The organism is Streptomyces sp. NPDC033136 (assembly GCF_055578235.1).
Genome location: NZ_JBVIPD010000037.1, coordinates 1 through 53,420, shown reverse-complemented (window position 1 = coordinate 53,420; position 53,420 = coordinate 1). Strand labels below are relative to the sequence as shown.

Here is a 53,420-nt window from a genome sequence, read left to right as displayed (position 1 = left end):
AGTGGAGCGGATCATGCGTGAGCGCGACATCACCGGGGTCACCCGGCGCAAGCGCCGGTCGCTGACCCGTCCGGCGAAGAAGGCGGTGCCCGCTCACGACCTGATCGGCCGCGACTTCACGGCCTCCGCCCCGGGGCGGAAACTGGTCGGTGACATCACCTACCTCCCCACCGACGAGGGCTGGCTGTATCTGGCGACCTGGCTGGACCTGGCCACCCGCGAGATCGTCGGCTACTCGATGGCCGACCACCACCGCGCATCCCTGGTGGTCGACACACTGACGATGGCCGCCGGCCGCAGCGACCTCCAGCCCGGCTGCGTCGTGCACTCGGACCGCGCAGCGGAGTACACCTCTGACGAACTCCGCCGGGAAGTACACCGGTTGGGCCTGCGGCAGAGCATGGGACGAACCGGCTCGTGCTACGACAATGCCGCCGCCGAGAGCTTCTTCGCGCTACTGAAAGCGACCCGCATGGACCGCGAGGTCGCCGGCGTGGATGGTCTCTACTCGCACGTTGCCCTGGCCATGGAGCAGGAGATTGCCGATTCGCTGCAAAGCAGGTGGCTGCGCCGTTCGTGGTCGGCGAGGGAGGGCACCGGAAAGGCGCCATCTCCCACTGCTCTACCATTCGATCTTGAAAAGTGGTGGAAACCAGCAGGTCAAGGCCGCTCAGGACACGTCGACATAGTTTCGTTCATGAAGTTCATCTCGACCAGGAGCTTCATGCCGTTCGTCTACTACCGCATCGTCCTCGGCATCGTCATCATCGCCCTGGTCGGCATGGGTGCGCTGAGTCCGCACGCGGCCGAGTCGGCGGGCTGAACCGGCCTGTGTGACCCGCGTCTCGTGACCAACCGCATAGCGATCGGGTAGCCGTCCGGTAGCGGCCTGTCAGTGGCTGCCCCTAGGCTTGTCCGCATGTCCCCCGATTTCGTGACCCCTGGTTCCGCGCGGTCCGCCGCCGAGGTCAACGAGGAGATCCGCGCGCTGTGGCGCCGCACGGGCGGCACCCTGTCGTCCGAGGAGCGCGCGGAGTACGAGCTGCTGGTCGTCGAATGGGCCGCCGCGATCCGCAGCGGCGTCGTCAAGGCAGCCTGACCCGGTGGCGCTGACGCGCCGGCACCTCGTCGCCCACCGGGGACGGCCGCTCCTCGGGCAGCAGCCCGGCGACTGACTCCCCTTCCCCGCCACCAGCCGGTGGATCTCCGCGGCGAGCGGCGTGACGTCCTCGATCCCCACGATCCACTCATCCGCGGACCGGAGGACAGGATCGGTCCGGAAGCCCCTGGTGGCCACCGAGTATCACGCACGGCTCTTGGCCCGGCCCCTCCCCTGCCCAGCACTGAGCCGATGACGCAGCGCGTGGAGCTCGCCATCGTGAGGGACCGGCTGGCCGTCGACGAGGTGGTCACCGACTACGCGGTGGCGGTCGACGACGGTGAGTGGCGGCGCCTTCCCGGGCGCCGGACGGCATCTGTGGTCAACTGACCCGGCGTCCTCTGTCCTGGTGCCGCGGCAGGCGACGTTCGCCCCGTCGCGGCGCCCGGCACGCTCCCCCACTGCCCGAAAGGCGTGGGAGGTGCCCCAACCTCGACGCACCGGACGCCGCTCCTTGACGGGCAACGTTGCCTGCCGCGGCACTAGATCGTCCGCGGGACGCACACTGGAGGCACCCGCGGGGTAGGAGGCGCGTATGAAGACGCTCGGCCACTGGCTCGCCTCCCCTTGGCGGCGCTCGGCCGTCGCCGCGGTCGCGGGCGCGCTCCCCGTCCTGGCCTTCCCCGCCCCGTCCCTGTGGTGGTGCGCCTACGTCGCCCTGGTTCCGTGGCTCCTGCTGCTGCGCACCGCGCCCACCGGGAAACGGGCGATGTACGACGGCTGGTGCGGCGGCTTCGGCTTCATGCTGGCCATGCACCACTGGCTGCTGCCGAGCCTGCACGTGTTCACGTTCGTCCTCGCCGCCCTCCTGGGCGCCCTGTGGGCCCCGTGGGGCTGGGCTGTGCGCCGTCTCCTGGGCGGGATCCCCTCGCGGGGTCAGGTCGCGGTGGCGCTCCTGGTGCTGCCCTCGGGCTGGCTGGCCGTCGAACTGGTCCGCTCCTGGCAGGGCCTCGGCGGCCCCTGGGGCATGCTCGGCAGCAGTCAGTGGCAGGCCGAACCCGCGCTGCGGCTCGCCTCCGTCGGCGGCGTGTGGCTGCTCAGCTTCCTGGTCGTGACCCTCAACGTCGTGGTCGCCGTCCTCGTGGCCGTCCGCCGGGCCCGCGTGCCCGCCGTGGCCGGACTCGCCGCCACGGCCGTCGCCACCACCGCCGCCTGGACCCTCGCGCCCCGCCCTCCCGTCGACGGCCAGGTCAGGATCGCCGTCGTCCAGCCCGGAGTCATCGGCGGCCCGGACAGCGGCGACCGCCGCTTCGACCGCGAGGAGCAGCTCACCCGCCGGCTCGCCGGACAGAACGTCGACCTCGTCGTCTGGGGCGAGAGCAGCGTCGGTTTCGACCTCGGGGACCGGCCCGACCTCGCCCGGCGGCTCGCGGACCTGTCCCGCGCGACGGGCGCGGACATCCTGGTCAACGTCGACGCCCGGCGTTCCGACAAGCCCGGCATCTACAAGAGCTCGGTTTTGGTCGGCCCCGGTGGTCTCACCGGCCAGCGTTACGACAAGATGCGGCTGGTCCCCTTCGGCGAGTACGTCCCGGCCCGTTCCCTGCTCGGCTGGGCCACCTCCGTGGGCAAGGCGGCGGGCGAGGACCGCAGGCGCGGCTCTCAGCCGGTCGTGATGAACGTGGGGGACGAGCTGCGCCTCGGCCCGATGGTGTGCTTCGAGACCGCCTTCCCCGACATGACCCGCCACCTCACCCGGGAGGGCGTCGACGTGCTGGTCGGCCAGTCGTCGACCTCCACGTTCCAGCACAGCTGGGCCCCCGGGCAGCACGCGTCACTCGCCGCGCTGCGCGCCGCCGAGACCGGCCGCCCGATGGTCCACGCGACCCTCACGGGCGTCTCGGCCGTCTACGGCCCGAGCGGGCAGCGCGTCGGCTCATGGCTCGGGACGGACGCGTCCGCCACACAGGTCTACGAGATCCCGCTCGCCCACGGCACCACCCCCTACGTGCGCCTGGGCGACTGGACCGTGCACGCGGCCATGCTGATCCTCGCCGCGTGGGCCGTCGGCGAGGGCGTACGGCTCCTGCGGGTCAGGCGGTCCGGTCCTGAACCGCGCGTACCACCCGTTCGCACAGCTCATGGGTCTCCAGCGCGTCCCGGGCGCTGAGCACCTTGCCGGCCCGGACCGCGTCCAGGAACGTCAGGACCGCCTGCTCGATCCCGCGCTGCCGGGCCACCGGCACCCAGTCCCCGCGCCGCCGCACGGTCGGCTGGCCCTTGTGGTCGACCACCTCGGCGAGGTTGACGACCTGCCGCTTGGTGTCCTGCCCGGACACCTCCAGGATCTCCTCGGCGGAACCGCTGAGCCGGTTCATCACGCCGAGCGCGGTGAAGCCGTCCCCGGCGAGCTGGAGCACCAGGTGGTGCAGCAGCCCGTCCTGGACCCGGGCGCGCACGGTCACGTCGTCGATCGCGCCGGGCACCAGGAACCGCAGGGTGTCGACGACGTGGATGAAGTCGTCGAGGATCATCGTGCGCGGTTCCTCCGGCAGCCCGAGGCGGTTCTTCTGCATCAGGATCAGCTCGCGAGGATGGTCCGCGCACTGGGTGTAGCCGGGGGCGTGGCGCCGGTTGAAGCCGACGGCGAGGCTCACGCCGCGCTCCTCGGCGAGCGCCACCAGCCGCGCGGAGTCGTCGAGTTCGTAGGCGAGCGGCTTGTCGACGTAGGCCGGTACGCCTGCCTCCAGCAGCCGCGTCACGATCTCCGGGTGCGCCGGCGTGGGCGCGTGCACGAAAGCGGCGTCGAGGCCCGCCGCGAGCAGGGAGTCGAGGGTGGTGTGCCGCCGCTCCCGCGGGACGTGGAGGCCGCCGGCGACCCGGTCGAGCGTGGCGGGCGTACGGGTCTGCAGGTGAAGTTCCACCCCGGGCTGGAAGGCGAGGACCGGAAGGTAGGCCTTCTGCGCGATGTCACCGAGTCCGATACAGCCGACCTTCACGGGGTGCTCTCCTCTGGACGGTTGCCTGCCGGGGTCTGCCCGGAAGCATACGGCTGCCGCGGGGGCCGCCAGTCGGCGATGCCGTCGAAGCTCCGCAGGAACAGGGCGGGCCCGGCCTTGGACAGCGCCGCCATGACGGCGTCGCGTACGGCGATCCCCGGGCGGCTGGTCATGAGGTTGAGGCGGGCCACCCGCACCGCCTGGCGCGCGATGGCGGTCGTGCGGGGCTGCCGGGCGGCGGTGTAGGCGGCGAGGTCCTCGCAGACGCAGGTCCTCCCTGCTCGAGCGAGGCCGGAGGCTTGGAGATGGGCGAGCACGATGGCGTCCTCGATGGCCTGGTTGCCGCCCTGTCCGAGCATCGGGGGCATGGCGTGCGCGGCGTCGCCGAGCAGGGCGACCCGGCCCTGGTGGTAGGCGGGCAGGGGTTCGCTGATGTGGTGGACGTCGTGGCGCAGGACGTCCCCGGGGCGGGCGGCAGCGAGCACGGCGGGGATCGGGTCGTGCCAGTCGCCGAAGCGGCGCAGCAGCTCGGCCTTCTCGTCGTCGGGCGCGCGTCCGCCCGCGGGCGTCACCGCGGCGGCATAGGCGTAGACGCGGCCGTCCTTGAGCGGGTGGGTGCCCCAGATGCGGCCCCGGCCCCAGGTCTCGTGCGGGGCGAACTCCGCGCCGGGCACGGGGATCACGATCCGCCAGGTGGTGAAGCCGGAGTAGACGGCCCCCGGGTGTCCGGGGAAGAGCGCCCGGCGTACGGCGGACCGGACGCCGTCCGCGCCCACCACCAGGTCGGCCTCCAGCTCGCCGTCCGCGGTGGTGACGCGGGCCGGCCGGTCGGTGCCGCCGCTGTCGGCGAGGGCCGCGGCGGTGTCCGTGCGGATGGTGTCCGGCGGGAGCCGCTCGGCCAGGCGCTCGATCAGGGTGGCGCGGTGCAGCAGCACGAGAGGGCCGCCGAAGCGCTCGGCGGCGGCGTCGGCGGAGGAGCGCGAGAGCCACCGTCCGCTCGGGGTGCGCAACCCGCCGTCCCCCGACCAGGCGGCGAGGGCGCGGATCTCGTCGCCCAGGCCGATGACGTCGAGGGCGCGCAGGGAGTTGGGAGCGAGGGAGATCGCCGCGCCGACCGGCTCCAGCGAGCGGGCGCGCTCCAGCACGGTGACCTGCCAGTCGCGCTGGTGCAGGGCGACCGCCGCGGTCAGACCTCCGATGCCGCCGCCGATCACGACGGCCCGCTTCGACCGAGCCATGGCTCCTCCTCCAACCGGACACCTGACTACATCTGTAGTGACAGGTTCGAGGCTACTACAGCTGTAGTCACACGGGTAGCGTGAGCGCCATGCCCGCACACGCCACCCGCTCCTCCCGCTCCGACCTCGTCGCCGACACCGCCCTCGCCCTGCTCGCCGAACGCGGGATGCGGGGACTCACCCACCGGGCGGTCGACGAGGCGGCGGGACTCCCCCAGGGTTCCGCCTCGAACCTCGCGCGCACCCGGCAGGCCCTGCTGGAACTGGCGGTGCGGCGCCTGGCCGACCGCGAGGCGCGGGTGCTCGCCCTGCACGAGATGCCGGACCCCGGGAACGGGGCCGGTGCCGTGGCGGACGCGCTGGCCCTGGCGGCCCACCGGGCTCTGACGCACCACCGCGCCCTCACGCTCGCCCGCTACGAACTGGCCCTGGAAGCCACGCGCCGCCCCGAACTGCGGGCCTACTTCGACGCCGCGGGCGCCCGCTTCCGGGACCAGCTCACCGCCCTGATCGCCGGGATGGGCTCGACGGACCCGGCCCGCCACACCCTGTCGCTGATCGCGTGGGCGGACGGGCTGATGTTCAGTTGCGTGGCCGGATCGTTCGGAGGCGAGGTGCCGAGTCTGGAGGAGGTGCGGGCCGGGCTGCGGGAACTGCTGTACGGGATGCTCGGGGACGCGAAAACGCGTGGTGGGATCAAGGCTGCTGGGAAATGATGCGGTCATGACGACCGAACGACGCATGCCCGGCACGACCGCCGACGAACGCACCATGCTGGAGGGCTGGCTGGACTTCCACCGGCAGACCCTGGCGTGGAAATGCGAGGGACTGAGCGACGAGCAGCTCAGGTCCGCCCCCGTCGAGCCGTCCGACCTGTCCCTCATGGGACTGGTCCGGCACATGGCCGACGTGGAGCGGAGCTGGTTCCGCCGGGTGCTGACGAACGAGGACGCGCCGCCCCTCCACTGGAGCGACGAGGACCCGGACGGCGACTTCCGTCTCACCGAGGCGGACACCTGGCGGGACACCCACGCCGTCTGGCAGGCCGAGATCGAGACCGCCCGGCGCAACGCGGCCCGCTTCGGCCTGGACGACATCTCCGAGGGCAAGCACCGGCGCACCGGCGAGCGGTTCAACCTGCGGTGGCTCTACACCCACATGATCGAGGAGTACGCGCGGCACAACGGCCACGCCGATCTGATCCGCGAGCGCATCGACGGCGCGACCGGCGACTGACGTCACCCGCGTCACGCCTGCGCCCTCCGTACGGGGCGCGAGATCACCCGTGCGGGGCATCCTCCGCCCGTCCCCCGCCCCATCACCGGCCGTACACAGCAGAGTTGCGCGGGTGCATCGAACGACGACCACAGCGACGCTTCTGGTGACCGTGGCTGTCTCGGCCCTCTCCGGCTGTACGACGGTCCAGCATCCGCCCCTGCCGGGGCCCTCGGCGGCACCGTCCCGGCCGTCGGCGCCGGAGCCGGAGGGGCGGGCGGAGACACAGATCGTGCAGGCACCGGCCCGCGAGGCCCTGCAATTCATCGAGACGTCACGCCGCCCGGAGCCGGCCACGTCGGCCTCCCGCCCGGCCACGCCCCCGGCGGCCTCGCCGGAGCGGACGCGACCGCCGTCCGGCACGCGTGACGTCCGCCCGCGCCCCGCCCGGCCGGAACACCCCGAGCCGGCCCCGCGCAGCCCGCGGCGCCCCCACACCGATGTCTCCGACGTCCCGGAGTCGGTGCGCCGGGACGTCCACCGGCAGGTCCCGGACAGTGCGGACGTGTGCGCGCTGGGCAGGCGTTACGGGGGATGGCGGGCGGACAGCCCGGAGGCGACGATCTGCCGCGACACCTACCGGCGTTGACCCGCCGTTTCAAGGCCGCTGCCGCGGCGGCGTCCACGTTCCTCCGCCGCCTTCTCCCAGCCGGGACTCCAGCCGTCCGATGGCCGCCCGCACGCCCTCGCCGTAGCTGTCGTCGGTCAGGGCGGTGGCGGCTTGCCGGGCCCACCGCAGGTGCGTGCGGGCGGCATCGCGCCGGCCGAGTCTGACGTAGTCGTCCGCCAGGTTCAGGTGCAGGGAGGGGTAGAAGGCGATCACCGCGAGCGCTTCCTCCTCGGCCTCGGCCTCCGCCGCCGCTGCCAGCGCCCGCAGGTCCCAGGCCAGCTCGTCCGCCGGGTCGTCCTGTGTGTCGGCCAGGTAGTGGGCGAGGGTGCAGCGGTGCAGCGGGTCGCCGTGCTCGCCGATCTCCGCCCACAGGTCCAGGAGACGGTGCCGGGCCTCCTCCCGGTCCCCCGCGTGGTGCAGCATGACGACCTGCCCGATCCGCGTCAGCACGGCATCCGGCGCCGCCTGTCCCTGTCGCTCCGCCACCACGCCCTCCGCGCACTCCGCCGGCTGTTCCCGCCGACGCTAGCCGCAGGCGGGGGCGATCCGGCTCAGGCGGCTCCGTACATCACCGGGCCCGTCACGACCGCGGGGCCGGCGCCCCTCAGCCCAGGTTCGGAATCGTCCAGTCGACCGGCCGGTGCCCCTGGGCCTCGACCGCCGCGTTGATCTGCGTGAACGGACGCGAGCCGAAGAACTTCTTCGCCGACAGGGGTGAGGGGTGCGCGCCTTTGACCACCACGTGCCGCGACTCGTCGATCAGGGGAAGCTTCTTCTGCGCGTAGTTGCCCCAGAGCACGAACACCGCCGGGTCGGGCCGCTCGGCCACGGCCCTGATCACGGCGTCGGTGAACTTCTCCCAGCCCCGGCCCTTGTGCGAGTTGGCCTGGCCGCCGCGCACCGTGAGCACCGCGTTGAGCAGCAGCACGCCCTGCCGGGCCCAGGGCATCAGATAGCCGTTGTCCGGGATCGGCGTGCCCAGCTCCTCGTGCATCTCCTTGTAGATGTTCCGCAGGGACGGCGGGATCCGCACCCCGGGCCGGACCGAGAAGCACAGGCCGTGGCCCTGGCCCTCGCCGTGGTACGGGTCCTGGCCGAGGATCAGGACCTTGACCTCCTCGTAGGGCGTGGCGTCCAGCGCGGCGAAGACCTCCTCGCGCGGCGGGTGGACGGGGCCCTTCGCCCGCTCCTCCTCGACGAACTCCGTCAGCTCCTTGAACCAGGGCTGCTGCAGCTCGTCACCCAGAACCCCGCGCCAGGACTCGGGCAGCATGGCGATGTCGGTCACGTCAACGTCCTCACGATGTGCGGTCACTTGCAGGCCTCAGAACCTACAGGCGGCCACTGACAACGCGCCCGGGACCGGAAACGCTCCCCCCGCCTACCAGGCGGTCTTGCGGTGCAGCTCCCACAGCCTCATGATCGTCGACGGGTCCAGGGCACGCTCCGCGCCCGAGATGTCCCGGCTCGCCGCCACGTACTGCCGGCCCTGCCACAGCGGCAGCAGACGCGCGTCGTCCACGAGGATCCGCTGGGCCTCCTCGAACTCCTTCTCCACACTCGCGCGGTCGCTCTCCCGGCGCGAGCGGGGCAGCAGGTCATCGGTGATCTCGGGCGCCGGGTAGGGCGTACCGAGGGCGTTCTGCTCGCCGACGAACGGCGCGATGAAGTTCTCCGCATCCGGGAAATCGGGGAACCAGCCACGCCCGAACACCGGGTACTCGCCCTTCTGGTAACCCTCGACGTACGTCTTCCAGGGGCGGCTCTTGAGGGTGATCGAGAACAGGTCGGAGGCCTCGAGCTGGCGCTCCAGCTCCTTGAACTCGCCGGCGGTCTCGGAGCCGTAGCGGTCGCTCGTGTACCAGAAGGTGAGCGGGACGCGCTGGTTGATGCCGGCCTTGGTGAGGATCTTGCGGGCCTTGCCGACGTCGGGGTCGCCGTAGTCGTCGAAGAAGCCCGTGGTGTGGCCCGTGAGGCCCTTGGGGACCATGGAGTACAGCGGGTCGACGGTGTCCTTGTAGACCTTGTGGGCGATCGCCGCCCGGTCGACGACCTGCGCGATGGCCTGGCGCACGGCCTTCTTGTTCGCCCAGGAGTCCTTCGGGTTGAACACCAGGTAGCTGATGTCGGTGCCGGTGCCCTCGACGAGCTGGATCTCCTTGTCCTTGGAACTCTTGCTCTGCAGTTCGACGACGTCACCGGCGGCCAGGCCGCGGTAGGTGACGTCGATCCGCTTGTCCCGCAGGGCCTTGACCATGGCGTCGGAGTCCTGGAAGTAGCGGATGATCACCGCGTCGTTCCGGCGCTCCGCGTAGCCCTTGTAGCCGTCGTTGCGGACGAGGACGGCTTCCTTGCCGTCCTCGTACGAGTCGAGGTTGTACGGCCCGGACCCGACGATGTCGTTACTCTCGCGCAGGCTGTCCGCCGGGTAGGCGTCCGGGGAGACGATCGACATGGCGGGCGTGGCGAGCACGAACGGGAAGGTCGCGTCCGGTTTGTTGAGGTGGAAGACCACCTCGCGGTCGTTCGACGCCTGGACCCGCTCCAGGCTGCCCAGCAGACCGGCGGGGCCGCCGTTGACGTTGATCTTGCGGATCCGGTCGAACGAGTGCTTGACCGCCTGGGCGTCGAGCGTGTCGCCGTTGGAGAACTTCAGGCCCTCGCGCAGCTCACAGCGGTACACCTGGTTCGACGAGTCGCTGAAGCCGCACTCCTCGGCGGCGTCCGGCTCGGGCTTGCTCGCACCGGTCGGGTAGCTCAGGAGCGTCTGGTAGATGTTCCGGAACAGCTCCCACGAGCTGTCCCACGAGGCGGCAGGGTCCAGCGTGCTGGGAGCACTGGTGGTGCCCAGGACGATCGGCCCTTCGTCCTCCGGGGTGTCGGACGACAACACGCCACACCCGGCGACCAGGGACGATATGGACGCGATGGCCGCCACCCGCCGCAGGCATCGGTTCCGGTTGAACACGCGCACGCTCCTCGATCTGCCCTACCAAGGGTCGGCAGACCATACCGCAGTGCCACGCCCTCTGACTCTCCCCGGGGTAGGACTTCTTGATCGATAAACCCTTGACGACGTTGTCATCACCCTTTGTGGCATTTTCACCCCGGCACGGGCGCCGCTTTCGTCAAAGGGTGCCCGTGCCAGGCCGCACGCGCCGGTGTCAGCCCGTGCCGGCGTTGAGGAAGATGCCGCCGTCCACGACGAGCGTCTGACCGGTGACCCAGTCGGACTGCTCGGAGGTGAGGAACGCGGCCGCGCCGCCGATGTCGGACGGCACGCCGAGCCGGCCGAGCGGGTAGGCGGCCGCGGCCTCCTCCTCCCGGCCCTCGTACAGGGCCTGGGCGAACTTGGTCTTCACGACGGCCGGGGCGATCGCGTTGACCCGCACCTTGGGCGCGAACTCGTGCGCGAGCTGCACGGTCAGGTTGATCATCGCCGCCTTGCTGACGCCGTAGGCGCCGATGAACGGCGAGGGCGAGAGGCCCGCGACGGAGGCGATGTTGACGATCGCGCCGCCGTTGTCCTTCTGCCAGGCGTGCCAGGTCCGCTGGGCGAAGCCCAGCGCCGAGACGACGTTGGTCTCGAAGACCTTGCGGGCGACGTTCAGGTCGAGGTCGGCGATCGGGCCGAACACCGGGTTCGTGCCGGCGTTGTTGACCAGGAAGTCGACCCGGCCGAAGGCCTCCATCGTGCGCTCGACGGCGATGGCCTGGTGCGCCTCGTCGTGGGCCTTGCCGGCCACGTAGACCGCGCGGTCGGCGCCGAGCCGCTCGACGGCCTCCTTGAGGGCGTCCTCGTTGCGGCCGGTGATGCACACGCGGTCGCCGCGCTCGACGAGCGCCTCGGCGACGCCGTAGCCGATGCCACGGCTGGCGCCTGTGACGAGGGCGACCTTGCCGGAGAGTTCCACGGAAGTCATATGTCTTCGTCCCTTAGTCGAGGGGTCCGCCGGCCACGTACAGCACCTGGCCGGAGACGAACCCGGCCGCCTCGCCGGTGAAGAAGGCGATGGCGTTGGCGATGTCCTCCGGCTCCCCGACGCGCGCCACGGGGATCTGGGTCGCGGCGGCGGCCTTGAAGTCCTCGAAGCCCATGCCGACGCGGTCGGCGGTGGCCTTGGTCATCTCGGTGGCGATGAAGCCGGGGGCGACGGCGTTGGCGGTGACACCGAACTTGCCGAGTTCCTTGGCGAGGGTCTTGGTGAAGCCCTGGAGCCCGGCCTTGGCGGCCGAGTAGTTGACCTGCCCGCGGTTGCCCAGCGCCGAGGACGACGAGAGATTCACGATCCGGCCGAATCCCGCGTCCACCATGTGCTTCTGGCAGGCCTTGGACATCAGGAAGGCGCCGCGCAGGTGCACGTTCATGACGGTGTCCCAGTCGGAGACGCTCATCTTGAACAGCAGGTTGTCGCGCAGCACGCCGGCGTTGTTGACCAGGATCGTCGGCGCGCCGAGTTCCTCGACGATCCGTGTGACGGCTGCCTCGACCTGCGCCTCGTCCGAGACGTCACACCCGACCGCGACGGCCTTGCCCCCCGCGGCGGTGATCTTCTCGACGGTGTCCTTGCAGGCGGCCTCGTCAAGGTCGAGCACGGCGACCGCGTGCCCCTCGGCGGCCAGTCGTACGGCGGTGGCGGCACCGATCCCGCGCGCGGCACCGGTGACGACGGCAACCCGCTGCTCAGTGGTGGACATGCTGGTTCTCCTCAGGTGAGCGACCGCTTAGTACCTTCAGTGGAGGTGACGCTAGAAGCCCTGGCACTCGGTGTCAACGGCCAGGCGGGGCATGTGATCCATCACCCGGACCCACCATGCCCCGCGCGAGCGGCGCGGACACCCGATCGGCCTACGGCCTCGCGCCGCTGACACCCGCCGGCCCTAGCGTCGAAGGGCGAGCCACGCGTCGCCGGAAAGGAGGCGCCCATGCGCCGGCACACCGGTGTCATAGGCACACTGTTCGCGGTCACCGCGATCGTGCCGCTGGCCGACCCCGCTCACGCCCAGCCCGACCGCGACTGCCGCGACTTCGCTTTCCAGGAGGACGCGCAGGCCGTGTTCGACGCGGATCCGAGTGACCCCAACCGGCTCGACGAGGATCAGGGCCCGGACGACGGCATCGCGTGCGAGGCACTGCCCCGCCTCGGCACCGGTGTCATCTCCCCCGTGGTTCCGTCGGGCACACCTGCCCCGGTCACCCTCACGCCCACCACCGCTCCGTCCCGGGGCGCGCGGGGCGGACTCGGGGGTGCGGCCGCCTCAGGACCGAGCGCCTGGGATGTCGGTGTCGGTCTGGCCTTCGCCGGCGGCGCCACGCTCGCCGCCGGCTACGCGGTGAAACGCCGCCGGAGCTGAGACCCGGGCGCGGCCGGTGAGCCGTCACCTCACCAGCAGGTCCAGCAACCGTTCCGTCTCCGCCGCCGGATCCCTGGTCAGCCCCGTGTGAACGGGGCCGGGCTGGACGATCGTCGAGCGGGGGGCGACCAGCCAGCGGAAGCGGCGGCCCGGGTCGTCGGCCGCGGCCTGGCCGGCTGTGGAGCCGCCCGCGCAGACCGCCTCCACGGCTCGCAGGGCGGCGCGGATGCCGGGCACGTCCGCCCGGGGGTCGAGGGCCAGCAGACGCGCCTCGTCGAGGTGGGTCCGGGCACCGACGTAGGCCTCGGCGCGGCAGTAGACGAGGACCCCGGCGTTGACGCACTCGCCGCGTTCGACGCGGGGGACGACGCGCAGGAGGGCGTACTCGTAGACCTGGCGGTCCCGGGGGCCGCCCTTGATGATGTGCCGGTCGTTCACTTGATCCCCTGGATCCGGTCGTGGATGACGGCGGCCCGGTCGAGCAGCGGGCGCGCGTAGGCCTGTCTGAGGTCGTCCGGCGTGCCGAAGCCGGGCTCGTCCGTCAGCCAGGCGTCTGGGATCTGCGCGGTGACGTCGGCGAGGAGCTCCGGAGTGACCTGGTGGGCCAACTCGGCTGCGGCGGTGGCGACATCGGGCGCGAACGGCGCCAGCGCGTGGTCGGAGGCGTCGTACGGGCGGGCCGCGGAGGCCTCCACGCCCGGCCAGTTGTGGTGCCAGATCATGGTCGCCCCGTGGTCGACGAGCCACAGCTCGCCCCGCCACATCAGCAGGTTCGGGTTGCGCCACGACCGGTCGACGTTGTTGACCAGCGCGTCGAACCAGACGACCCGCCCCGCCTCCTCGGGGCTCACCGGGAACGCGAGCGGGTCGAAACCGAGCGCGCCGGAGAGGAAGTCCATGCCCAGGTTGGTGCCACCGCTGGACCGCAGCAGGCTCTGCACCTGCTCCTCGGGCTCACCGAGACCGAGCTCCGCGTCGAGGCGGACGGTGACCAGCCGCGGCACGCGCAACCCCAGCCGGCGGGCGAGCTCCCCGCAGACCACCTCGGCGACGAGTGTCTTGCGGCCCTGCCCCGCACCGGTGAACTTCAGGACGTAGGTCCCGAGGTCATCAGCCTCGACGAGTCCCGGCAGCGACCCGCCCTCGCGCAGGGGCGTGATGAACCGGGTCGCGATCACTTCCTTGAGCATCGCCCCAGGTTACTGACGCCGGCAGGGGCACCGGCGACGGCCTCGCGGGCGCCGGTGCGGAACCCGACAGCGAACCGACAGCTCCGCTTTACCCACGTCGTTCCGCGAACGGGTCAGGATTTCGACGTTGTCTGAACAGCCGGTCCCCAAGGGCCGTACCTCTCGGCAGATCACGAACCCCCGGAAGGAACGTCAGCATGACCAGCGAATCAGTTCAGCCGGTGTCGGGGCCGAACCGCCGTGCCGTCGTGGCGGCGGTCGGCGCGGCGGGGCTCACCGTGGCACTGACGGCGTGCGGGTCGGACGACAAGGCGTCCGACCCGTCCACCGGACAGGACGCCGGGGGCGGCGGCGCGACGAACGAGGGAGCCGGTGGTGCGGCGCTTGCCAAGACCTCCGACATCCCCGAGGGCAGCGGCAAGATCTTCAAGGACGAGAAGGTCGTGGTCTCCCAGCCGGCGGCGGGCGACTACAAGGCCTTCTCGACGATCTGCACCCACCGCGACTGTCCGATGGTGGACCTCAAGGACGACATCATCTCCTGCACCTGCCACGGCAGTCAGTTCTCGGTCCTCGACGGCAGCGTGAAGAAGGGCCCCGCCCTCAAGCCTCTGGAGGCGAAACAGGTCACCGTGAACGGCGACTCCATCACGCTCGCCTGATCCCGGAAGGGCGCTCCAGACACGCCAGCACCTCGTCCGTGGTCGCGACCGTGGCGACCCAAGCGAGGGTGTGGCGGAGCATCGCGGGGGTGTAGTCGGAGGGCACCCCCGCGACGGCGTCCGCCGGGACGACCGTGGTGTAGCCGCGGTTCACGGCGTCGAACACGGCGTTGGGCACGGCCACGTTGGCCGAGACCCCGGTGACGATCAGCGTGCGGCAGCCGAGGTTGCGCAGCAGCGGATCGACGTCGGTGCCCTGCAGGGGCGACAGTCCGTGCAACCGCCGTACGACGAGGTCCTGCTCGGCGACCTCGATCGGGGCGGCCACCCGCACCGCCGGCGTGCCGGACAGCTGCTGGACGGGCAGTCGCTCGGCGGCGCGGAAGAGGCGGGCGTTGCGGCTCGCGCCGCGGCCGTCGGGACGGCGCTCGGCGACGGCGTGGACGACCTGGACACCACCCGCGTGGGCGGCGGCCACCAGGCGGGCGACGTTGGCGAGCATCCCGCCGGCGCGTGCCTCCTCGGCCAGTTCGGGCAGAGCGCTCTCCTGGCCGACGACGCCCTCCTGGCACTCGACGGTGAGCAGCACGGTGGTCGGCGGATCGAGGAGTTGGCTGAGCGCTTCGCATGAGGGCACGGTTCCCCCTGTCGCCGGCGGCTGGGCGGGCGAGCGTAGCCACCGTTGCGCACGGACGGAAGAGCACTCATCCTTTTTCTGACGTGATGTCAGAGGATCTCCTCTGGCACGACGTGAGAGAAAGAGGGGGCCATGACCGCCACGCAGCAGCGCCGGGGCCGGAAGATCATGATGACGCCGGGCGAGCTGGACGACTTCCTGACCACGCAGCGCACCTGCCGGGTCGCCACGGTGTCGGCGGACGGCGCTCCGCACGTGAGCACGCTGTGGTTCGCCTGGGACGGCACCTCGATGTGGCTGTACTCGGTCGTCCGCAGCAAGCGGTGGACCGACCTGCGGCGCGACCCGCGCGTGGCGATCGTGGTCGACACCGGTGAGGAGTACGACGAGTTGCGCGGCGCCGAACTGTCGGGCGCGGTCGAGTTCGTGGGCGAGATCCCGCGCACCGGCGAGCTGCGCGCCGAACTCGACGTCCCGGAGACGCTGTTCGCGCGGAAGAACTTCGGCCTGGAGGAGATGCCCCACGACGGCCGGCACGCCTGGCTGCGGCTGACGCCGCAGAAGATCGTCTCCTGGGACTTCCGCAAGCTGGGCGCGCGGTAGGCCCGCGGGGCTCAGCCGACGTTCTCCCCCGCCGCCCGAAGGGCCTTCACCGCCGCCCGGATCGACGGGCGGCGGTCGGCGTCCGCGCGCCAGACGACGTAGACATGCCGCCGGACCCGCTGCTTGAGGGGGACGGTCACGACCCCGGCGGGCACGGGGTGGCGGCCGAGCAGCGGGGCGACGCACACACCGAGGCCAGCGGCGACCAGCGCGAGCTGCGTGTGGTTCTCGGCGGCGCGGTGGCCGACGATCGGCTCGACCCCCTTGGAGCGGAGCGTGAACATCAGCCACTCATGGCAGAACTCACCCTCGCCCCAGGTGATCCACTCGTCCTCGGCGAACTCGGTGAGGTCCACTTCGTCTCGTCCGGCGAGCCGGTGGCCCACCGGCATGGCGACCTCGGCCAGGTCGTCCAGGATCGACGCCTTGACCAGGCCGTCGGGCAGCGCCATCGGCTTGTTGTACCAGTCGAGCACCACGGCGAGGTCGAGGTCGCCGCGCACCACTGAGGCGATGCCGTGCTCCGGTTCGAGCTCGCAGGAGCGCAGCCGGAGTGCGGGGTGTTCCTCCCGCAGCGCGGACAGCGCCTGCGGGAACAGGCCGCGCGCGGCCGTAGGGAACGCCGACAGCCTGAGCTCGCCGACGACCCTCCCGCGCTGCGCCTCCAGGTCCGACTGGGCCAGTTCGACCTGGGACAGGATGCGCGCGGCATGCTCGGCGAGCAGCCGGCCCGCGTCGGTGAGCCGCACGCCCCGGCCGTTCTTGGCGAGGAGCTGCTGCCCGACCTCCCGCTCCAGCTTGGACATCTGCTGCGACACGGCGGATGTCGTGATGTGCAGCCCCTCGGCCGCGCCGCTGACCGAGCCGTGCCGGGCGAGGGCGTCGAGGGTGCGCAGGCGCTCCAGGTTCAACATGTAAGCGATGCTACGCGGTATCGCGTGCGAAATCTCGCTTGTGCTACGAGATCATGGGGCCGCATCGTGGCTTTCATGAGCACCGTCACCGCCTCGGGCCGGGTCACCACGGCCCCGCCCGAACGCCCCCGGCCCCGCTTCGACTGGCGTCTCCGCTTCGCGGCCCTGTCCCTGATCTGGGGCTTCAGCTTCCTGCTCATCAAGGTGGGCACCGCGGGGTACGCTCCGCTCCAGGTGACGCTCGGCCGGCTGGTGTTCGGTACGGCGGTGCTGGCCGCCGCGATGGCGGTGCGGCGCGAGCGGCTGCCGCGCGGGGCGCGCACCTGGGGGCACCTGGCGGTCGCCGCGTTCCTGCTCAACGCCCTGCCGTTCTCGCTGTTCGCCTACGCCGAGCTGACCATCCCGTCCACGCTGGCCGGCATCTGCAACGCGACCTCGCCGCTGTGGGGTATGGCGCTGTCCCTGGTCGCCCTGTCGGAGGACCGCCCGACCCGGGTACGGGTGGCGGGGCTCGGACTCGGCTTCCTCGGCGTGCTCACGGTGCTGGGCGCCTGGCAGGGCTTCCACGGCCTGGACGCCACGGGCACGGCCCTGGCCCTGCTCGCCTCCCTGAGCTACCCCGTCGGATGGATCTACGTCCGCCGCACCTTGGCCGGCACCGGCCACTCCCACTTGTCCATGACCGGCGCGCAGTTGCTGCTCGCGACGGTCCAACTGGCCGTGGTTACCCCGCTGTTCACGACTGCGCCCACCCGCGTGTCCGTCGTGCCGCTGCTGGCGATCGCCGCCCTGGGCGCCCTGGGCACGGGCCTCGCCGTGCTCTTGCAGTACGGCCTGGTGGCCGAGGTCGGGCCGACGACCGCGCAGATGGTCACGTACTTCATCCCGGTCATCGCCACCGCCGCGGGCGTCGCCCTCCTCGGCGAGTCACTCGCCTGGTCGACACCGGTCGGGGCGGTGATCGTGCTGACGGGAGCGGCACTCACGCAGGTCCGGCCGAAGCCCCGGTCGCCGTCTCAGACGTAACCGCGCGCCGGAGCCGGGCCGAGGGCCGAGGCGATCGCGTCGGCCAGTGCCTCCGTCTCGCCCTCGGCGAGTGTCGAGACGGTGACCCGGATGCCGGGCGGCGCGTTCAGCCGGAAGCGGGCGCCGGGGGCGACGGCCCAGCCGGCGTGCAGCAGCCGGGCGACGGCACCGGTCTCGTCCGGCACCGGCACCCACACGTTCATGCCGGTCCGGCCGTACGCCGTCACACCGCGCCGCCCGAGCGCGCCGATCAGCGCGTCCCGGCGCCGCCCGTACGCCGCCGCCACCCCGGCCGGGTCCACCGCGCCACCGGCCCACAGCCGCACCAGAGCCCGCTGCGTCAGCAGGCTCACCCAGCCGGGCCCGAGCCGCTGCCGCCCGCGGACCCGGTCGACGGTGACGGCGTCGCCGGTGAGCAGGGCGAGGCGCAGATCGGGGCCGTAGGCCTTGGCGGCCGAGCGCACGAACGCCCAGTGCCGGGTGGCGCCGGCCAGGGGATGCAGGGGCACGTCGACGATGCCGTGGCCGTGGTCGTCCTCGATCAGCAGGACCTCCGGGTACTCCCGGAGCACGGACCGCAGGGCACGCGCGCGTGCGGCGCTCACCGCGGCACCGGTCGGGTTCTGCGCCCGGTCCGTGACGATCAGGGCACGCGCCCCGGCCTCCAGTGCCCGGCGTACGTCCTCGGCGTACGGGCCCTCGTCGTCGACGCCGACGGGCACGGTGCGCAGCCCGAGCGCCGGCACGAGGTCGAGGGTGCGGCCCCAGCCGGGGTCCTCGACGGCGACGGTGTCACCGGGCTTGAGATGGGCCGCCAGCACGCGCTCGGCACCGTCGAGTGCCCCGGAGACCACGGCGAGCGGCCCGTCCGGCACCCCGTCGGCGTCGAGACCGGCGCGGGCGATCCGGGCCAGCTCCGGCTCCACGGGGGCGTCCGCGTACATCACGGGCGCCCGGTCGTTCTCGGCGGCCGCCGCCGCGAACGCGCCCGCGAGCGGCGGCAGCAGCGCCGGGTCCGGATTGCCGTTCGCGACGTCCCGCACTCCTTCCGGGACGTCCACCCTGATGTGGTCCCGCCCGGTCGTGGCCGGCGCGGGCCGTACCCGGCTGCCGCGCCGGCCCGCGGTCTCGATGACCCCGCGCTCGCGCAGGGTCCGGTACGCGGCCGCGACCGTGTTGGGATTCACGCCCAGCCGCTCCGCCAACTCCCGCATAGGAGGCAGCAGTTGCCCCGGACGCAGTGCGCCTTCTCCCACCGCTCGCTCGATGCTCGCGGAGATGTCCGCCGCGCGACGCCCACTGATCCGATACTCTCCTAGCACAAAGCCAAGTATGCACTAGTGCAATGGAGAGCGCCATGCAGGGGACCGCGCCGACGCCGTCACAGCCGGACGGCACCTACACCCCGACCGACCGCACCGTCCCCACCCGCTCCCCGGACCGGGCTTCGTACGACAGGGACCTGGTGCACGCGATACTCGACGAGGGCTACGTCTGCCACCTGGGCTTCGTCCGCGACGGCGCGCCGGTCGTGCTGCCCACGCTGTACGCCCGGGCCGGCGAGCGGCTCTATGTGCACGGCTCGACGGGTTCGCGCCCGCTGCGGGCGGCCGGCCAGGCCGGCTCTGGCCTCCCGGTCTGCCTGACGGTCACCCATGTCGACGGGCTGGTCCTGGCCCGCTCGGCCTTCCACCACTCGATCAACTACCGCTCCGTGGTGGTGCACGGCATCGCCCACGACGTGACGGACCCCGAGGAGAAGCGACAGGCCCTGGACGCGCTGGTCGACCACGTCGTACCGGGCCGCTCGGCCGACTCCCGGCCCGCCGACAAGAAGGAGCTGGCCGCGACCGCCGTGATCCGCCTGGACCTGGACGAGGTCTCCGCCAAGCTCCGCACGGGCGGCGTGAACGACGAACCCGAGGACCTGGCCCTCCCCCACTGGGCGGGCGTCGTCCCGGTGCGGCGCGCCCACGGCACGCCGGTCCCCGACCCCGGCCTGGCCCCCGGCACCGAACTGCCCGGCTACCTCGGCGCCCTGTGATGCTGATCCACCCCTGGGACGCGCCCCAGGACGACACCGAGTGGCAACGGTGGCTGGACGGCCACGACTTCGGGCCACTCGCCGTCAACGGCCTGGAGGGCGAGCCGCCCCACGTCCAGCCCCTGCACTTCGCGTACGACCCCGAGGGCGGTGAGATCGTCACCCATCTCGCCCGGCCGAACCCGCTCTGGCGCGCGCTGGAGGCCGACCCGGACGTCCTGCTGAGCGTGGTCGACGACTACGTGTACATCCCCGGCCCCTGGCAGGCCGCCCCGCACGTCCCGCCCGAACACGGCACGCCGACGAGCCTCTACACGGCCGTACAGCTCCGCTGCCGCGCCCATGTCGTGGACGGCCCCGGCGGAGAAGGCCGCACTCCTCAACCGCCAGGTCGACCACTTCCAGCCCCGGGGCGTCTCGGCCCGGGCCGCGGCCGGCGAGGCCCCGTACGGCCGGATGCTCGCCGGCATCCGCGTCCTGCTCCTCGAAGTGACGGACGTCGGGGCGAAGTTCAAGTACGCGAACCACAAACCGGCCGAGGTCCGGGACCGGATCGCCGCCGGCCTCGCGGCCCGCGGTGGTCCGGGCGACGCGGGGGCGCGGGATCACGTGCTGCGCCGGCGGGGGGCCTGAGCGCGAGGGCGGGCGGCTGCCACCCACCCGGCAGGCCCCCGGCCAATCCTCACACGGGCGTCACGGGCTCCTTCCCCGCCCGCGCGTCCCGCGCCTCCCCCACGGCCAGCCCCGCGACGGAGCCCAGCATCAGCACCGTGCCGGCCAGGGTCGACGCCGTGAGGTGCTCGCTGAGGAGGACGACCGCGAGGAACGCCGCGCTCACCGGCTCCAGCAGCATGATCACCGAGACGGTGGCGGAGCGTACGACGGCCGCGCCCGCGAAGTAGAGGCCGTACGCCAGGGCGGTCGGGACGGCGGCGACGTACGCCAGCAGGAGCATGAGCCGGCCGGGCTCCTCGGTGTGCGGCAGGAGCCCCTCGGCCAGGGCGAACGGCAGCAGGCACAGGCTCGTGACGGCGAAGGCGCCGACGGTCGCGCGGGAGGCGTCGGTGTCGCCGTCGCGGCCCCAGCGCCGGGTGAGCAGCGTCATCGCGCTGTATCCGACCGCGGACAGCAGCGCCAGCAGTACGCCCCAGGGCCGTACGGCCGTGCCCCCGCCGCCGAGGACGAGGACCGCGAGCCCGGCGAGAGCGCCCACCACGGCCGCGGTTCCGCCCCGGCCCAGTCGCTCGGCCAGGGTCAGCCGCGCGCCGAGGGCGATGAGCACGGGCCCCGCGCCCAGCGTGACGACGGTGGCCACGGCCAGGCCGGTGGCGGAGACGGCGGCGAAGTAGGCCGTCTGGAACACCGCGAGCCCGAGCCCGGTGATCCCGGCCCGCAGCGCCCTGCGGCCGAGCGGCTCGCGAGAAGGCCTACCGGCGCGGGGCCGCAGCGGGCGCACGGCGAGCAGCAGGGCCAGACCGGCGGCGCAGCGCCAGAAGGAAAGGGCGACGGGCCCCAGGTCACTGGCCCGGTAGACCAGGGAGGCTGCCGCGCCCGCGGTGCCCCACGCGGCACCGGCGATGATCAGATAGAGGAGGCCTCGCCCCACGGGCAGGCCGGAGGAAGTGTTCGACACGTGTTCTCTCCGCAGACGCGCACGGCGCGCCGTACCCGTCCCGCGGGGCGGCTGGTGCGCGGAAGTTCGGGAAGAACCCCGGATCGGTCGGGATCAGCGGGGTCCACGGACTTCGTCTGCGGGCAGCACCGTTCGGCCGTGCGGCGAAAGCGCCGGCACGGTTTCCTGGGGCCCGCCTCAGGCGGCCGGAGGCGGGAGAACGAGTGCGTTCGAAGGCATGATCGACACCCTATGCGGTTGTCCCGGGCTCGGACCATTCCCTTTCCGGGCCGCCGCTCGCGACCGGTCGGCCGGACCCCCTGGCGGGTGTCGAGGACTGCGCGATGAACGCGCCCACCAGCACGATCACACCACCGGCGATCTGCGGTGCCGACAGGCGCTCGCCGAGCAGGACCCAGGCCAGGACGGTGGCGACGACCGCTTCGAGACAGGCCACGACCCCGGCGACCTGCGGGGAAAGCCGGCGCACGGCGACCACACCGGTGACGTAGGCGACGACCGTGGCGACGAGGACGATCCACCCCAGCAGGACGACGGCGGCGACGGGCGTGCCGTCCATGCGCGCGGTGCCCGTGAGCACCGGCCAGTCCATGGTCCAGGGCCGGGCGACGGCGGTCAGCACCGCCGCGCCGACGAGCAGCCCGTAGGCGATGACGCCGAGCGGGTCGGGCGCCTCGTCCCCGGCGTCGCTGCCCTGGTCGGACAGGACGAAGTAGCCGACCTGGCAGCAGGCCGCACCGAGCGCGAACAGCAGCCCCAGGGCGTCGAAGCCGAGGCCGGACCACACCTCGACGACACAGGCGAGACCGCCGACCGCGAGGACGACACCGGCGGCCGCGGCACGCGTCACGGGCCGCCGCTGCACGAACCGCACCCAGCCCAGGACGAGGGCCGGCGCCAGGTACTCGATGAGCAGCGCCACCCCGACGGGGATCCGGGACAGCGCGGCGAAGTAGCAGGCCTGGACACCGGCGACGGCCAGCAGCCCGAACCCGGCGAGCAGCCCTGGGCGCCGGTGCAGCAGCGCGCGGTGCCGCACGGCGAGCGGCAGCATCACCAGGGCCGCCCCGGCCACCCGCAGCCACACCACGTGCAGCGGTTCGAGTCCCGCCTCGATCAGCGGCTTGGCCGCGACACCGGATCCGCCGAAGGCCACCGCGGACAGGAGCGCGAGGCCGAGCCCCACCCCCCTGCCGCGCCCGCTCGCGCTGCTGTCAGACGTACGCACCGGCACATGATGACAGGCCACGACAGGAGCGTCATCCCCTATGACACCTGTCTCACGGCCTGGACGAGACGCCCGTCCCCACCACGGCTATCAGTGAGTGGTCTCGCCGCACTCCGGGGAGATGCCCGGCCGGTCCTCGATCCGGGACAGCACCTCGCGCGGGTCGATGCCGGCCCGTTCGAGTACCTCGACGGCGCGCGCCTGCGGGTCGACGACGATCGCGGCGAGCAGGTCGGTGCCGCGGGCCGGTTCACCGCGCCCGGCGGCGCGTGCGCAGGCGTACTCCATCGACGCGCCGGCCAGCGGCGAGAAGCCCGCGCTCTCCGTCACCACGGGAACCGCGCTGGAGTCCTCGACGCCGCTCTGCCAGCGCAGGCCGTAGCCGATGCTGCGCTGGACGAGATATCCGAGCAGCCGCGCGATCTGCGGTCCGTCACCGAAGACGACCCGCGCATCGGGGTCGGTTTCCAGCAGCGAGTGGAGCAGATGGGCCGTGTCGATCTGCCGGTCCCCGTCCCGGACCGCCCTGCGGCGGGCACCACCGAACACCGATGCCAGCTCGTCGGTGAGCCCGGCATCGTCGTCCACGCTCCGAATGCCGTGCTCATGGGCCGACTGCCTGGGGATACGGGGGCGCACATCCCCATCCCATCAGTACCGCGAGCCCGGGACATCCCCGGAGGGAAGCATTTTCGCGTCCCACGGGAAGTGGACTTCACCGACCGGGATCTCCTCCTCGCGGAGGAGATCAGGTCGTTTCCTCGGGACGCCCAGCCAGGCCTGCCGGTTCGTCAGTGGCCCGGGTGCTCGCCCTCCGGGGCAAGGGTCCGATGGCCGTGACCGTCGCGACGCGTTACACCCTCACGCCCGACGGCGACGCGACGACAGTCCCGCATCGACGGCGCGTTCACGGGCGCGACGGTGTCCCTGATGGCCGGCAAGCTCAAGGACTCGGCCACGGCCGCGCTGAAGGAGTCGCTGCGCAGGCTGGACGGCCTGGTGAGCTGACCCGGGGCACACCGAGGCGCCCCCGGAACACTCCCGGCACACCGAGGCGCCCCCGGAACACTCCGGAGGCGCCTCGCCCGGGGGCGACCCTCAATCCTCGTCGGCGAGGATCAGGTACAGCTTCTTGCGGGCTTCGTTGATGACGCCGAGCGCCTTCTCCCGCTGCTCCTTGCTGCCGGTCTTCCAGACCTGGCCGAAGGCCTCCATCAGACCGAAGCCGGCCTGGCGGATCTCGCCGAGGGCCTCCCAGTCGACCCCGCGGGAGGCCTCCTCCCAGGGCGCTTCGGGCCCCTCCTCGGCGGCGGTGCGGCCCGCCTCGGTGAGCGAGAACAGCTTCTTGCCGCCCTCGGACTCACTGATGATCAGGCCCTCGTCCTCCAGCAGCTGGAGGGTGGGGTAGACCGAGCCGGGGCTGGGCTTCCACGCCCCGCCGCTGCGCTCGGCGATCTCCTGGATCATCTCGTAGCCGTGCATCGGCCGGTCCTTCAGCAGGGCCAGGATCGAGGCCCGTACGTCTCCGCGCCGCGCCCTTCCCCGCGGCCCGCCGCGCCCTCGACCGCCCCAGGGGCCGGGGCCGAAGCCAGGTCCGCCGGGGCCGCCCGGCCCGAAGGGCCCGAAGGCCGCGCGCAGCCCCTCGAAGCCTCCCCGGCCGTGACCGGGGCCGCCGTGTCCATGTCCACGCTCGTATCCGTGGGTACGCATCGCAACCACTCTCCATTCCATCGTTGATCTGTCGCGATGCCTCAACGATATATCGGAATCCTTTGGCCGACAAGACCCGGATCGCCGAGGCGTGCCGGCGCAGCGCTGGGCGAAATCGGGGGCCGCCAGTCCCGGATTGGCCTTGGCCGGCGGCTTCACGGAGCCCCTAGCGTCGTGGAATGCGGATCCGAATCGTCGACGCCTTCACCGATCGCCCCTTCTCCGGCAACCCGGCCGGAGTCCTGCTCCTGAACGACGCGGACACCTTCCCGGACGACACGTGGCTGCAGAACGTCGCGCTGGAGGTCAACCACGCCGAAACGGCCTTCGCCCATCCCCTCCCGCCGGGCGGCGGGGCCGACTGGGCGCTGCGCTGGTTCACTCCGGCCACCGAGGTCGCGATGTGCGGCCACGCGACCCTGGCCACGGCCCACGTCCTGCACACCACCGGCGCCCACACGGGCCCGGTGCGCTTCGCCACCTGCAGCGGCGTCCTCGTCGCCGCACCCGCCGGGGACGGCTCCGTCACGCTGGACTTCCCGACGGCCCCGCTCACCCGGGCCGACCCGCCCGCCGGCCTCACCGAGGCCCTGGGCACCGAGCCGCTCACGGTCCTCGACACCGGCCCGAACATCGGCGACCTGCTGGTCGAGGTCGCCGACGAGAAGACGGTGCGCGCCCTCTGCCCCGATCTGAAGGCCCTCGCCGCCCACTGCGAGCGCGGCGTCATCGCCACCGCCGCCGCGCAGGACCCGGCCGGGAGCTACGACTTCGTCTCGCGCTGCTTCTTCCCGAACGTCGGCATCGACGAGGACCCGGTGACCGGCAGCGCCCACACCGCGCTGGCCCCGTTCTGGTCCGAGCGCCTGGGCCGCCCCGCCCTCACCGGCCTCCAGGCCTCACCCCGCTCCGGCCGCGTCCGCACGGAGTCGCGCGGCGAGCGCACCCTGCTGACCGGCAGGGCCATCACCGTCATCGAGGGCGAGCTGCTCGCCTGAGACGGCCGAAGGGGCTTACGACGGTGCCGTACGACCCTTCCCCCGGCCCGTCACGCCGTCGGCAGCCACCCCACCTTGCCCGCCAGCAGCGCGTAGCCCACGAACGCCCCGATGTCGAGCAGCGAGTGGGCCACCACCAGGGGACCGACGCGACCCCAGCGGCGATAGAGATAGACGAAGACGACACCCATGACCATGTTCCCGATGAAGCCGCCGATGCCCTGGTAGAGGTGGTACGAGCCGCGCAGGACCGAACTGCCCACCAGGGCGGCCGTCGGCGTCCAGCCCAGTTGGCTCATGCGGCGCAGCAGGTAGCCGACGACGATTACTTCCTCCAGTACCGCGTTCTGGATCGCCGAGAGGATCAGAACGGGGTACTTCCACCACACCTCGGGCAGTGCCTCGGGCACCACGGTGAGGTTGAAGCCGAGTCCGCGGGCCGCCAGGTAGAAGGCGATGCCGGTGCTGCCGATGACCGCCGCGATCGCCGCGCCGCGGCCGAGGTCCGGCCAGGGGCGGGTGCGGTCGAAGCCGAGGGTGCGCAGGCTCGCGCCCTCGCGCAGCAGGAAGTGCGCGACGAGGGCGACGGGCACGAGCGCCGTGGTGATCCCGAAGAGCTGCCAGGCCAGGTCGAGCCAGGGGCGGCCGGGCGCGGCCGAGGCGTTCATCGTGGCCGCCTGGTCCTTGAGCCCGCCCGGCTTGGTGACCGACCCGATGAAGCTGATCAGCGCGGACACTCCGCTGGCCCCCAGCGACAGCGCGAGGACGAGCAACGTCTCGTTGCGCAACATCCGCCGCGAGAGCCCCCGCTGGGGAAAGGAATCGCCCACCGGGCCCGCCTCCGCCTGCACACCTGCCTCCACTTCACCGACCTGTCGGGTCAGTATGGCGGCAGCGGGATGCGGACCCGCGGGCGCGTCAGGCCAGCGACACCGGCTCCGGCAGTCCCACCGGCCAGCTGTGCACCGGGTCCCCCTTGTGCATCAGTTCGCGGTAGCGCCGGGTGGTGGCGGCGAGCGCGTCCTCCCGGCCGAGGCCCGCGTCGAGGGCCTCGTGGAAGGTCGCGGCCTGCCAGCTCGCCCCGTTCACCCTGCGCCGGCAGCGTTCCTCGATCACGCCCAGGTACAGATCGCGGTCGGCCGGTTCGACGCCCCAGGCGTCCAGCCCGGCCTCGGCGAGCGGCAGCAGTTCGTCACGGATCAGGCTCACCGCGTCGACCTCGGCGGTGCCGCCGTACCGGCCGCGCCGTGGCCAGGTGAAGCGGGCCTCGATGCCGTCCTTGCACGCGGCGTCGAAGTTGGCGGCGGCCGCCTCGAACGGCAGCCGGGTCCACACCGGCCGGGTCTCCTCGGCGAGGGCGCGGACGACGCCGTAGTAGAAGGCGGCGTTGGCCACGACGTCGATGACGGTGGGCCCGGCGGGCAGGACGCGGTTCTCCACCCGCAGGTGGGGGACGCCGTCGGCGACGCCGTAGACCGGGCGGTTCCAGCGGTAGATCGTGCCGTTGTGCAGGACGAGCTCGGCGAGCGACGGGGTGCCGCCCTGGTCGAGCACCTCCAGCGGGTCCTCGTCGTCGCAGATAGGCAGCAGCGCCGGGTAGTAGCGCAGGTTCTCCTCGAAGAGATCGCGGGCCGAGTCGATCCAGCGCTCCCCGAACCAGGTGCGGGGGCGGACACCCTGGGCCTGGAGCTCGGGCGGGCGGGTGTCGGTGGACTGCTGGAACAACGGGGGCCGCGACTCGCGCCACAGCTCGCGGCCGAACAGGAAGGGCGAGTTGGCGCCGACGGCGATCTGCGCGGCGGCGACCGCCTGGGCCGCGTTCCACGCGTCGGCGAACCGGGCCGGGGTGACCTGCAGGTGCAGCTGCACGGAGGTGCAGGCGGCCTCCGGCGCGATGGACTTCGAGGTGCAGCTCAGATGCTCCACGCCCGCGATGTCGAGGGTGAACTCCTCGCCGCGGGCGGCGACGATCTGGTCGTTGAGGAGGGTGTAGCGGTCGACGGCGGAGAGGTTCGACGACACCAGGTCGTCACGGTCGAGGGTCGGCAGGATACCGATCATCACAATGCCGGCGTCGACCTCGCCCGCTTTTCGGTCGGCATATGCCAGCGACGTGCGGAGTTCCTCCGCGAGCCGGTCGAATACGCGGCCGCCCAGGCGGTGTGGAGGGATGTTGACTTCCAGGTTGAACATGGCGAGTTCTGTTTGGAAGTCGCGGCTCGCGATGCGTTCCAGGACTTGCGCGTTCAACATTTTGGGCATGCCGTCGGAGCCCGCGAGATTCAATTCGATCTCCAGCCCCATGAAGTTCTTCGGGCGATCGAACCGCTTCTCCGCCAGGAGTCGCTCCAAGCCCGTCAGACACTGACGCAGCTTGTCGCGGTAGCGCTGGCGATCGGACAGGTCGAACCGGCCTGCCACGACCTTCTCCCCCATCGAAGCGTCCCTCCTCAGGTGATGCGGGCCGAAGATCCGGCCGCCGGGGTCCCGGTCAGGTGGAGGATGCCCAGCGAAAGCGATCGATAACGTCCCGGACGGACGCGCGGACCGCTACGCTGGTCAACTGTGACCGGTGGCACATTCACCCGGCATGACACTCAGGCCGGGTTTCGGGTACCGCGAACTCGTGAAAAACGCCGATGAGAATGGGCCGACCGGTTCGCGGACATTCGCCGAGGTCACCGCCGCATACCCCCACTGGGAATCGGGATAATTCTCGCGTATCGCCGACCGAATGTACCCTTGTTCTACTCACCGGAAACGGCTAGCCGAAACACAGTCCGAACCCGTGTCGTATAAACTCCGCGAAGGCAGAAGGTTGGCGCCCACGGTCGCCGGGTCCCGCCGCCGAGGCGACGTTCGATGGACCCCATCCTCCTCTCGTTCTCCAGACCTGGCCCCCGCCTCTCTGACCTCCGTGAGCTGACAGCGCCGTCCGCCCCCGCCCTCGCGCCACCGTGCCTTTGAATGAGAGGCGACCCACCATGCCGCTGCATGTCCCGCCGGCTCCCGCGCCCGCACTCCGTTCCGTCCTGACCGCGCTCTCCTCGCGCACCGCGGTCCGCGAAGCGCGAACCCCCGCCCTGCTCCGCAGCCAGGGGCCCGCCACTCCCGAGCTCCCCCTGCCCGTCCACGTCCTCGACCGGGTCACGGCCGAGGGCGTGTCCGCGACCCGGCTGGCAGGGTGGCGGTTCCTGGTCCGCTGCGACGACGGCGCCGTGGCCGCGGCGGAGACCATGCTGACTCCCGACGGCTGGACCTTCTCCCACTTCTTCGAGGGGCCGTACATCACCTCCACCGAGCGCGCCCTGCGCCAGGCCGAGGTGATGCCGCAGTCGTACCAGCCCCGCCTGCTGTCGGTGCCCAGCCTTTACATGCTGACGCTCTGGCTGCACGAGGACTGCGCCGCGGACGGGGCCACCGGCCACCCCGCCGCCACCGATCTGCTCGTCCCGCTGGCGCCCGCTCCTCCAGGTATCGCGGCACACCGCCCGCATCGCGTCGCCGAACTCCTCCCGGTGCTGACCCACCGGGCGACTCCCACCAGACTGCTCGGCTCACCCGCCTGAAGCGTCGCACCGCGAAGTGCCCTCAGCCCCGTCGCCGAATTCCCGGCGACGGGGCCAGTCCTTTACCGCCTGTCCGCTCGCACGTACCGCCCGGCGCTCGCACGATCGCTTTGCCGCTCACACGATCGCTCTAAAGAGCGCCGAATGGCTCGTACGAGCCGAAAAGGTCGGGAGTCCGACCGGACTAGCCCTATCCGGCCACTGCGAACCACCCGAAGGGACAGTCCAGTTGGGATGAACCGTCCGCACGGGTGATGCGTCCTGAACCTGTGAGAAGCGGTGCTGCGAAATCCCTGCGGAACGACGCCCGTAGGGCAACACTGGGTTCCGACGACTTAAACAACGGGGGGCGGCCATGAACGACACTTCTAGCCGCGGAACAGACACGACAACCGACTCGGTCAACTCGGTCACCACGTCCATCTCGACAGAGCGAAAGATCTCACCCATGTGCCAGCACCAGACACCGTGCCCGTCAGCCGACTCCGCCGGCCGGGATTCCGCCCGCCTCGTGGCGCACCACCCGGAGCAGGGATGGAGCCTGCTGTGCAACGGCGTGGTGCTCTTCGAGGACACCGGTGAGCTGCTGCCGGACGGCCGGGTCATCGCCCCGCACCGTCCGCTGGCCGGGAGCCAGGTGATGACGGCGGCCTGAGCGTCGCCGGGCAGGGTCACGCTCCGCCCACAGACATGAGGGGCCGGCCGCAGGACACCCCGCGCACCGGCCCCGACGTGTGTCCGGGTGCCGTCACTCCGTGTCACCTCCCGCGACGCGTTGTCGCTGACTCGTACGCCTTCCCACGGCTGCCCGTCTTCCGGAAGGCTTCCGGAAGCCTGCACCGCCCTGCTCGACCTGCCCCGACCGCCGACCGCTCTCTTCGCCGCCAGCGACCAGATGGCCCTCGGCGCGATCGAGGCCCTGCGCCGGCGCGGCTCCGGGTGCCGCAGGACATGAGCGTGGTGGGTTTCGACGACCTTCCGGAAGTCCGCTGGTCGGATCCGCCACTGACCACGGTCCGGCAGCCCCTCGCCGACATGGGCAAGCTGGCCGTCCGCACGGTCCTCCGCCTCACCCACGACTAGCAGCCGGACGCACCGCGGGTGGAGCTGGGGACCGAGCTGGTGGTGCGAGCGAGTACGGCACCTCCGGCGACGCGGGCCTGAGGGGCCGGGCCCGCATCGCCGAGGTCGACGGGAGCCCGCCCCAGCCGCATCACCGCACAGGCATGCCCACGCCCACCGGCGTGGCGCCCGACCGGCACACACCCGCCCGCATTCCACGACATCGCAGGAGACCGGCCACGGCCCGCCGGGGCAGCGCTGCCGCAAAGGCCGAGCGACCGCCAAGGCCGAACAGCCACCAGCGCCGGACAGTCACCAACCGACCAGCCGCCAGGGCCAAACGGCCGTCAGCGCAGCACCGGCGGCCCCGAGCCCAGCGGGGGCGCCCCACCTCCCCTCAACGGCAGGACGCCCCCACCCCCTACCTCCCCCCGAGCGCCTCACGGATCGCGAAGTACGCCGGCTTCCGCCGCAGTTCCTCGTCCCACGGCAGGGCCGCGCCCTCCCCCGGGAAGAACGCCGGGATCCAGGAGTACTTGTCCGTGTAGTCCCAGAGAGTGATGCCGACGCACCGGCGCACCACCAGGCAGGCCTTGGTCAGGTCGCCGTACCACTCGGCCTGCTGGGCCAGCTTCTCCTCGGTCGCGGGCAGCTGCATCCGGATGTCGACCTCGGTGAGAGACGTGTCGAGGCCGAGCCGGGAGAAGCGGCGGAGGTTGTCCTCCAGTGTCGTGGGATAGCCGTACTGGAGAGCCAGATGGGCCTGGAGACCGATGCCGTGCAGCGGGACGCCCTCGGCCTTCAGCTCCTTGGCCAGCTCGTAGTACGCGTCGCTCTTCGGGCCGATCCCCTCGATGTTGTAGTCGTTGAGGTACAGCTTGACGCGCGGATCAGCCTGGTGCGCCCAGCGCAGCGCGTCGGCGATGTACCCGGGCCCGAGCGTCTTGTAGAAGACCGACTCGCGGTACGTACCGTCCTCGTTGAACGCCTCGTTGACGACGTCCCAGGCGAACACCTTGCCCCGGTAGTGCCGTACCTCCGCCTGGATGTGCTTCTTCAGCACGGCCCGCAGCTCCGGGGCCGTCCACTCCCGTTCCGTGAGCCAGCCGGGCAGCTGGCTGTGCCAGACCAGGGTGTGGCCGCGCACCTTCTGCCGGTTGGCGCGGGCGAGGTTCACGATCTCGTCGCCCTTGGAGAAGTCGAACACGCCCTGCTGTGGCTCGGTCGCGTACCACTTCATGCCGTTGCCGGGGGTGATCTGGTCGAACTCGCTGCCGAGCAGGGCCGTGTAGGGCGCGTCGACGAGTTCGGGATTGTCCGTCGCACTGCCGAAGTAGCGGCCGTGCCGCTGGGCGAGGTCGGCGAGCGTCCGTTCCTTGCCGTGCCGCCCGTCCGCCTGTGCCGTCGGCCCGGTGGCGATGCCTCCGAGCGTCAGCGCGGCGGCGAGCGCCCCGGCGAGCCTGAGCCGTGGAGCGGTCCTGCGCATGGTGCGACTCCTCACGGTGGACGGGTAGGTGAGCCGTACGTCCGCGGCGCGCGTCAGCCCTTCGTGGCGCCGGCGGTGAGGCCGCCGACGAGCTGCCGCTCGGCGACGGAGTAGAAGGCGAGGGCGGGGACCATGGCCAGCACCAGATAGGCGAAGACCTTGGCGTACTCCGCGGAGTACTGCCCCTGGAACTGCTGGACACCGATCGGCAGCGTCCACCACTGCGCGTCGGTGAACACCAGCAGTGGCAGGAAGAAGTTGTTCCAGCTGGTGACGACGGCCAGCACCGAGACGGTGCCGAGCGCGGGCCGCGCCATGGGCAGCAGCACCCGCCAGAAGAAGCCGAACGAACTGCACCCGTCGAGCGTGGCCGCCTCCTCCAGTTCCCCCGGGATCTGCCGGAAGAAGCCCCGCAGGATGATGATGGTCATCGGCAGCCCGAAGGCCGCCTGCGGGAGGATCACGCCGAGCGGGTTGTCCAGCAGGTCCAGGGACCGCAGCAGCAGGAAGAGTGGCAGGGCCGCCACCGCGAACGGGAACATCAGCCCCATCGTGAACAGCGTGAACAGCGCCTCCCGGCCCCGGAAGGCGAAGCGCGCGAAGGAGAAGGCCGACAGCGCGGACACCGCGACGACCAGGACGGTCGTGCCCACCGCGATCAGCGTGCTGTTGCCGATCAGCCGCCAGAAGTCCCCCGAGCCGAGGATCCGGGTGTAGTTCGAGGTCACCCACGACTCGGGCAGCCCGACCGGGTTGCGCGAGAGTTCGTCGGTGGACTTGAAGCCGGACAGCGCGGCGTAGAGCAGGGGGACGGCCATGACCGCACCGACGACGAGCAGGACGAGGTGCAGCGGGAGGTCCTTGCCCCTGCGACCCTTCTGACTAGCCGTCACTTTCCGTCACCCCGCATAGTCGTGGTGGCCCCTTCCAGGTCGCGCCGGAGCACAAACCGCTGGTAGGCGAGGGCGAAGACGAGGCTGATGCCGAACATGACCACGCTGATCGCGCTGGCGTAGCCCACCTGATAGCGCTTGAAGCCGTACTGGAACATGGTCACGGCCATGGTCTCGGAGTGGTGGTCGGGGCCGCCGGCGGTGGTCACCCACACCAGGTCGAAGAGCTGGATCGCCCCGATGACCGCCAGGAACACGCTGATGCGCAGGGTGGGCGCCAGCAGCGGCAGCGTCACGTTGCGGAAGCGCTGCCAGGGCCCGGCCCCGTCGATGAGCGCCGCCTCGGTCAGCTCCCTGGGGACGGCCTGGAGCCCGGCCAGGTACAGCATCATGTGGAAGCCGAAGTACTTCCAGGTCATGACGAGGAACAGCGTCGCCATGACGGTGGACGGATCGGCGAACCACTCCCCGCCCAGCCCGTCCAGTCCGATCCTGCCGAGGACCTGGTCGGCGAAGCCGTCGTCCGGGGCGAAGATCATGCCGAACAGGATTCCGGTGATCGCCTCGGACAGCACATACGGGGCGAAGAACAGCATCCGGTACACCGCCCGGCCGCGCATCCGCTGGTTGAGCAGGACGGCCATGGCAAGTGCGAACGGCAGCTGGATGACGAGCGACAGCACCACCAGGACCAGACAGCGCCACAGGTCACCCAGGAAGACGTCGTCCTGGAGGAGGCGGGTGAAGTTCTCGCCGCCGACGTAGTCGGAGGGCATACCGAAGCCGCCCCAGCGGAAGAAGGCCGCGTACAGGGCGAACAGCATCGGCAGCAGTACGAGCCCCATGAACAGCACCAGGGCGGGCAGTTGGAAGCCGGCCGCGGTGAGCCAGTGCAGCGCGCGACGCCGGGCCCGGCTCCGGGCCCGGTCCGTAGCCGGGGGTGGTGGGCCGACGTCGCGGCCTGTCCGTCTGTCCGGCAGGAACGTGGAGGTCATCGCCGGTTACTGCTCTTCCTTCGCGGTCTTCGTGATCGACTGGACGACCTGCCCGGGCGACTTGGACCCGGCGATCAGCGCGGCGACGCTGTCGTTGACCTCCTGGCCGACGGCGGGCGCGTAGGCCTGGTCGAGATAGAGCTGGAAGCCGGTGGCTCCCTTCAACTGCGCCTGTACGGCCTTGATGTTGGGGTCGCTGATGGCGCTCTCGGCCGCCGGGACGACGGGCAGGACGCTGGTCTTCTTGACCAGCTCCAGGTCCGTGGCCTCGGACGCGAAGAACTCGAGGAAGTCGACGGCCGCCTGCGGGGCGCCCCGGCGCAGCGCGTGCCCGCCGCCTCCGCCGAACACCTCGGTGATGGCGCCCTTGCCGCCCTCGACCGCGGGGAAGGGGAAGAAGCCGAGGTCCTTGCCGAGTCCCCTGCCCGCGTCGGCCTGGACCGTGGGCGCCCACTGGCCCATGAGCTCCATGGCCGCCTTGCCGTTGCCGACCGTGGCGGCCTGCCCGGTGGGCGTGGAGTAGGCGGCGCCCAGGAAGCCCTTCTGGAACGGCTGGAGAGCGACGAGTTCGTCCAGGTGCTCGCCCGCCTCGACGAAGGGGGCGCCGGCGAAGTCCTTGTCCTCGTAGGCCTTCTGCAGCGCTTCGGCGCCGGCGGTACGCATCGCCAGGTAGGCCCAGTAGTACATGCCGGGCCACTTCTCCTTGCCGGCCAGGGCGAGGGGGGTGATGGTCTCGGCCTTCAGCTTGCGCACGGCGTCGAGGAAGCCGCTCCAGGTGGCCGGGGGCTCGGAGATGCCGGCCTGGTCGAAGAGCGCCTTGTTGTACCAGAAGCCGATCATGCCGATGTCGAACGGGACGCCGTAGACCCTGTCGTCGAGCAGGTAGGGCTCCTTGGCGACCGGGAGCAGGGCGTCGCCCCACGGCTTGGTGCTGTCCGTGAGGTCCTCGACGAGTCCGGCGTCGACCTGCTGCTTCAGCACGCCGCCGCCCCAGGTGTGGAAGATGTCGGGCAGCTTCCCGGAGGCCGTCAGGGCCGTCATCTTCGACTTGTAGGCGTCGTTCTCCAACTGGACGATCTTCACCTTGGCCTTGGGGTTCTGCGCCTCGAACTTCCGGGCGAGACCGGCCCAGACGCCCTTGGCCGGCTCGGTGGTGGAGATGTTCCACCACTCGATCGTGGTCGTCCCGGACGACCCTCCGTCCGAGTCTCCGCCGCATGCGGTCAGTGCCGTCATCCCCAGACCGGCCGCGGCGGAGGCCGCCAGGAAGCCGCGGCGGGACAGTGCCGGGTCGCCCATCATGCGCTCCTTGAGTACGGGACGGCCCGCTTCTCACGTCCGTCCGCTGAGTCGAAAGTTTCGAATCAGATCCGGAAAGCTGCGTTGATGCCGCACCCTAGAGACAGCCGCCAAACGGTGGCAACCCCTTGTACGTGGTGAATCTGCCGCCCCTGCAAGAGCTGTGAGCGACGGGCGAAACATTCGATTAAGTAAACGAACGTTACGAAGCCGGCCCGCAGGCGTGGGCAACAGCGGGCCGGCGCCCGCCGCGGCCACACCGTGATCACACAGGGTGGCCGACCGGACGGACACCACCGCCCCTCGCGGATCCGAGGCTTCCCGGGATCCCAGCAGTCCTTCAGCTCGCGATTCCCACCCTGCCGAGGCTCCCGGGCGCAGCCCTGACAAAAGCTTGTGCGCCCATCCCGCTCATCCACGGGCGGGCCACGGCATCACGCTCCGCATACGGCAACCGGGCCCGTCCCGTGCCGACCGGAACCACCCCGCGCACATCGGGAGCACGTCGACGGCCACACGCGCTGCCGACCGCCGGTCTCCGCCTGACTGTCGACACACGTGGGCCGAGTCAGGCCGCCCGGTCACCCCTGCCCGGCGACCCACGGTGGCCGAGTCGGGCCGGCGACGCAGGGCGGCCGGGTCAAACCGTCGGCCTCCGCCGCCCCGAGCGTGATCCCATACTGTGCGAGAGCTCCCCCGCCATCACGCCACCCCGATCTCCCCGGCCCGCCGGGCCACCATGCGACGACTAACGCCATATCGCGTCATACCCAACGGCCAACCCCCGCACCCCCGGTTCCCCTCCCCCGCGCCTAAGGTGACCGGCATGCAGTCGTACACGATCGGCCAGGCAGCACGGCTGCTCGGCGTGAGCCCGGACACCGCCCGGCGCTGGGCGGACGCCGGCCGCATCACCACCCACCGCGACGAGGCCGGGCGGCGGCTCGTCGACGGACGGGACCTGGCCGCCTTCTCGGTCGAACTCGCCAGGTCCGGCGCCGCCGAGGACGACACCCCGTACACCTCGGCACGCAACGCCTTCCCCGGCATCGTCACCGCGATCAAGCTCGGCGACGTCGCCGCCCAGGTGGAGATCCAGGCCGGTCCGCACCGGCTCGTCTCCCTGCTCACCCGCGAGGCCGTGGAGGAACTGGGCCTGGAGGTCGGCATGGAGGCGACGGCCCGCGTGAAGTCGACGAACGTCCACATCGACCGGGTCTGAGTTCCACACGAACGCACATACACACCCTGCGCCGCCATTGGCATCGCTCATGCGATGCGGCAGGAGGCTTCTGGCTGGCAGATGCGCCGGTATGATCGACGTAGCGGAAGGGTCCGGAGGGCTCTTCCCCCTGGCCGACGGAGGGAGTGGCTCCGAGATGACCCGTTCCGCGCACCGGACCCGCCGGATACCGCAGGTCGCTGGTGTGTCCGCCGCCGCGCTGCTGACGCTGAGCGCCTGCTCCTCCGCCGGTTCGGGTTCGAGTTCGGACACGGGCTCGTCCTCGTCGAAGCCCTCCGGCACGGTCACGGTCTTCGCCGCCGCCTCCCTCGAAGAGAGCTTCAAGGCCCTGGGCAAGACGTTCGAGCAGCAGCATCCGGGCACCGACGTCGTCTTCAACTTCGGCGGCAGCGACACCCTCGCGGCCAGCATCACCAGCGGCGCCCCGGCCGATGTCTTCGCCGCCGCCAGCAGCAAGACCATGGCGATCGTGACGGACAGGAAGGACCCGGCGGGCCCGCCGGCCACCTTCGTCCGCAACCGGCTGGAGATCGCCACCCTGCCGGGCAACCCCGACAGGATCTCCTCCCTGAAGGACCTCACCAAGTCCGGCCTGAAGGTCGTCCTGTGCGACAGGACGGTCCCGTGCGGCGCCGCCGCCCAGGAGGCGCTGGACGCCGCCGGCCTGAAACTGACCCCCGTCTCGTACGAACAAGACGTCAAGAGCGCCCTGACGAAGGTCGAGCTCAAGGAGGCCGACGCGGCCTTCGTCTACCGGACCGACGTGCGCGCGGCGGGTGACAAGGTGGAGGGCGTGGACTTCCCCGAGGCGGCCGAGGCCGTCAACGACTATCCGATCGCCCTGCTCGACCACGCCCCCAACCCCGGCACCGCCAAGGCCTTCATCGCCCTGGTGCGCTCCGCCGAGGGCCAGAAGGCGCTGTCCGGAGCCGGGTTCCTCAAACCGTGACCGACACGCTGGAGCGCCGGCCCCGCCGTGATCGCACCCGCGGCCGGACCCGCGCGGTGCCGGTCCCCCTGCTGGTGCCCGCCCTGGCCGGGCTGGCGTTCCTGCTCCTGCCGCTGATCGCCCTGCTCGTCCGGGCCCCCTGGCGCCAACTTCCCGAGCAACTGGCCAGCCCCGAGGTGTGGGAGGCGCTCCGGCTCTCCCTCGTCTGCGCCACGGCGGCGACAGCCCTGAGCCTGGTCCTCGGTGTCCCCCTGGCCTGGCTGCTGGCTCGTACGCGCTTCCCCGGCCGGGGTTTCGTGCGGGCCCTGGTGACGCTGCCGCTGGTGCTGCCGCCGGTCGTGGGCGGTGTGGCCCTGCTGCTCGCCTTCGGGCGCAACGGCGTGATCGGGCAGTGGCTGGACGCCTGGTTCGGGATCACCCTGCCCTTCACCACGACGGGCGTGATCCTCGCCGAGACCTTCGTGGCGATGCCGTTCCTCGTCATCAGCGTGGAGGGCACCCTGCGGGCCGCGGACTCTCGCTACGAGGAGGCGGCCACCACCCTGGGCGCCTCCCGCTTCACCGCGTTCCGCCGGGTCACCCTGCCGCTGATCGCGCCCGGCATCGCGGCCGGTTCCGTGCTGGCCTGGGCCCGGGCGCTCGGCGAGTTCGGCGCAACCATCACCTTCGCGGGCAACTTCCCGGGCCGCACGCAGACCATGCCGCTGGCCGTCTATCTCGCCCTGCAGAACGACCCGGCGGCGGCGATCGCCCTCAGCCTGGTGCTGCTGGCCGTGTCCATCGCCGTCCTGGCGGCCCTGCGCGACCGCTGGCTGACCGCCTCGTGACGGTCCTTACGGCCGACCGGAGCCGGCGTCCGGGGCCACCCCGCTCCAGGGGCTCCGGCGGACCGGAGCCGGCTTCCGGCACCGCCCGGACCGGTCCCCTGTGTGACGGCCCTCCCACTCTCTGGACGACCTGCTGATGACCGACCTCGACGCCACTGGACCCGGCTCCTCCCCCGAAGGCCTCGACGCCCGCCTCCTCGTGGACCGCGGCTCCTTCCGCCTCGACGTCACGCTCACCGCCGCCCCCGGGGAGGTCGTCGCACTGCTCGGACCGAACGGCGCCGGCAAGACCACGGCCCTGCGCGCCCTCGCGGGACTCGTCCCCCTCACCTCGGGCCATCTGCGGCTCGACGGCACCCGGTTGGACCGTACGCCGCCCGAGTCCCGCCCCGTCGGCGTCGTCTTCCAGGACTACCTGCTCTTCCCGCACCTGACCGCCCTGGACAACGTGGCCTTCGGGCCGCGCTGCCGGGGCGCCGGCAAGGCCGAGGCCCGTGCCCAGGCCGCCGAGTGGCTGGGCCGCATGGGCCTGTCCGACCACGCCGGCGCCAAGCCCCGCCGCCTCTCCGGCGGCCAGGCCCAGCGCGTGGCCCTGGCCCGCGCCCTGGCGACCGGGCCCCGGCTGCTGCTCCTGGACGAACCCCTCGCCGCCCTCGACGCCCGTACCCGTCTGGAGGTGCGCGCCCAGCTCCGGCGTCACCTCGCCGAGTTCGAGGCCGTCGCGGTCCTGGTCACGCACGACCCACTGGACGCCATGGTGCTGGCCGACCGCCTGGTCGTCGTCGAGGACGGCCAGGTCGTCCAGGAGGGCACGCCCTCCGACATCGCCCGCCACCCCCGCACGGACTACATCGCCCGCCTCGTCGGACTCAACCTGTACCGGGGACACGCCGAGGGCCACACCGTCCGGCTGGAGGCGGGCCCCGCCCTCACCACCACCGAGGAGCTGTCAGGCCCGGTCTTCGTGGCGTTCCCGCCGGGCGCGGTGACGCTGTACCGGGACCGCCCGACCGGCTCCAGCGCCCGCAACCTGTGGCGCTGCGAGGTCGCCGGGCTGGAGACCCACAGCGACCAGATCCGCGCCGACCTCACCGGTGAACTCGCCCTGACCGCCGACCTGACCACGGTCGCCGCCGCCGAACTCGACCTGCACCCCGGTGCACCGGTGTGGGCGGCGGTCAAAGCGACCCAGACGCACGCATACCCGGCATGACGACCCTGCCCGGCTGCCGTGCCCTCATGAGCCTGGGCATCCGCAACCGCTCGTGGCACCGTCACCGCGGTCACCTCGGGCGAAGTCATGGCGACGGCCCGAATCCGCCTCACCGGCGGCCAGGACCTCTCGTCGCCCCGATCAAGTCGGCCGAGGTGGCCCTCATCCGGCATGAGGCATGACGGGAGGGGCCCCGCACCGCGGAGCCCCCTCTGACCGGTCGGTCGGTCAGTCCTCGTACGCGTCCAGCGGCGGGCAGGAGCAGACCAGGTTCCGGTCGCCGAAGGCCTGGTCGATACGGCGCACCGGCGGCCAGTACTTGTCGGCGGCCGACACCCCGGCCGGGAAGACGGCGTCCTCACGGCTGTAGGCGTGCTCCCACTCACCGGCGAGCGCACCGGCGGTGTGCGGGGCACCGCGCAGCGGGTTGTCGTCCGCGGGCCACGCGCCGGAGCCGACCTTCTCGATCTCCGCGCGGATGGCGATCATGGCCTCGCAGAACCGGTCTAGCTCGGCCAGGTCCTCCGACTCGGTCGGCTCGATCATCAGCGTCCCGGCCACCGGGAACGACATCGTCGGCGCGTGGAAGCCGTAGTCGATCAGCCGCTTGGCGACGTCGTCGACGCTCACGCCGGTCGCCTTGGTCAGCGGCCGCAGGTCGATGATGCACTCGTGCGCAACGAGCCCGCCGGGACCGGTGTAGAGCACCGGGTAGTGCGGCTCCAGCCGCTTGGCGATGTAGTTGGCGCTGAGCACGGCCACCTGCGTGGCCCGCTTCAGCCCCTCGCCGCCCATGAGCCGGACGTACGCCCACGAGATCGGCAGGATGCCGGCGGAGCCCCAGGGCGCCGCCGAGACGGGTCCGACGCCGGTCTCCGGGCCGGCCTCGGGCTGCAGCGGGTGGTTCGGCAGGTAGGGCGCGAGGTGCTCCCGCACCGCCACCGGCCCCACGCCGGGACCGCCGCCGCCGTGCGGGATGCAGAAGGTCTTGTGCAGGTTCAGGTGCGAGACGTCCCCGCCGAAGTGCCCCGGCTTGGCGAGCCCCACGAGCGCGTTGAGGTTCGCCCCGTCGACGTAGACCTGCCCGCCCGCCTCGTGCACCTGCGCGCAGATCTCGGCGACGTGCTCCTCGAACACACCATGGGTGGACGGGTACGTGATCATCAGCACCGCGAGCTCGTTCCGGTGCTGCTCGATCTTCGCCCGCAGGTCCTCGACGTCGATCTCGCCGTCCTCGGCGGTCTGCACGACGACGACCTTCATGCCCGCCATCACCGCGCTCGCCGCGTTGGTGCCGTGCGCGGACGACGGGATCAGGCACACGGTCCGCTGCCCGTCCCCGTTGGCCCGGTGGTACCCGCGTACGGCCAGCAGTCCGGCCAGCTCGCCCTGCGATCCGGCGTTCGGCTGGAGGGAGACCTTGTCGTAGCCGGTGACCTCGGCGAGCCGGTCCTCCAGCTCGTGAATGAGGGTGAGGTAGCCGGCGGCCTGCTCGGCGGGCGCGAAGGGGTGCAGCTGCCCGAACTCGGGCCAGGTGACCGGCTCCATCTCCGTGGTCGCGTTGAGCTTCATGGTGCAGGAGCCCAGCGGGATCATGCCGCGGTCGAGCGCGTAGTCCCGGTCGGCCAGCCGGCGCAGGTAGCGCAGCATGGCCGTCTCGGAGCGGTGCTGGTGGAAGACGGGGTGCGTCAGGTACTCGTCGGTGCGGAGCAGCGCCTGGGGGAGCCCGTCCTCCGTGGCGGCGTCCAGTGCCTCGACGACACCCTCGACACCGAAGGCGGCCCACACGGCACGCAGCTGGGCCCGGGTCGTCGTCTCGTCACAGGCGATCGAGAGGTGGTCGGCGTCGACGAGCCGCAGGTTGACCCCGTTGTCCCGCGCGGCGGCCAGGATCTCGGCGGCCCGGCCCTCGACGCGCACGGTCACGGTGTCGAAGTAGGCCCCGTGCACCACCTCGACACCGCCGCTCGCGAGCCCGGCGGCGAGGACGGTGGCGTACCGGTGGGTGCGCCGCGCGATGCCCTTCAGACCCCCCGGCCCGTGGTAGACGGCGTACATGCCGGCCATGACGGCGAGCAGCACCTGTGCGGTGCAGATGTTGCTGGTGGCCTTCTCGCGGCGGATGTGCTGCTCACGTGTCTGCAGCGCCAGCCGATAGGCCCTGTTCCCGTCCACGTCGACGGACACGCCGACGAGCCGCCCGGGCAGGCTGCGCGCCATCTTCTCCTGGACCGCCATGTAGCCGGCGTGCGGCCCGCCGAAGCCCATCGGCACCCCGAACCGCTGCGTCGTCCCGACCGCGATGTCGGCGCCGAGCTCACCGGGCGACTTCAGCAGCGCCAGCGCGAGCAGATCGGCGGCGACGGTGACGAGCGCCCCGAGCTCGTGCGCCTGGTCGATGACCGGCTTGATGTCCCGTACGGCACCGGAGGCGCCCGGGTACTGGATCAGCACTCCGTTGATCTCACGCTCGGCGACCTCTGCGGGGATGCCGTCACTGAGGTCGGCGACGACGACCTCGACGCCCGTCGGCTCGGCCCGGGTCTGGATCACGGCGATGGTCTGCGGCAACGCGTCCGCGTCTACCAGGAACAGGCCCTTCTTGTTCTTGCCCAGCCGCCGCGACAGCGCCATGGCCTCGGCGGCCGCCGTGCCCTCGTCGAGCAGGGAGGCGCCGGAGGTCGGCAGTCCGGTCAGATCGGCGACCATGGTCTGGAAGTTGAGCAGCGCCTCGAGCCGCCCCTGCGAGATCTCCGGCTGGTACGGCGTGTAGGCCGTGTACCAGGCCGGGTTCTCCATGACGTTGCGCAGGACGACCGGCGGCGTGAACGTGCCGTAGTAGCCGAGCCCGATCATGGATCCGAGGACCTGGTTGCGGTCGGCGAGGGAGCGCAGCTCGGCGATCACCTCGGCCTCGCTGCGGGCGCCGGGCAGGTCCAGTGCTTCGGCGCTCCTGATCACGGCCGGGACCGCGGCGGCCGTGAGCTCGTCCAGCGAGCCGTAACCGACGTGCGCGAGCATCTTGGCGCGGGCCTCGTGGTCGGGGCCGATGTGGCGCTGCTCGAAGGGGACTGCCTCTTCGAGCTCGGAGAGCGGAATGCGATGGGCGGTCATTTGCGGAGGCCTCCTGGTCACACGACCTACGAGGGGCACCACGGCGCGGGTACCCGGACGGCCTCCCCCTCTGTCATCTCAACCTGAGAGCTTCACCGGATCGCCCGAAGGCCTCCGGTTTTCACCGTCGGTGAGAGCGGAAGCCGTCGACACCCGCCCTGCTTTCCAGAGTGACCTCGTCCGTGCGGTACGTGAGCCTGAGAGATTCCGGGGAGGATTTGCTCCTTCGGCGCCTCCGGTGGTGCCTGGAGGACTCTCCCGCACGGGGTCAACAGCCGCTGCCAGCGTACCAGCGAGGTCAACGCACTCACCTTCGAGTGGCCACCTCCCCCGTTGTGCCGTTTTGTAGTGTTTACGGATGAGTTGCGACCATGTGGAGGGCCCGTGCGTACCGACATCGATCCGCGCAACCTGATCGGCCGCAAGGCGTTCGACCGCAAGGGAACCAGGCTCGGCACGATCGACGAGGTCTACCTCGACGACGCGACCGGCGTACCGGAGTGGGCGGCCATACGGACCGGCCTGTTCAGCAGGGACGCGTTCGTCCCCCTGGAGCCCAGCGAACTGATCGAGGGCGCCCTCCACGTCCCCTTCGACCGCGCCCTGATCAAGAACGCCCCCGACTTCGGCGTGGGCCGCCATCTCTCCCCGGAGCAGGAGCTCCAGCTCTACCACCACTACGGTCTCGACGTCGCCGCTCCTCCTCCGCTCCCGGACCACGACTTCGGCAAGCTGGCGGGCACGGACGAGACGAAGGCCTGAAGGCCAGGCCCCCGCGGTCCGTGGCCCAGCGACCGCGGGGCCCGCGCCGCGCCGCCCGGCCCCTACGGGAGGGCATGCCCCGAGGAGGCCCCGGAGGGTATGTCCACCGGTCCGGGAACCGCGCTCGTCCCACCGCCGCCCTGCCCCTCCGTGGAGCCGCCGTCCTCCCTGCCCTCGGCTCTTCGTGACATCAACGGCAACGGATCCGCCGGCTCCAGCGCGGGGTCGTCGACGCGAAAGGTCCGCACCCGTCCCGGCTGCGACCCCGGCGTCTCGAACCGCACGGTGACCCGCCCCAGGCCACTGCCCTGCACCCATCCGTGCCCGAACTCGGCGTGCCGCACATCGTGCCCGGCCGGCCACCGCCGCCCGGCGAGCGCCGGCTGCTCCTCGGCCGGCGCCACGGAGTGCTCCTCGGCCGGGCCCTCCGTGACCGCCCGCTCCCCCGCCGCCTGAGCGAAAAGGTCCTCCTGCGTGTAGTCGGCGAGTCCGCTGACGCCCACCCCGAGCAGCCGCACCCCGCCCGTCGTATCGACCGACTCCAGCAGCCTGACCGCCGCCTCACGGATGACTCCGGGGTCGTCCGTCGGACCACGCAGCGTCTCGGACCGGGTGAGCGTCGAGAAGTCGTACCGCCGCACCTTCAGCACGATGGTCCGCCCGGACAGCCCGGCCCCGCGCAGCCTCCGCACGCACCGCTCAGCGAGCCGCTGCACCTCCAGCCCGACCCTCGTCCGGTCGTGGATGTCCACGTCGTACGTATCCTCGACCGACACCGACTTCGCCTCGCGCTCCGCCACCACGGGCCGGTCGTCCCGCGCCAGCGCCATCGCGTAGAGCCCGTGCCCGTGGGCCTTGCCCAGCAGGCGCACCAGCTCGTCTTCGCCCGCCTCGGCGATCTCCTCGACCGTGGTGATCCCGGCCCGGCGCAGATGGTCCCCCGTCGTCGGCCCCACGCCTGGCAGTGTCCGCACCGGCATCGGCCCGAGCATCGCCCGCTCGGTGCCCGGCTCGATCACCACCAGCCCGTCCGGCTTGGCCTGCTCCGAGGCGATCTTCGCGAGCATCTTCGAGGCGGCGAGCCCCACCGACCCCGTGAGCCCCGTGACGGTCCGGATATCCGCGCGCAGCTGCGCCCCGACCCGTCGCGCCGACTGCTCGTCCCAGGCCTTCCCGCCGGCCTCCAGGTCCACGAACGCCTCGTCCAGGCTCAGCGGCTCCACCAGCGGCGACAGCGCCCTCAGCAGCTCCATCACCCGCTCACTGATCATCCGGTAGAGGGTGAAGCGCGGCACCAGATACGCGGCGTTGGGCGCGAGCCGCCTGGCCTGCCCCATGGGCATCGCCGAATGCACCCCGAAGACCCGGGCCTCGTACGACGCCGTCGCCACCACACCGCGCGGCCCCAGCCCGCCCACGATCACGGCCTTCCCGCGCAGGCTCGGCTTGGACGCCTGCTCCACCGAGGCGAAGAAGGCATCCATGTCGAGATGCAGAATCGTGGGCGCGGTTCTCACATCTCCGATGCTGCCCTACGCCACTGACAATGCCCCGGTCACCCGCCCGGACTGCTTCCATCGCCTGCCGGGCTCCCGCTGCCGCCCTGCTGGGCCACCCCGGAGAAACCGCTTACAGCCCGGCGCGGAAACGTCCCGCCTCCTGCGGCCGCATGCCCACCGCGGGCCGATCGGCTCAGACGGCCCGGTTCCTCCGCCGCGCCAGCTCGTCCGCAGGATTGGGCCCGATCAGCGTCTCACCGGTGTCGATCCGCTCCCCGTGCAGCTGGGACAGCGCGCTCTCGACGTCCCGCCACACCACGCCCACGGCGATCCCGAAGACCCCCTGGCCACCTTGGAGCAGGGCGTGGACCTCGTCGGGCGAGGTGCATTCGTAGACGGTGGCGCCGTCGCTCATCAGTGTCATCCGCTCGAGGTCGCTGAAACCGCGTTCCCTCAGGTGCTGGACGGCCGTGCGGATGTTCTGCAGCGACACCCCCGTGTCGAGGAACCGCTTGACGATCTTCAGGACGACGACGTCCCGGAAGCTGTACAGCCGCTGCGTCCCGGATCCGTGGGCGGGACGCACGCTCGGCTCGACGAGACCCGTGCGCGCCCAGTAGTCCAGCTGCCGGTAGGTGATACCGGCTGCCGCACAGGCCGTGGGGCCGCGATAGCCGATCTGCTCGGACGCCATGGACGTCGTCCCTCCGCTGCTCGGCACGGCCGTCGGTCGTTGCGGAGCGTAATCCGTTGCGCCCTCGGGCTGGGGGTACCCCCCGCTCGAGCGGAGCCGTGCGCCGGGGGGCGGGTACGGACCGCTCGCCCTGAGACTGCGCTCGGGGCCGCCCCCAGCCGTACCGTCGCCGCTGCTTCTCACGCCGACCTCCGTCCTTGACCTGCCTTCTCGACGGTAGGCAGTCCCCAGGGGTGCGTCAACGATCGCCACACTCGGCACGCCGAGTGATAATCACCCTAAGAGTGGTTTCTCGTGCCCCACCGCGGGGAAAGGCTAGCCGAATGCCTTCGGCGCGGGCCGTGTGACGCACTCATTCGCCTCCGGCACATGCGGGCATTTCACCCGTCCTCACCCGTCCGTGCCCGTCCGCACCTCGCCCTGACATGCGACGGGCGGCCCCCACCGCGGACCATCTCGTCCGCCGGGCCGCCCACGCGTCTCACCGACGCCGCTCCCGCCCTCCGGCTCCCGGCCGGCCCGCGGAACTCACTGACTGCTGCTGCCGAAGTCCTCCGGGGAGATCTGGTCGAGGAACTCGCGGAACTTCTCCACCTCGTCCTCCTGCTCGTCCGGGATCGCGATGCCGGCGTCGTCGAGCACCGTGTCACTGCCGTAGATCGGCGTGCCGGTGCGCAGGGCGAGCGCTATGGCGTCGGACGGGCGGGCGCTCACCTCGACGCCGCTGGCGAAGACCAGCTCCGCGTAGAAGACGCCCTCACGCAGATCGGTGATGCGCACTTCCGTGAGCTCCTGGCCGACGGCTTCCAGCACGTCCTTGAACAGGTCGTGGGTCAGCGGCCGCGCGGGAGCCATGCCCTGCTGGGCGAAGGCGATCGCCGTCGCCTCCCCCGGTCCGATCCAGATGGGGAGGTAACGGTCGCCTCCCACTTCACGCAGCAGCACGATCGGTTGGTTGGAGGGCATTTCGACCCGGACACCTACGACATCGAGCTCGTTCACACAGCAACCCTAGGCCGTGCTCGGGATGTTTGGGTAGTCGGGCCGGGATCGGGCGCCTGATCCGGCCCCCGCGCGCCCGGCCGCCGTCAGGGCAGCCGCACCCCGAGCGCCGTCTGCACCAGCGCGGCGTGCAGCTTCACCGTGAGCCCCGCCAGTTCCTTGGTTCGGGCTTCCGCGTGAGCCCTGGTCTGCGGGTTCCGGTGCCGCTTCAGCGGGGCCACCACCTGGTCCACCAGCCCGGCCTCGCGGTCGGCGGCGGCCTTCATGACCCGCAGGTGCCGCGGCTCGATCCCGAACCGCCCGAGCTCGAAGACGAGGGAGGCCACCGTGACCGCCTCCGCGTCGTACGCACCGTCCTCCAGTGGAGTGAGGAGCCCGTACGACTCCCACTCCTTGAGTTCCTGCTCGTCGATGCCGACGGCGGCGAGCAGCTCCTCACGCCCGACCCTGACCGCCGTGGACCCCTCGGGGGCTTCGGGCACGGATTCGCCGTCGCGCTGACGGCCCACGACCGGCAGCTGGACGGCCTCACCGCGCTCCATGGCCTCCAGATGCTCCCGGATCACCTTCAGGGGCAGATAGTGGTCCCGCTGCATCCTCAGGACGTGACCGAGGCGCTCGACGTCGTGGGCGCTGAACTTGCGGTACCCCGAAGAGGTCCGCTGCGGCTCGATGAGCCCCTCGGACTCCAGGAAACGGATCTTGGAGATGGTCACCTCGGGGAACTCGTCGCGCAGCACGTTCAGCACCGTGCCGATGCTCATCAGCCCACTGTCCGTGGCAGCGGTGCCGTGTCCGGCACCGCCGCTCGGTGTTCGAAGCATGGACCTTCCCTGACGGATGGACCTTCGCTGAGGTGTCCCCGGACGGAGCCCGGGTCAGTACCCCTGCTGGCTGGCGTGGAAGACCAGCCGGTACTTGCCGATCTGCACCTCGTCGCCGTTGTTCAGGGCGACCTGGTCGATCCGCTCGCGATTGACGTACGTGCCGTTCAGGCTGCCCACGTCGGCCACCGTGAACGAGCCGTCCTGTCCGCGGCGGAACTCCACGTGGCGCCGGGAGACCGTCACGTCGTCCAGGAAGATGTCGCTCTGCGGATGACGTCCGGCCGTGGTCAGATCGCTGTCCAGCAGGAAGCGGCTGCCCGAGTTCGGCCCGCGGCGCACGACCAGGAGCGCGGAACCCAGCGGCAGCGCGTCCACGGCCGCCTGGGCCTCGGGGGACAGCGTCGGCATCGGCGTCTGGCCGGTGGTCTCGCTGTCGTAGGCCTCGAGACCGGAGATGGAGATCGTGGAGGTCGTCTCGGACGGACGCTCGGCGGCCGCCCCCGCCCGCAGCGGCGCGCCGCAGTTGGAGCAGAAGCGGCTGTTCTCCGCGTTGCGGTTACCGCACCTCGTACACACCAGGGCCGACATCGGATCCTCCTGCCGCGGCTGCTCACCCGGAGCATGGGACGCGTACGGGTCGGAATATCCTCCACCCGCACTTGAGGTTGACGGTTGCCCGAAACCTATGCCGCCGGGCTGCGCAGGGTCAACCGACGGCGCGCCCTGACCTCCGGAAATGTCACCGCCCGGACCCCCGACCTGGTCCCGGAACAGCGGCCGCTGGCCCTCCGCGTCTGGCTGTGCGCGATGACGAGCGGTCGCGTTTTCGCTGCCCTCTCGCGCGCTCTTGCCGAACAACTTCGCAAACAACTTCACGGGCGATTCCCCTTGACCGAAACAGACCCGCCCGTGGGGCAGGACGAACCCTGACTGAACACTCTGGCCGACCCGGACATCCTGACAACGTCCGTCTGCACCAGACAGTTTCCACCACGCACCACCCATTCGGTGCGCCGACCCCCCGCAACCTCATGCCCTCGCCGGACGCCGCCCATGCACCCCCGGTTCACTGCGAGGACGACCGAGCGTAGTCAGGCCGCTTCGCTGCTCGCAAGGCGTCCACAACGATCTTGGTGGACCGCTCGGTCGTGACGGTGGCCTGTTCCTTCTCGAGAGTCTGCACCACGCCTCCGGGGATGTTGAGCGCCGGCTCGAGGTCCTGCGGCTTGCCGATGACCTTGAAACGATAGGGCGCGGTGATCTTGTTCCCGTCGACGCTGACGCCCTTGCCCGAGTCCGTGAGGTACGTGCCGGCGACGACCCGCACGCCGTTCACCTGGATCGCCTCCGCACCGGCAGCGCGCAGCTCCTGGATCGCGTCGAGCAGCATGTCCGCCTCGACCGTCCTCTTCGTGTCCTCGATGGCCATGGTGATGCCGGGCCCCTGCGCGGCCACCGTGCCCGCCAGGATGCCGAGTTGCCGCTCCTTCTCGATCGTCTGCTTCCGGGCCTCCTCGGCCTGGTCCGAGCTGTTCTCCAGCTCGTCGCGCTGCTGCTCGAGGCCTTGCTTCTCGTCCTCAAGACGCTGAGTACGGTCGTCCAGTTCATCGAGGATGCGGACGAGATCTTCCTGCCGCGCGCCGCGCAGGGCGCTGTCACTGTCGCTGTTCGACGCCACCTGCACGGCCAACCCGAACCCGAGGCCGAACAGCAGCAGGGCGACGATGAGTTGGGCCCGCGTGACCCGCGGCGGCCACAGCCCCTGCACCAGGCGCTGCCTGCCGGTCAGCCGCGGCTCGGGGTCCGCCGGCCGTTCCGGCTCCGGCGCCGCTTCCGGCTCGGGGGCGGTGTCCTGGGCGGCGGAGGCCGGCGCGGACACCTCCTCGGGCAGTTCCCTGCGCAGCCTGCTCCCGGACTCGCCGCGCCCGTCACGCCGGTCCGCGTGGGTGGCGCCCTGCTCCTCGGCGTGCTTGTCGTCGTGCTCGCTCATCGGCCTCACGCCCGGAAGACATGCCGGCGGATCGCCGCGGCGTTGGAGAAGATCCGGATGCCGAGGACGACCACCACACCGGTCGACAGCTGCGCGCCCACTCCCAGCTTGTCACCGAGGAACACGATCAGCGCGGCCACGACCACGTTCGACAGGAACGACACCACGAAGACCTTGTCGTCGAAAATGCCGTCGAGCATCGCCCGCAGGCCGCCGAAGACGGCGTCGAGCGCCGCCACGACAGCGATCGGCAGATAAGGCTCGACCACCGCCGGAACCTCAGGCCGGACCAAGAGGCCGGCCACGACTCCCACGACGAGGCCCAGTACGGCGATCACGATGTGCCCTTCTCGCTCTTCTCAATGCTCGGCTGTGCGGTACGCACGGTCACGCGCGGTGCGCTGGGCAGTCGGAGGTCGTCCTCCACGGAGATGCCCGTCCTGATGCCGTAGCTCTCCCGCAGCGCGTCGAGGTACAACCCGTCCGCGCTGCTCTGGAACCGCGTGCTCAGCCCCTGCCCGTCCCCCACCGCGAGCACCGTGTACGGAGGCACCAGCGGCTTGTTGTCGACCAGTATGGCGTCCCCCGCGGCCCTGATCGCGGACAGCGCCGTCAGCCGCTGTCCGTTGATGGAGATCGCCTCGGCGCCCGACTCCCACAACCCGTTGACCACGCGCTGCATGTCCCGGTCGCGCAGCCGCCCGGTGTCGGAGAATCCGGAGGTCCCCCGCGGGTCGCCGTCACCGCCCGGGCCGGCTTCCTTGGCGTCGTTCACCACGAGCTTCACACCGGGCCCGTGCACCGCGACGGCGCCCGACAGAATGCCGACCAGGCCGGAGTCGGGGCTGCCGCCGCTGTGCTTCAGCGCCTCGCGCTGCCGCGCGCTCACGTCGGCGCGCAGTTCGTCGACGGAGTCCTCCAGCTTGTCCGCCGCCTCGGTCTCCCGGTCTATACGGTCGACGAGCTCTTCCCGCTCCTTGGCGACGACCGGAGCGGCGACCCGCGCCTGCGCCGCTCCGACGGTCACGACCATGGCCGCGAGCACCAGGCCGGAGGCGAGCCCGAGCTTCGCCCGGAGGGACTTCGGCAAGCCGCCGTCACCCGCGGCCTTCTTGCGCGCGGCGGCCTCGGCGTATCCGTCGTCGAGGCTGTGGTCCATGACGTTGGTGAGCAACGACATGGACGCATCCGGGCGCCGGGGCCGCGCGGGTGTGCTCCGAATGGGGGGTTGCTGCGGCATGCCGCACATCGTCGCACGTCGCGGCCACTACATCCGAACGGCCCCACCGGCGTGCCGGACAGGCCCGTTGGGGACACTTGTCCGGCACGCACGCGTGCAGGGGCTCCGCTCTACCGGCCTGCGCTGTCCACGACCGCCGACCACTCGTCCAGCAGGGCCTGCGCGGAGGCGTCGTCCGGCCCCTCGGCCCACAGGTGGGTGACGGCCTCGGCCGGATCGGGCAGCACCATCACCCAGCGGCCGTCGGTCTCCACCACACGGACCCCGTCCGTGGTGTCCACGAAGCGGTCTCCGGCCGCCTCGACGACCCGCCGCATGACGAGTCCCTTGACGGCCCACGGGGTCGCCAGATCCCGCTTCAGGACGTGCGCCCGCGGGATCCGGGCATCGATCTGGCTGAGCGTGAGCTGCGTCCGTGCCACGAGCCCGATGAGCCGTACGAAGGCCGCGGTGGCGTCGTACACGCTGCTGAACTCGGGAACGATGAACCCGCCCTTGCCGTCACCACCGAAGATCGTCCCTTCCTCACCGCCCACGCGCGTGAGGTCGTCGGGAGAGGTGGTCGTCCACTCGACCTGGGTCCCGTGGTACGCCGCCACCTGCTCGGCGATCCGGGTCGTGGTCACCGGCAGCCCGACCCGTCCGCTGCGCCGCTCGGCCGCGACGAGGTCCAGCATCACGAGCAGCGCCCGGTCGTCCTCGATGATCCGCCCCTTCTCGTCGACGAGGGACAGCCGCTCACCCACGGGGTCGAACCGCACGCCGAACGCGGCCCCCGAGGACGCCACGATCTCACCGAGCCGCACCATCCCCGACCGCCGCATGTCGGCCGTCTCCGTCGGCCTGGACTCGTCAAGACCCGGGTTGATCGTCAGCGAGTCGACACCCAGCTTCCCGAGCAGACTCGGAAGCACCAGGCCCGCGCTTCCATTGGACGCGTCCACGACCACCTTGAGCCCGGAGTCCGCGATTCCGGTCGTGTCCACGTTCCGCAGCAGCGACCCGGTGTACGAGTCGAAGACGCTGGCCGGGAAGTGCAGGTCACCGATCTCGCCCGGGAAGGCACGCCGGTACTCCTGCCGCGCGAACACCCGGTCCAGCTTCCGCTGGCTGCCCTGCGAGAGGTCCGCGCCCTGCCCGTCGAAGAACATGATGTCGACGGAGTCCGGCACCCCGGGCGTCGTACGGATCATGATCCCGCCCGCACTGCCCCGCGCGGTCTGCTGCCGCGCCACGGGCAGCGGAACGTTCTCCAGGTCCCGTACGTCGATGGCGCTGGCCTGCAGTGCGGAAATCACCGCCCGCTTCAGCGCACGGGCACCACGCGAGTGATCCCGGGCCGTGGTGACGGTCGAGCCCTTCTTCAGCGTCGTCGCGTAGGCACCCGCCAGCCGCACGGCGAGTTCCGGCGTGATCTCCACATTCAGGATTCCGGAGACGCCGCGGGCACCGAAGAGGTGCGCCTGCCCCCTGGACTCCCAGATCACCGACGTGTTGACAAAGGCGCCGGCCTCGATGGTCTTGAACGGATAGACCCGGACATTGCCCTGGACGATCGATTCCTCACCGATCAGGCACTCATCACCGATGACCGCCCCATCCTCGATGCGTGCCGCGCGCATGATGTCGGTGTTCTTGCCGACCACGCAGCCGCGCAGATTGCTGTGCGGCCCCACGTAAACGTTGTCGTGGACGACTGCCTTGTGCAGAAACGCACCGCTCTTGACGACCACGTTGGAGCCCACCACGGTGTGCTCCCGGAGCTCGGAACCGGCCTCCACCTTGGCATAGTCGCCGATGTAGACGGGCCCTCGCAGGACCGCGTCGGGATGGACCTCGGCGCCCTCGGCGACCCACACTCCCGGGGAGATCTCGAACCCGTCGATGTCGACGTCGACCTTGCCCTCCAGGACATCGGCCTGCGCCTTGACATAGCTCTCGTGGGTGCCGACGTCCTCCCAGTAGCCTTCGGCCACATAGCCGTAGACCGGCTTGCCTTCCTTCATCAGCTGCGGGAAGACATCGCCGGACCAGTCGACGGGCACATCGGGCTCGACGTAGTCGAAGACCTCGGGCTCCATCACGTAGATGCCGGTGTTCACGGTGTCGGAGAAGACCTGTCCCCAGGTGGGCTTCTCGAGGAAGCGCTCCACCTTGCCTTCCTCATCGACAATGGTGATACCGAATTCCAGCGGATTGGGGACACGCGTCAGACAGACGGTGACCAGCGCACCCTTTTCCTTGTGGAAATTGATCAGCTCGGTGAGGTCGAAATCGGTCAGAGCATCGCCGGAGATGACGAGGAAGGCATCGTCCTTCAGGGCCTCTTCGGCGTTCTTGACACTTCCGGCGGTACCGAGTGGCTTCTCCTCATTGGCATAGGTGAGCTCCATACCGAGCTCTTCACCGTCACCGAAGTAGTTCTTGACGAGCGAGGCCAGGAACTGGACAGTCACGACTGTTTCGTTGAGACCATGCCTTTTGAGCAGCCGCAGAACATGCTCCATGATCGGGCGGTTGGCCACAGGCAGGAGCGGCTTGGGCATGCTTGAGGTCATAGGGCGAAGGCGAGTGCCTTCGCCTCCGGCCATCACGACGGCCTTCATGTCGGAAGCGTCCTCCTCTAAGACGACGGTCTAGCCGACTTCCCCCGCCAAGATTGTCCCGCACTTATCCGACACGGGCCATCGCTCCGCTGCGGCAGCAGGACCATCCGGGAGTTCAATCGGCCATGGTGTCCGCACGGACCAGGCGGCGGACTTGTACCACGTAGAGGACTCCTGCCCACCAGTACAGCGTTGTACCCCATCCGGCGAACGCCCATCCGAAAATAGCAGCCAGTGACGAGATCCAGCCTGTTCCGTCACTGAGCAGGAGCAGGGGGAAGGCATACATCAGGTTGAAGGTGGCGGCCTTGCCCAGGAAGTTCACCTGGGGCGGCGGATAGCCGTGCCGACGGAGGACGCCCACCATCACCAGCAGAACCAGCTCCCGCGCCAGAAGGGCGGCGGTCAGCCAGAAGGGAAGAATCTCGCGCCACGTGAGGCCGACCAAAGTCGAGAGAATGTAGAGCCGGTCGGCCGCGGGGTCGAGCAGCCGGCCCAGGCTGCTGATCTGGTTCCAGCGCCGTGCCAGCTTGCCGTCCAGGTAGTCACTGACGCCGCTCAAGGCGAGCACCAGAAGGGCCCAGCCGTCACTCTGGGGCCCACCGAACTCAGGTCGCAGGATCAGCCACAGGAAGAGGGGCACGCCGACCAGGCGCGCCATGCTGAGGATGTTCGGGATGGTGAGCACACGGTCCGTCTGGACGCGAGTCTCCTGAACCTCCACCCGGGGGCCTCCTGTGGGAAACGTGCCAACGATGCTCCCTGACCTTACCTCAACGCAAAAAAGCTCTGGCTCTCGGGCTTATGGGCCCAAGAGCCAGAGCTCTAAAAGGAGTTCGGCGGCGTCCTACTCTCCCACAGGGTCCCCCCTGCAGTACCATCGGCGCTGTAAGGCTTAGCTTCCGGGTTCGGAATGTAACCGGGCGTTT

Annotated in this window: 52 protein-coding genes, 1 rRNA gene, 5 pseudogenes and 1 riboswitch; of the genes and pseudogenes, 24 read left to right on the top strand and 34 right to left on the bottom strand. The window is 71.2% G+C overall.

All coding sequences use genetic code 11. From position 1 onward, the window contains the following. The first annotated feature begins 1 nt into the window (after position 1). The 4 genes and pseudogenes from ACZ5TL_RS38005 (at position 2) to lnt (ending at position 3,269) form a co-directional block, all read left to right on the top strand. Positions 2–823 (top strand): IS3 family transposase, encoded by an 822-nt coding sequence (locus ACZ5TL_RS38005; RefSeq protein ID WP_468595340.1) that lies wholly within the window; start codon positions 2–4, stop codon positions 821–823. A 96-nt stretch (positions 824–919) separates the two neighbouring features. After that, complete coding sequence (locus ACZ5TL_RS38000; protein ID WP_468595339.1) at positions 920–1,099, top strand: hypothetical protein; 180 nt, start codon at positions 920–922, stop codon at positions 1,097–1,099. 252 nt (positions 1,100–1,351) lie between these two features. After that, positions 1,352–1,447 (top strand): annotated as a pseudogene (locus ACZ5TL_RS37995) (nuclear transport factor 2 family protein); the annotation flags it as partial. Positions 1,448–1,694: 247 nt separating this feature from the next. Then, the gene (gene lnt / locus ACZ5TL_RS37990; RefSeq protein ID WP_468595338.1) at positions 1,695–3,269 is read left to right on the top strand and encodes an apolipoprotein N-acyltransferase; all 1,575 of its coding nucleotides are present in this window, start codon (positions 1,695–1,697) and stop codon (positions 3,267–3,269) included. On the opposite strand, the gene ACZ5TL_RS37985 is transcribed toward lnt, so the two are convergent. Together ACZ5TL_RS37985 and ACZ5TL_RS37980 are read right to left on the bottom strand one after the other, a co-directional pair. After that, complete coding sequence (locus ACZ5TL_RS37985) at positions 3,193–4,098, bottom strand: Gfo/Idh/MocA family protein (RefSeq protein ID WP_468595337.1); 906 nt, start codon at positions 4,096–4,098, stop codon at positions 3,193–3,195. The two genes, lnt and ACZ5TL_RS37985, sit on opposite strands and share 77 nt — an antisense overlap. Beyond that, positions 4,095–5,336: an FAD-dependent monooxygenase gene (locus tag ACZ5TL_RS37980; protein ID WP_468595336.1), complete on the bottom strand. Its 1,242-nt coding sequence runs from the start codon at positions 5,334–5,336 to the stop codon at positions 4,095–4,097. Before ACZ5TL_RS37980 ends, ACZ5TL_RS37985 begins: the two co-directional genes overlap by 4 nt. A gap of 89 nt (positions 5,337–5,425) precedes the next feature. On the opposite strand from ACZ5TL_RS37980, the gene ACZ5TL_RS37975 reads away from it, so the two are divergent. The 3 genes from ACZ5TL_RS37975 (at position 5,426) to ACZ5TL_RS37965 (ending at position 7,200) form a co-directional block, all read left to right on the top strand. Continuing rightward, complete coding sequence (locus ACZ5TL_RS37975; protein WP_468595335.1) at positions 5,426–6,052, top strand: TetR/AcrR family transcriptional regulator; 627 nt, start codon at positions 5,426–5,428, stop codon at positions 6,050–6,052. Positions 6,053–6,059: 7 nt separating this feature from the next. After that, positions 6,060–6,572 (top strand): DinB family protein, encoded by a 513-nt coding sequence (locus tag ACZ5TL_RS37970; RefSeq protein ID WP_468595334.1) that lies wholly within the window; start codon positions 6,060–6,062, stop codon positions 6,570–6,572. A gap of 112 nt (positions 6,573–6,684) precedes the next feature. After that, on the top strand, positions 6,685–7,200 hold the full coding sequence (locus ACZ5TL_RS37965; RefSeq protein ID WP_468595333.1) for a hypothetical protein: 516 nt from the start codon (positions 6,685–6,687) through the stop codon (positions 7,198–7,200). 9 nt (positions 7,201–7,209) lie between these two features. On the opposite strand, the gene ACZ5TL_RS37960 is transcribed toward ACZ5TL_RS37965, so the two are convergent. The 5 genes from ACZ5TL_RS37960 to fabG form a co-directional block, all read right to left on the bottom strand. After that, positions 7,210–7,707, bottom strand: a complete 498-nt coding sequence (locus ACZ5TL_RS37960) for a hypothetical protein (RefSeq protein ID WP_468595332.1) — start codon at positions 7,705–7,707, stop codon at positions 7,210–7,212. A 118-nt stretch (positions 7,708–7,825) separates the two neighbouring features. Beyond that, positions 7,826–8,509 (bottom strand): uracil-DNA glycosylase, encoded by a 684-nt coding sequence (locus ACZ5TL_RS37955; protein WP_468595331.1) that lies wholly within the window; start codon positions 8,507–8,509, stop codon positions 7,826–7,828. Between the two features lie 93 nt (positions 8,510–8,602). Beyond that, positions 8,603–10,189 (bottom strand): ABC transporter substrate-binding protein, encoded by a 1,587-nt coding sequence (locus ACZ5TL_RS37950; RefSeq protein ID WP_468595330.1) that lies wholly within the window; start codon positions 10,187–10,189, stop codon positions 8,603–8,605. A 196-nt stretch (positions 10,190–10,385) separates the two neighbouring features. Further along, on the bottom strand, positions 10,386–11,144 hold the full coding sequence (locus ACZ5TL_RS37945) for an SDR family oxidoreductase (protein WP_468595329.1): 759 nt from the start codon (positions 11,142–11,144) through the stop codon (positions 10,386–10,388). A 13-nt stretch (positions 11,145–11,157) separates the two neighbouring features. Beyond that, a complete protein-coding gene (gene fabG, locus ACZ5TL_RS37940) occupies positions 11,158–11,919 on the bottom strand; it encodes a 3-oxoacyl-ACP reductase FabG (RefSeq protein WP_468595328.1) in 762 nt (253 codons plus the stop codon). A 228-nt stretch (positions 11,920–12,147) separates the two neighbouring features. On the opposite strand from fabG, the gene ACZ5TL_RS37935 reads away from it, so the two are divergent. Continuing rightward, positions 12,148–12,576, top strand: coding sequence for an excalibur calcium-binding protein (locus ACZ5TL_RS37935; protein ID WP_468595327.1), 429 nt, complete (start codon positions 12,148–12,150; stop codon positions 12,574–12,576). A 24-nt stretch (positions 12,577–12,600) separates the two neighbouring features. Here the strand turns inward: ACZ5TL_RS37935 and ACZ5TL_RS37930 are convergent, their stop codons facing one another. Beyond that, entirely contained in the window at positions 12,601–13,014 is a 414-nt protein-coding gene (locus tag ACZ5TL_RS37930; RefSeq protein ID WP_468595326.1) for a DUF3037 domain-containing protein, read from the bottom strand. After that, positions 13,011–13,766: a HipA family kinase gene (locus ACZ5TL_RS37925; RefSeq protein ID WP_468595325.1), complete on the bottom strand. Its 756-nt coding sequence runs from the start codon at positions 13,764–13,766 to the stop codon at positions 13,011–13,013. Before ACZ5TL_RS37925 ends, ACZ5TL_RS37930 begins: the two co-directional genes overlap by 4 nt. A 197-nt stretch (positions 13,767–13,963) precedes the next feature. On the opposite strand from ACZ5TL_RS37925, the gene ACZ5TL_RS37920 reads away from it, so the two are divergent. After that, a complete protein-coding gene (locus tag ACZ5TL_RS37920) occupies positions 13,964–14,428 on the top strand; it encodes a Rieske (2Fe-2S) protein (RefSeq protein WP_468595324.1) in 465 nt (154 codons plus the stop codon). On the opposite strand, the gene ACZ5TL_RS37915 is transcribed toward ACZ5TL_RS37920, so the two are convergent. Then, positions 14,415–15,065: a cysteine hydrolase family protein gene (locus ACZ5TL_RS37915; protein ID WP_468595323.1), complete on the bottom strand. Its 651-nt coding sequence runs from the start codon at positions 15,063–15,065 to the stop codon at positions 14,415–14,417. The two genes, ACZ5TL_RS37920 and ACZ5TL_RS37915, sit on opposite strands and share 14 nt — an antisense overlap. Before the next feature lie 132 nt (positions 15,066–15,197). Between ACZ5TL_RS37915 and ACZ5TL_RS37910 the strand changes: the two genes are divergently transcribed. Further along, on the top strand, positions 15,198–15,668 hold the full coding sequence (locus tag ACZ5TL_RS37910; protein WP_468595322.1) for a pyridoxamine 5'-phosphate oxidase family protein: 471 nt from the start codon (positions 15,198–15,200) through the stop codon (positions 15,666–15,668). Positions 15,669–15,679: 11 nt separating this feature from the next. Here the strand turns inward: ACZ5TL_RS37910 and ACZ5TL_RS37905 are convergent, their stop codons facing one another. Then, entirely contained in the window at positions 15,680–16,582 is a 903-nt protein-coding gene (locus ACZ5TL_RS37905) for a LysR family transcriptional regulator (protein ID WP_468595321.1), read from the bottom strand. Between the two features lie 75 nt (positions 16,583–16,657). Here ACZ5TL_RS37905 and ACZ5TL_RS37900 point away from each other — a divergent pair, with 75 nt between their 5' ends. Beyond that, positions 16,658–17,608: a DMT family transporter gene (locus tag ACZ5TL_RS37900; RefSeq protein ID WP_468595320.1), complete on the top strand. Its 951-nt coding sequence runs from the start codon at positions 16,658–16,660 to the stop codon at positions 17,606–17,608. On the opposite strand, the gene ACZ5TL_RS37895 is transcribed toward ACZ5TL_RS37900, so the two are convergent. Continuing rightward, positions 17,599–18,930, bottom strand: coding sequence for an aminotransferase class I/II-fold pyridoxal phosphate-dependent enzyme (locus ACZ5TL_RS37895; RefSeq protein ID WP_468595319.1), 1,332 nt, complete (start codon positions 18,928–18,930; stop codon positions 17,599–17,601). The genes ACZ5TL_RS37900 and ACZ5TL_RS37895 overlap by 10 nt on opposite strands. A gap of 35 nt (positions 18,931–18,965) precedes the next feature. On the opposite strand from ACZ5TL_RS37895, the gene ACZ5TL_RS37890 reads away from it, so the two are divergent. Continuing rightward, positions 18,966–19,652 (top strand): pyridoxamine 5'-phosphate oxidase family protein, encoded by a 687-nt coding sequence (locus ACZ5TL_RS37890; protein ID WP_468595318.1) that lies wholly within the window; start codon positions 18,966–18,968, stop codon positions 19,650–19,652. Continuing rightward, positions 19,652–20,285 (top strand): annotated as a pseudogene (locus ACZ5TL_RS37885) (FMN-binding negative transcriptional regulator). Before ACZ5TL_RS37890 ends, ACZ5TL_RS37885 begins: the two are co-directional and overlap by 1 nt. Before the next feature lie 49 nt (positions 20,286–20,334). Here the strand turns inward: ACZ5TL_RS37885 and ACZ5TL_RS37880 are convergent. The 3 genes from ACZ5TL_RS37880 to ACZ5TL_RS37870 form a co-directional block, all read right to left on the bottom strand. Further along, positions 20,335–21,285: a DMT family transporter gene (locus ACZ5TL_RS37880; RefSeq protein ID WP_468595317.1), complete on the bottom strand. Its 951-nt coding sequence runs from the start codon at positions 21,283–21,285 to the stop codon at positions 20,335–20,337. A 229-nt stretch (positions 21,286–21,514) separates the two neighbouring features. Then, complete coding sequence (locus tag ACZ5TL_RS37875; protein WP_468595342.1) at positions 21,515–22,519, bottom strand: EamA family transporter; 1,005 nt, start codon at positions 22,517–22,519, stop codon at positions 21,515–21,517. An 84-nt stretch (positions 22,520–22,603) separates the two neighbouring features. Beyond that, positions 22,604–23,152, bottom strand: a complete 549-nt coding sequence (locus ACZ5TL_RS37870; RefSeq protein ID WP_468595316.1) for a Clp protease N-terminal domain-containing protein — start codon at positions 23,150–23,152, stop codon at positions 22,604–22,606. 11 nt (positions 23,153–23,163) lie between these two features. Here ACZ5TL_RS37870 and ACZ5TL_RS37865 point away from each other — a divergent pair. Further along, positions 23,164–23,521, top strand: a pseudogene (locus ACZ5TL_RS37865) (hypothetical protein). 90 nt (positions 23,522–23,611) lie between these two features. Here ACZ5TL_RS37865 and ACZ5TL_RS37860 read toward each other — a convergent pair. Continuing rightward, the gene (locus tag ACZ5TL_RS37860) at positions 23,612–24,223 is read right to left on the bottom strand and encodes a PadR family transcriptional regulator (RefSeq protein WP_468595315.1); all 612 of its coding nucleotides are present in this window, start codon (positions 24,221–24,223) and stop codon (positions 23,612–23,614) included. Positions 24,224–24,402: 179 nt separating this feature from the next. Here ACZ5TL_RS37860 and ACZ5TL_RS37855 point away from each other — a divergent pair, with 179 nt between their 5' ends. Then, entirely contained in the window at positions 24,403–25,221 is an 819-nt protein-coding gene (locus tag ACZ5TL_RS37855; protein WP_468595314.1) for a PhzF family phenazine biosynthesis protein, read from the top strand. A gap of 50 nt (positions 25,222–25,271) precedes the next feature. Here the strand turns inward: ACZ5TL_RS37855 and ACZ5TL_RS37850 are convergent, their stop codons facing one another. Next, positions 25,272–26,072, bottom strand: coding sequence for a CPBP family intramembrane glutamic endopeptidase (locus ACZ5TL_RS37850; protein WP_468595313.1), 801 nt, complete (start codon positions 26,070–26,072; stop codon positions 25,272–25,274). A gap of 67 nt (positions 26,073–26,139) precedes the next feature. Continuing rightward, positions 26,140–27,657 carry a glutamate-cysteine ligase family protein gene (locus tag ACZ5TL_RS37845; RefSeq protein WP_468595312.1) on the bottom strand — a complete coding sequence of 506 codons (1,518 nt, stop codon included), beginning with the start codon at positions 27,655–27,657 and terminating at the stop codon, positions 26,140–26,142. A 548-nt stretch (positions 27,658–28,205) separates the two neighbouring features. Here ACZ5TL_RS37845 and ACZ5TL_RS37840 point away from each other — a divergent pair. The 3 genes and pseudogenes from ACZ5TL_RS37840 to ACZ5TL_RS37830 form a co-directional block, all read left to right on the top strand. Continuing rightward, positions 28,206–28,790 carry a hypothetical protein gene (locus tag ACZ5TL_RS37840; RefSeq protein WP_468595311.1) on the top strand — a complete coding sequence of 195 codons (585 nt, stop codon included), beginning with the start codon at positions 28,206–28,208 and terminating at the stop codon, positions 28,788–28,790. A gap of 448 nt (positions 28,791–29,238) precedes the next feature. After that, positions 29,239–29,445: a DUF5999 family protein gene (locus ACZ5TL_RS37835; RefSeq protein ID WP_468595310.1), complete on the top strand. Its 207-nt coding sequence runs from the start codon at positions 29,239–29,241 to the stop codon at positions 29,443–29,445. 177 nt (positions 29,446–29,622) lie between these two features. Then, positions 29,623–29,954 (top strand): annotated as a pseudogene (locus ACZ5TL_RS37830) (LacI family DNA-binding transcriptional regulator); the annotation flags it as partial. Positions 29,955–30,273: 319 nt separating this feature from the next. On the opposite strand, the gene ACZ5TL_RS37825 reads toward ACZ5TL_RS37830, so the two are convergent. The 4 genes from ACZ5TL_RS37825 to ACZ5TL_RS37810 form a co-directional block, all read right to left on the bottom strand. Beyond that, positions 30,274–31,338 carry an endo-1,4-beta-xylanase gene (locus ACZ5TL_RS37825; protein WP_468595309.1) on the bottom strand — a complete coding sequence of 355 codons (1,065 nt, stop codon included), beginning with the start codon at positions 31,336–31,338 and terminating at the stop codon, positions 30,274–30,276. Positions 31,339–31,391: 53 nt separating this feature from the next. After that, complete coding sequence (locus ACZ5TL_RS37820; RefSeq protein WP_468595341.1) at positions 31,392–32,156, bottom strand: carbohydrate ABC transporter permease; 765 nt, start codon at positions 32,154–32,156, stop codon at positions 31,392–31,394. 71 nt (positions 32,157–32,227) lie between these two features. Continuing rightward, positions 32,228–33,226 (bottom strand): carbohydrate ABC transporter permease, encoded by a 999-nt coding sequence (locus ACZ5TL_RS37815; protein WP_468595308.1) that lies wholly within the window; start codon positions 33,224–33,226, stop codon positions 32,228–32,230. Between the two features lie 6 nt (positions 33,227–33,232). Further along, positions 33,233–34,525 (bottom strand): extracellular solute-binding protein, encoded by a 1,293-nt coding sequence (locus ACZ5TL_RS37810; RefSeq protein WP_468595307.1) that lies wholly within the window; start codon positions 34,523–34,525, stop codon positions 33,233–33,235. Between the two features lie 826 nt (positions 34,526–35,351). On the opposite strand from ACZ5TL_RS37810, the gene ACZ5TL_RS37805 reads away from it, so the two are divergent. The 5 genes and pseudogenes from ACZ5TL_RS37805 to ACZ5TL_RS37785 all read left to right on the top strand — a co-directional run. After that, positions 35,352–35,747 (top strand): TOBE domain-containing protein, encoded by a 396-nt coding sequence (locus ACZ5TL_RS37805; protein WP_468595306.1) that lies wholly within the window; start codon positions 35,352–35,354, stop codon positions 35,745–35,747. A 157-nt stretch (positions 35,748–35,904) separates the two neighbouring features. Continuing rightward, complete coding sequence (gene modA / locus ACZ5TL_RS37800) at positions 35,905–36,717, top strand: molybdate ABC transporter substrate-binding protein (RefSeq protein ID WP_468595305.1); 813 nt, start codon at positions 35,905–35,907, stop codon at positions 36,715–36,717. Then, a complete protein-coding gene (locus ACZ5TL_RS37795) occupies positions 36,714–37,544 on the top strand; it encodes an ABC transporter permease (protein ID WP_468595304.1) in 831 nt (276 codons plus the stop codon). The genes modA and ACZ5TL_RS37795 overlap by 4 nt, the downstream gene beginning before the upstream one ends. A gap of 136 nt (positions 37,545–37,680) precedes the next feature. After that, positions 37,681–38,757 carry an ABC transporter ATP-binding protein gene (locus ACZ5TL_RS37790; protein ID WP_468595303.1) on the top strand — a complete coding sequence of 359 codons (1,077 nt, stop codon included), beginning with the start codon at positions 37,681–37,683 and terminating at the stop codon, positions 38,755–38,757. A 26-nt stretch (positions 38,758–38,783) separates the two neighbouring features. Then, positions 38,784–38,892: pseudogene (locus tag ACZ5TL_RS37785) on the top strand (TOBE domain-containing protein); the annotation flags it as partial. 93 nt (positions 38,893–38,985) lie between these two features. Here the strand turns inward: ACZ5TL_RS37785 and gcvP are convergent. After that, positions 38,986–41,871: an aminomethyl-transferring glycine dehydrogenase gene (gene gcvP, locus ACZ5TL_RS37780; protein ID WP_468595302.1), complete on the bottom strand. Its 2,886-nt coding sequence runs from the start codon at positions 41,869–41,871 to the stop codon at positions 38,986–38,988. Positions 41,872–42,046: 175 nt separating this feature from the next. Then, positions 42,047–42,142, bottom strand: a riboswitch (glycine riboswitch). A 113-nt stretch (positions 42,143–42,255) separates the two neighbouring features. Here gcvP and ACZ5TL_RS37775 point away from each other — a divergent pair. After that, positions 42,256–42,633, top strand: a complete 378-nt coding sequence (locus ACZ5TL_RS37775) for a PRC-barrel domain-containing protein (protein ID WP_468595301.1) — start codon at positions 42,256–42,258, stop codon at positions 42,631–42,633. A 62-nt stretch (positions 42,634–42,695) separates the two neighbouring features. Here the strand turns inward: ACZ5TL_RS37775 and ACZ5TL_RS37770 are convergent, their stop codons facing one another. The 11 genes from ACZ5TL_RS37770 to rrf all read right to left on the bottom strand — a co-directional run. Beyond that, positions 42,696–44,150, bottom strand: a complete 1,455-nt coding sequence (locus tag ACZ5TL_RS37770) for a DNA polymerase IV (protein WP_468595300.1) — start codon at positions 44,148–44,150, stop codon at positions 42,696–42,698. A 175-nt stretch (positions 44,151–44,325) separates the two neighbouring features. After that, entirely contained in the window at positions 44,326–45,009 is a 684-nt protein-coding gene (locus ACZ5TL_RS37765; RefSeq protein ID WP_468595299.1) for a MerR family transcriptional regulator, read from the bottom strand. A 345-nt stretch (positions 45,010–45,354) separates the two neighbouring features. Continuing rightward, positions 45,355–45,828, bottom strand: coding sequence for a bifunctional nuclease family protein (locus tag ACZ5TL_RS37760; RefSeq protein WP_003988851.1), 474 nt, complete (start codon positions 45,826–45,828; stop codon positions 45,355–45,357). Positions 45,829–45,914: 86 nt separating this feature from the next. Beyond that, positions 45,915–46,652, bottom strand: coding sequence for a transcriptional regulator FtsR (gene ftsR, locus ACZ5TL_RS37755; RefSeq protein WP_468595298.1), 738 nt, complete (start codon positions 46,650–46,652; stop codon positions 45,915–45,917). 54 nt (positions 46,653–46,706) lie between these two features. Then, positions 46,707–47,660, bottom strand: a complete 954-nt coding sequence (locus ACZ5TL_RS37750; RefSeq protein WP_468595297.1) for an FHA domain-containing protein — start codon at positions 47,658–47,660, stop codon at positions 46,707–46,709. A gap of 61 nt (positions 47,661–47,721) precedes the next feature. Beyond that, positions 47,722–48,645 carry a DUF881 domain-containing protein gene (locus ACZ5TL_RS37745; protein WP_468595296.1) on the bottom strand — a complete coding sequence of 308 codons (924 nt, stop codon included), beginning with the start codon at positions 48,643–48,645 and terminating at the stop codon, positions 47,722–47,724. 5 nt (positions 48,646–48,650) lie between these two features. Then, positions 48,651–48,983: a small basic family protein gene (locus ACZ5TL_RS37740; RefSeq protein ID WP_003988855.1), complete on the bottom strand. Its 333-nt coding sequence runs from the start codon at positions 48,981–48,983 to the stop codon at positions 48,651–48,653. After that, positions 48,980–49,894, bottom strand: a complete 915-nt coding sequence (locus ACZ5TL_RS37735; protein ID WP_468595295.1) for a DUF881 domain-containing protein — start codon at positions 49,892–49,894, stop codon at positions 48,980–48,982. The genes ACZ5TL_RS37740 and ACZ5TL_RS37735 overlap by 4 nt, the downstream gene beginning before the upstream one ends. 101 nt (positions 49,895–49,995) lie before the next feature. Then, positions 49,996–52,491: a sugar phosphate nucleotidyltransferase gene (locus ACZ5TL_RS37730; protein ID WP_468595294.1), complete on the bottom strand. Its 2,496-nt coding sequence runs from the start codon at positions 52,489–52,491 to the stop codon at positions 49,996–49,998. A 115-nt stretch (positions 52,492–52,606) separates the two neighbouring features. Then, the gene (locus ACZ5TL_RS37725; protein ID WP_468595293.1) at positions 52,607–53,215 is read right to left on the bottom strand and encodes a CDP-alcohol phosphatidyltransferase family protein; all 609 of its coding nucleotides are present in this window, start codon (positions 53,213–53,215) and stop codon (positions 52,607–52,609) included. Between the two features lie 110 nt (positions 53,216–53,325). Then, positions 53,326–53,420: ribosomal RNA gene (gene rrf / locus ACZ5TL_RS37720) — 5S ribosomal RNA — on the bottom strand; the annotation flags it as partial.

Excerpts from the sequence above, each read along its gene's own strand:
- ACZ5TL_RS37945 (WP_468595329.1), bottom strand. The coding sequence starts at position 11,144 with ATGACTTCCGTGGAACTCTCCGGCAAGGTCGCCCTCGTCACAGGCGCC.
- ACZ5TL_RS37835 (WP_468595310.1), top strand. The coding sequence starts at position 29,239 with ATGTGCCAGCACCAGACACCGTGCCCGTCAGCCGACTCCGCCGGCCGG.
- lnt (WP_468595338.1), top strand. The coding sequence starts at position 1,695 with ATGAAGACGCTCGGCCACTGGCTCGCCTCCCCTTGGCGGCGCTCGGCC.
- fabG (WP_468595328.1), bottom strand. The coding sequence starts at position 11,919 with ATGTCCACCACTGAGCAGCGGGTTGCCGTCGTCACCGGTGCCGCGCGC.
- modA (WP_468595305.1), top strand. The coding sequence starts at position 35,905 with ATGACCCGTTCCGCGCACCGGACCCGCCGGATACCGCAGGTCGCTGGT.
- ACZ5TL_RS37855 (WP_468595314.1), top strand. The coding sequence starts at position 24,403 with ATGCGGATCCGAATCGTCGACGCCTTCACCGATCGCCCCTTCTCCGGC.
- ACZ5TL_RS37860 (WP_468595315.1), bottom strand. The coding sequence starts at position 24,223 with ATGCGTACCCACGGATACGAGCGTGGACATGGACACGGCGGCCCCGGT.
- ACZ5TL_RS37935 (WP_468595327.1), top strand. The coding sequence starts at position 12,148 with ATGCGCCGGCACACCGGTGTCATAGGCACACTGTTCGCGGTCACCGCG.
- ACZ5TL_RS37810 (WP_468595307.1), bottom strand. The coding sequence starts at position 34,525 with ATGGGCGACCCGGCACTGTCCCGCCGCGGCTTCCTGGCGGCCTCCGCC.
- ACZ5TL_RS37790 (WP_468595303.1), top strand. The coding sequence starts at position 37,681 with ATGACCGACCTCGACGCCACTGGACCCGGCTCCTCCCCCGAAGGCCTC.
- ACZ5TL_RS37845 (WP_468595312.1), bottom strand. The coding sequence starts at position 27,657 with ATGGGGGAGAAGGTCGTGGCAGGCCGGTTCGACCTGTCCGATCGCCAG.
- ACZ5TL_RS37980 (WP_468595336.1), bottom strand. The coding sequence starts at position 5,336 with ATGGCTCGGTCGAAGCGGGCCGTCGTGATCGGCGGCGGCATCGGAGGT.
- ACZ5TL_RS37820 (WP_468595341.1), bottom strand. The coding sequence starts at position 32,156 with ATGGCCGTCCCCCTGCTCTACGCCGCGCTGTCCGGCTTCAAGTCCACC.
- ACZ5TL_RS37975 (WP_468595335.1), top strand. The coding sequence starts at position 5,426 with ATGCCCGCACACGCCACCCGCTCCTCCCGCTCCGACCTCGTCGCCGAC.
- ACZ5TL_RS37910 (WP_468595322.1), top strand. The coding sequence starts at position 15,198 with ATGACCGCCACGCAGCAGCGCCGGGGCCGGAAGATCATGATGACGCCG.
- ACZ5TL_RS37890 (WP_468595318.1), top strand. The coding sequence starts at position 18,966 with ATGCAGGGGACCGCGCCGACGCCGTCACAGCCGGACGGCACCTACACC.
- ACZ5TL_RS37900 (WP_468595320.1), top strand. The coding sequence starts at position 16,658 with ATGAGCACCGTCACCGCCTCGGGCCGGGTCACCACGGCCCCGCCCGAA.
- ACZ5TL_RS37750 (WP_468595297.1), bottom strand. The coding sequence starts at position 47,660 with ATGGGTGGTGCGTGGTGGAAACTGTCTGGTGCAGACGGACGTTGTCAG.
- ACZ5TL_RS37970 (WP_468595334.1), top strand. The coding sequence starts at position 6,060 with ATGACGACCGAACGACGCATGCCCGGCACGACCGCCGACGAACGCACC.
- ACZ5TL_RS37925 (WP_468595325.1), bottom strand. The coding sequence starts at position 13,766 with ATGCTCAAGGAAGTGATCGCGACCCGGTTCATCACGCCCCTGCGCGAG.
- ACZ5TL_RS37735 (WP_468595295.1), bottom strand. The coding sequence starts at position 49,894 with ATGTGCGGCATGCCGCAGCAACCCCCCATTCGGAGCACACCCGCGCGG.
- ACZ5TL_RS37905 (WP_468595321.1), bottom strand. The coding sequence starts at position 16,582 with ATGTTGAACCTGGAGCGCCTGCGCACCCTCGACGCCCTCGCCCGGCAC.
- gcvP (WP_468595302.1), bottom strand. The coding sequence starts at position 41,871 with ATGACCGCCCATCGCATTCCGCTCTCCGAGCTCGAAGAGGCAGTCCCC.
- ACZ5TL_RS37805 (WP_468595306.1), top strand. The coding sequence starts at position 35,352 with ATGCAGTCGTACACGATCGGCCAGGCAGCACGGCTGCTCGGCGTGAGC.
- ACZ5TL_RS37825 (WP_468595309.1), bottom strand. The coding sequence starts at position 31,338 with ATGCGCAGGACCGCTCCACGGCTCAGGCTCGCCGGGGCGCTCGCCGCC.
- ACZ5TL_RS37920 (WP_468595324.1), top strand. The coding sequence starts at position 13,964 with ATGACCAGCGAATCAGTTCAGCCGGTGTCGGGGCCGAACCGCCGTGCC.
- ACZ5TL_RS38000 (WP_468595339.1), top strand. The coding sequence starts at position 920 with ATGTCCCCCGATTTCGTGACCCCTGGTTCCGCGCGGTCCGCCGCCGAG.
- ACZ5TL_RS37745 (WP_468595296.1), bottom strand. The coding sequence starts at position 48,645 with ATGAGCGAGCACGACGACAAGCACGCCGAGGAGCAGGGCGCCACCCAC.
- ACZ5TL_RS37840 (WP_468595311.1), top strand. The coding sequence starts at position 28,206 with ATGCCGCTGCATGTCCCGCCGGCTCCCGCGCCCGCACTCCGTTCCGTC.
- ftsR (WP_468595298.1), bottom strand. The coding sequence starts at position 46,652 with ATGCTTCGAACACCGAGCGGCGGTGCCGGACACGGCACCGCTGCCACG.
- ACZ5TL_RS37815 (WP_468595308.1), bottom strand. The coding sequence starts at position 33,226 with ATGACCTCCACGTTCCTGCCGGACAGACGGACAGGCCGCGACGTCGGC.
- ACZ5TL_RS37730 (WP_468595294.1), bottom strand. The coding sequence starts at position 52,491 with ATGAAGGCCGTCGTGATGGCCGGAGGCGAAGGCACTCGCCTTCGCCCT.